Consider the following 53,622-nt stretch of genomic DNA (forward strand, 5'->3'; position numbering starts at 1 on the left):
CACCGAGGTGCCGATCATGTTCCGCGACCGGCTCATCGAGGTGGCCGACCGGACGGGCGGCAGCTCCATCTTCCTCTCGGGCTTCTCCGACACGCCCTACTTCAAGGGCTCCTTCGGCGGCTCGTCGTTCAACTCCACGATCGAGGTGTCGGGCTACAACTCGAAGACGCTGAGCGAGATCGGCGAGAAGACCCTGGCCCGGCTCGAGCGCAACCGGCGCGTGCGGAAGGCCCGCATCACCAGCGGCCGCCGCTTCGACCGCGGCCTGCAGGACGAGACCGTCATCACCCTGAATCGCGCGGAGCTGGCGGACCGCGGGCTCAGCGTGCTGGACGTGGTGCTGCAGCTGCGCCTGCTGCTGCGCGTGGACACCCCCACGCAGATGCGCATCGACGGCAAGCAGGAGCGCGTGCAGTTCAGCTACGCGGGCGCGGAGACCATCGAGTACGCCGATCTGCTGGGCACGCTGGTCCCGCTCCCCGGTGGCGGACAGGTGCGGCTGGACCAGCTCATCGCGATCGAGGAGGTGCCCACGGCGGGCACGGTGGTGCGCGAGAACCAGCGCTACACCATCAACCTGAACTGGGAGTACGTGGGCACCGACCGCATGCGCCGGGCCACGATCCAGAACACCCTGGAGGGCATGGACCTCCCCTACGGCTACCACGCCGAGGAGGCCGAGCGCGAGTTCCTCACCGACGAGGAGGAGGGACAGCTCAAGCTCATGGCGGTGCTGGCGGCGGTGTTCATCTTCATCGTGCTGGCCGCGCTCTTCGAGAGCCTGAGCCTGCCGTTGCTGGTGCTGTTCTCGCTGCCCATGGCCATGGTCGGCGTCGTGCTGATCTTCTGGCTGACGCACTCGGAGTTCGACTCGTCGGCGCAGATCGGCCTCGTGCTGCTCTTCGGAATCGTCGTGAACAACGCCATCCTGCTCGTGAGCCGCTACCGCGAGGAGGCGGCGCTCACGCTCAAGGCCCTGCGCGGCGGCGACCCCGGCGCGGAGGCAGCGCTCTTCGACGGCCAGCGCGCCCAGCTCGGCGGCAGCGACCTGCGGCACCTGCCCCGCAAGGAGGGACGCCACCTGCTGCGCCGCGCCGTGGACCGGGGCACGCGGATCCGCCTGCGCTCGATCCTGCTCACCAGCCTCACGACCATCGTGGGTCTGGCGCCGCTCCTGATCCACTTCCAGGACAACGAGTCCAAGGACATCTGGGAGAACCTGGCGCTCTCGTCGATCGGCGGACTGGCCTCGAGCACGGTGCTGCTGCTGCTCATGATGCCGGCGCTCTACTACTTCTTCGTGCGCTGGCTGGCCTGGCCCGTGCTCGGCCTCGGGGACCGCTGGCAGCGCTGGCGCGACGCCCGCCGCCGGCGCGCCGCGGGCGAGCCCTCGGCGGCCTCGTCGCTCTAGTCCGAACCCCGGGTGACGGGACCGCGCTCCCAGGCCGCCTCCAGGCGCGCGAACTCCCAGTCCAGCCGCGGCAGGATGGCCGCCACCCGGTCCGCGCGCCCGCGCGACGCCTCCCACTCGCCCGCCCGCGCCACCTCGGAGAGCATCAGCCCGCCGACGTTCCGCGCGGCCCCCTTGAGGCCGTGACAGAGCCGCCGCAGGGTCTCCAGGTCCTTCGCCTTGCGCAGCGACGCGAGCTGCTCCGGCGCGTCCTCCCGGAAGACGGCGATCACCCGCTCCGCGATCCCCGCGTTGCCGCCCAGGCGCCGCAGGAGGTCCGCCCGGTCGAGGACGGCCTGTCGACTCCAGCCCGGCGGCGCCGCGCCGGCCGCGCGCGGACCTGCGTCCGCACCCTCGAGGTCGACGGGCAGGTCCCACCAGAGCAGGCTGCCGAGGGCGCTGCTGAGGAAGTCCGGCCGCTGCCCCAGGGGCGCCAGGGCGGCGCTGAGCGGGCCGAGGCCCAGCAGGTCGTCGGCGGGAAGCGCGGGCGGGTCGGCCTCGAGTCCCGCGAAGAGCTCGCCCTGGCTGCGGACGGGGAGGCCGGGGCGGTCGTCCTCGAGCAGCACGCGGAGCTGGGCCGCCGGCGTCAGCGCCAGGCCGAGCGCGAGACGTCCCCGGCCCGTGCGATGGGCGGCGCGCCGCGGCAGGGCCGCCAGCGCGGCCTCGAGCCCGCCCCCGAGCGCGTCGCCCGCGGCCGGCGCGAGCTGCACGGCGCCCGGTGGCTGCGTCAGCGTGAAGTCGAGATCCAGCGCGCGGCAGCGCTCCTCGAGGGAGGGGCGCAGGCTCGCCAGCCGCGGTCCGAGAGCGTCGGTCCCCATGGTCACCTCCCGTCGTCCCCCCCAACTCTAGGCACATCCGGCGCGCTTGTCACGCCTTCCTGCTTTCCCCTGCCCGGGGCCGCCGCGCCGTGCTAGAGTGGGGCAGCCCGAAAACCAGGGAGCGTCCATGGAACTCCTGCTCCTGCGCCACGGCATCGCCATCGACCGCGACGACCCCGACTGCCCCCCCGAGGAACAGCGCCAGCTCACCGCGGAGGGCGAGCGGCGCACCCGCGACTGCGCCCTGGGGCTGCGCGCCCTGGGGGTCGAGCCGGCCGGCGTCTACGCGAGTCCCCTGCTGCGCGCCCTCCAGACGGCCTCGATCGCCGCGGACGTGCTCTGCGGCGACCCGCGGGCCGTGAAGGAGTGGCCCGAACTCGCCTACTGGGTGGACCCGGAGCTGGCCCTCGCCAAGGCCGACGCCCTCGGCCCCGGCCTTCACGTTCTGGTGGGCCACCGGCCCCATCTCGACCTGCTCCTGGCCGCGGCGGTGGGCGTGGACGAGCCCTTCACCGTCCTCAAGAAGTCCGGCGCGGCGCTGGTGGCCCGCAGCCGCGGGCACGCGGGGGAGCTGCGCTGGCTCTTCGCCCCGAGCCAGCTGCGCCAGCTCGGGCGGCGCTAGCCCGTGGACGCGGAGCGCGACCCCGTCCCCTACGACGGCCCGGGCGCGCGCCGGGAGCCCGGCCAGGTGCCGACGGTGGCCGCCGTCGACCTGGGCTCGAACAGCTTCCACATGGTGATCGCCCGCTTCGTGGGCTACGACCTGGAGGTCCTGGACCGCCTCCGCGAACCCGTGCGCCTGGCCGAGGGCCTGGACGCCGACCGGCACCTCTCCCCCGACTCCCAGGCCCGCGCGCTGGCCTGCCTCGAGCAGTTCGGCCAGCGCCTGCGTCCGCTGGACCCCCGGTTCCTGCGCGCGGTGGGCACCAACACCTTCCGCCGCGCGCGGGACGCCGCCGCCTTCCGCGCCGCGGCCGAGGCCGCGCTGGGCCTGCCCATCGAGGTGCTGTCGGGGCACGAGGAGGCGCGGCTCATCTACCTGGGCGTGGCGCAGACCTCGCCCTTCGAGACCCGGCGCCGCCTGGTGGTGGACATCGGCGGCGGCAGCACCGAGCTGATCATCGGCGAGGGCATCGAGAGCCTCGTGGGCTTCAGCCAGCAGCTGGGCTGCGTCAGCGTGACGGCGCGACACTTTCCCGACGGCGCGCTCAAGGCCGAGCGCTTCCGCGCCGCCGAGACCGCGGCCGCGCTGGAGCTGCGGCCCATCCGCGAGGCGCTGCGCAAGCTGGGCTGGGTCTCGTGCCTGGGGTCGAGCGGGACCATCAACGCCATCGCCCAGATCCTCTCGGCCCGCGGCTGGGGCGGGCCGCTGATCACGCGGGAGGGCCTCGAGCGCCTGCGGGACGAGATGCTCGCCCACGGCTCCACGGCGGCCCTGGCGGCCGAGAGCCCCGAGAGCGAGGCGGTGCGGCCCGACCGCTGGGCGGTGCTGCCCGGCGGCCTGGCCGTGCTGATGGCCTGCTTCGGCAGCCTGCGCATCGAGAGCATGCGCCCGTCGGCCGGGGCGCTGCGCGAGGGCGTGCTCTACGATCTCATCGGCCGCATCCACCACCGCGACGCGCGGGATCGCAGCATCCGCCGGCTCGTGGAGCAGTACCACGTGGACCAGGAGCAGTCGCAGCGCGTGGAGAGCGCCTGCCACGCGCTGCTGGAGGCCGTGGCCGTCCCCTGGGGGCTGGAGCCCGAGCGCAGCCGGCGCCTGCTGAGCTGGGCGGCGGCGCTGCACGAGATCGGCCTGGCCGTCGCCTACTCCAACTACCACCGCCACGGGGCCTATCTCGTGGCCAACGGCGAGTTGCCCGGCTTTTCCGCCGAGGGCCAGGCGCTGCTGGCGGCCATGCTGCGCGGGCAGCGCCGTCGACTGCTGCGGGAGTTCTTCGCGGGCCTGCCCGCCAGCTGGCAGGACGAGGGCCTGCGCCTCTGCATCCTCCTGCGCCTGGCCGTGCTGCTCTACCGCAGCCGCCAGCCCGAGCCGCTGCCCGCGCTGCGGGTGAAGGCCGGCGAGACCAGCCTCGCCCTGCGCTTCCCGTCGGGCTGGCTGCGGCGCCACCCCCTGACGCGCGCCGATCTCCAGCGCGAGCGCGACCAGCTGCGGACCGTGGGCTTCACCCTCACGACCGGCGAGTCGCCCCGGGCTCAGTAGATCTCGGGGACGAAGGTCTGGTCGCTCAGCGGCGGGCGCACGTAGCCCGACGGCTTGCTGCGCTTGGGCAGGCGGATGCGGCCGGGCGTCAGGTCCTCGTAGTCGAAGAGGCTGAGCAGATGGTGGATGGTGTTCAGCCGCGCGCGCTTCTTGACGTCCGCGTTCACCACGTACCAGGGCGCCTGCTTGATGTCCGTCACGGCGAACATCTCGTCCTTCGCGCGGGAGTACTCCTCCCAGTAGTGGCGGGACTCCAGGTCCATCGCGCTGAGCTTCCAGCGCTTGACGGGGTCCTTGGCGCGGTCCTGGAAGCGGCGCTCCTGCTCGTCGTCGCTGATGGAGAACCAGTACTTGATCAGGCGGGTGCCCGCGCGCACCAGCATGCGCTCGAACTCCGGGCAGCTGCGGTAGAACTCGCGGACCTCGTCGTCGCTGCAGAAGCCCATGACCCGCTCCACGCCGGCGCGGTTGTACCAGGAGCGGTCGAAGAGCACCAGCTCGCCGGCGGCCGGCAGCTGGGCGACGTAGCGCTGGAAGTACCACTGCCCCCGCTCGCGCTCGGTGGGCACGCCCAGGGCCACCACCCGGCAGATGCGCGGATTGAGCGCCTCGGTGATGCGCGTGATGACGCCCCCCTTGCCGGCGGCGTCGCGCCCCTCGAAGATCACCACCACGCGCTTGCCCCGCGCCTTGATCCACTCCTGCAGCTTCACCAGCTCCACCTGCAGCCGGTAGAGCTCGGCCTCGTAGAAGGCCGTGTCGATGGTCTCCGGCCCCGAGCCCTGGTCGTTCTTCTTCTTCGCCATGCCGACCTCCCTCGGCGACAGCCTAGCAGCAGGGGCGCAGAACGCGAAGCGGTGATCTCAGCCCCCGGCCGCGAAACGCTGGGCCAGGACCCGGCCGCGGTAGTCGAAGATGGCGTTCACGTCCCGCGCCACCAGCAGCCGGTGGACGAGCGCGCCGCCCGGCACCGCGTAGTCGACGTGGTCGAGGACGCGGGTGCCCTCCGCGCAGGGCTCGAAGCAGTGCTCGTGCTCCCAGAGCCGGTAGGGCCCGCGGCGCTGGACGTCCACGAAGCGCAGCGGCGGCTCCCAGACCGTGATCTCGCTCTCCCAGCGCAGCGGAAGGCCGTGGACCCGCAGCCGATAGTGGATGCGCGCGCCCGTCTCCATGCGGATCGGCGCCGGGTCCAGCACGCGGAAGCGCAGCCAGGGCGGCGTGATGGCCTCCAGGTTGCGCGCGTCGGCGAAGAAGGCGAAGACCGTCTCCACCGGCTGGGGCAGCACCAGCGAACGATCGAGCGTGTGGATGCGCACGGGGCCTCCTGGCGGGTCGGCGACGCGGACCCGGACCGCGCCCCCGCCATGGTGCCCGGCCGCGCGCTCCTCGGCAAGGACGCAGGCGGCGGATTTCCGCCTTGAGAGGCCGCCGCGGCCTATGCTCAAATCGACGGCACCTCTCCCCCACGGTGGTGACCATGGACGAAGCGCCCAAGGACGACGCCCCGCGCCTCATCGGCTGGCGCGAGATCGTGGCCATCCCCGACTGGGGCATCGAGGCCATCGAGGCCAAGGTGGACACGGGCGCGCGCAGCAGCGCCATCGACGTGTCCCAGATCGAGGAGCTGCCGGACGGCCGCGTGCGCTTCCACGTGGCGCTCGACCGCGCCGGCGAGCTGCTCAGCCCCGCCGTGGAGACCGCCGTGAGCCGCCGCGTGCGCATCCGCTCCAGCCTCGGCCACGCGCACGACCGCCTGATCGTGCGCGCGCACATCCAGGTGGCGGGGGTCGACAAGGAGATCGAGATCGGGCTGGTCCGCCGCCGCCGGATGCTCTCGCGCATGCTGCTGGGACGTCTGGCGCTGCAGGGAGACTTCCACGTGGACCCGGGTCGCCGCTACCTCTTCGTCAAGCCGGCGCGCCGCAAGCGCAAGCGCCGGCCCGCCAGCAAGGACACGCCATGAAGATCGCCATCCTCTCCCGCGCGCCCCGCTCCTACAGCACCCGTCGGCTGCGGGAGGCCGCCGCGTCCCGGGGCCACACCGTGCGCGTGCACGACACCCTGCGCTTCTCCATCTACGTCGAGGAGGAGACGCCCCGGCTCTTCTACGCCGGCAAGCCGATCCCCCGCTACGACGCGGTGATTCCGCGGATCGGCGCGTCCGTCACCTTCTTCGGCAACGCCGTGGTGCGCCAGTTCGAGCAGATGGGCGTCCTCGCGCTCACGCCGGCCACGGGCATCGCCATGAGCCGCGACAAGCTGCGGGCCATGCAGATCCTGAGCCGGCACGACATCGGCATCCCCCCCTCGGCCTTCGTGCGCGACCGCGGCGACGTCCTCGACGCCATCGCCCGAGTGGGCGGCGCGCCGGTGATCGTGAAGCTGCTGGAGGGCACGCAGGGCATCGGGGTGGTGCTGGCCGAGTCGGAGAAGCTGGCCGAGGCGATCGTCCACATGCTGCAGGTGACGAAGCAGAACGTCCTGATCCAGAAGTTCGTGGCCGAGAGCAAGGGGCGGGACATCCGGGCGATCGTGGTGGGCGGGCGCGTGGTGGCCGCCATGCGCCGGCGCGCGCAGGGGCAGGAGTTTCGCAGCAACATCCACCGCGGCGGCAAGGCGGAGCCGGTGGCGCTCGACGACATCTACGAGCGCACCGCGGTCAAGGCCGCGCGCATCCTGGGCCTGCGCGTGGCTGGCGTGGACATCCTCGAGGGGGCGGACGGCCCCCAGGTCCTGGAGGTGAACTCCTCGCCGGGGCTCGAGGGCATCGAGACCGCCACGGGCGTGGACGTGGCCGGCGCCATCGTGGAGCACCTCGAAGAGCAGGCGCACCTGCCCGAGGTGGACCTGCGCCAGCAGCTCTCGCTGGGCCAGGGCTACTCGGTGGCCGAGCTGCCGGTGACGGAGGCGTCGATCCTCGCCTGGAAGACCCTGCGCGAGCTGCACCTCTCGGACATGGAGGTGCTGGTGCTGTCCATCCGCCGCGGCGGGCTGCTGCTGCCCGCCCCGCGCGGCGCCACCACGATCCTGCCCGGCGACATGCTGACCTGCTACGGCAAGCGCAGCGCCCTCAAGGAGCTGATCCCCTTCGCGCCGCCGAAGAAGCGCGGGCGCGGAAAGGGGAAGGCATGAAGGGACGCCCGGCGTTCTCCCTGGGCGGCGAGCACGTCGCCGCCGGCAAGGCCAAGCTCTGCGAGCTCCCCGTGGCGCGCATCCCCACCGACCCGCTGACCTGGCTCCGACTGCGCGCGAAGGTGCTGCACGGCCGGCGGCCGGGCCGCGTGGTCTGGATCAGCGCCGCCGTCCACGGCGACGAGCTCGGCGGCGTGGAGATCATCCGCCGCGTGCTGCGGGAGCTCGATCCGCGCCTGCTCGCCGGCACCCTGATCGCCGTGCCCTTCGTGAACGTCTTCGGCGCCATGGGCGGCTCGCGCTACCTGCCCGACCGGCGCGACCTGAACCGCAGCTTTCCCGGCTCTCCCAAGGGGTCGCTGGCCGCGCGGCTGGCGAACATCTTCCTCACCGACATCGTGGAGCGCTGCGACTTCGGGATCGATCTGCACACGGGCTCGGACGGCCGGACCAACCTGCCGCAGATCCGCGCCGACCTGGACGACCCCGAGACCCGCCGCTGCGCCGAGGCCTTCGCGGCCCCGGTCATGATGAACGGCAAGCCGCCGGCGGGCTCGCTGCGCGCCACCACGAACCGCCAGGGCATCCACAGCCTGCTCTACGAGGCGGGCGAGGCCCTGCGCTTCGACGAAGACGCCATCGAGATGGGCGTCGCGGGCGTGCTGCGCACCCTGTCCGCGCTGGAGATGACCCCCGAGGCCGCGCCGCCCGCCGCCGAACGGCCCAGCCTCGAGGTCGCCGCCGCCACCTGGCTGCGCGCGCGGCGCAGCGGGCTGTTCAGGGCCCGCACCACGCTGGGGGCCCGCGTGGCCAAGGGCGACCTCGTCGGCAAGATCAACGACCCCTTCGGCGTGGCCAGCAACCCCGTGCGCGCGCGCGAGGACGGCGTGGTCATCGGCCTCAACCTGAACCCGCTGGTGGGCCAGGGGGACGCGCTCGTCCACCTGGGCCTGCTGACCGGAGCGTGATCGTGCGCCGTACGCTGCTCCTGCTGCTGGCCCTGCTGCCGGCCGTCGCCGCCGCCCAGGACGCGCCGCCTCCCCTGCGGACGGTGGACCACGTGGACCTGGACCGCTACCTCGGCCGCTGGTACGAGGTCGCGCACATCCCCAATCGCTTCCAGAAGCAGTGCGCCTGCTGCAGCAGCGCCGAGTACGCGCTGCAGGAGGACGGCCGGCTGCGCGTGGTGAATCGCTGCGTCAAGGAAGACGGCGAGCTCGACGAAGCCGGGGGCGTGGCGGAGATCGTGGACCGCGAGAGCAACGCGAAGCTGCGGGTGAGCTTCGTCAGCTTCCTGGGCTGGCGGCCGTTCTGGGGCGACTACTGGATCATCGGCCTCGATCCGGACTACCGCTGGGCCGTGGTCGGCACGCCCGACCGCAAGTACGGCTGGGTGCTGTCGTGGACCCCGGCGCTGGAGGCAGCGGATCGGGAGCGCGTCGAGGCCGTCCTGCGCGACGGCGGCTACGCGCTCGAGGCCTTCGTGACGGACCGGCAGGAAGCGTCGCCCTGATCGCGCTGTGATCTTTCGCCGCCCGCAGGCGTCTCACTCCGCAGCCGACGGAAAGGAGACGCCATGCGTCTGCCCCCCCTCACGCTCCTGCTCTGCCTCGCCGCGGTGTGCGCGGGCTGCGGCTCCAGCTCCGACCCCGCCAAGCCCGGCGACGCCGGCGACCCCGTGGTCACGGCCCTCTACCCGGCCGGCGCCGGCCCCGGCGAGGCGGTGCGCATCGAGGGCAGCGGCTTCGGCGACACCCGCGCCCAGCCCCAGGGCCAGGTCAGCGTGGGCGGGGTGGAGGCGGTGATCGAGGACTGGAGCGATACGCGGATCGACTTCGTCATGCCGGACGGGATCGTCGGCAACTGGGTCCCCGTGCAGCTCACGATCGGCGGCGAGTCCACGGACGCGGGCAGCATGGGCGCCTGGGAGCCCGGCGTGATCCAGCTGACGAACTACGTGGGCGGCACCGGCGCGGGCGAAGCCACCTGGTCGCCGGACGGCGAGTGGATCTACTACACCCGGCGCATGGGCGCCGGCGAGAGCCCGCCGAATCAATACGACATCTGGCGCGTGCCTTCGCGGGGCGGAGCGCCGGTCCGGGTGACGAACACCAGCTACAACGAGAACTGGCCGGACATCTGGAGCAACACCGGGCAGATCGCCTTCGGCCGCGACGGCACCGAGAACGGCAACCTGGACGGCGACTACGACATCTGGGTCGCGGGCTTCGGCCTGGTGGAGGCCGTGGATCCGAACTTCGCCACGCAGGGCGTCCTCGATCGCACGCCGGCCTGGTCGCGTGACGTGGACCTCGGCGTCAACATCGCCTGGAGCTCCGAGGACGAGCTCGGCCGCCCCATCATCCGCCTGGGAGGCTCGGTTCCGATCTCGATCTTCGGCGCGGGATTCAATCCCCGCTTCGATCCCCTCGACGGCCGGCACATCGTCTACGGGAGCTACAACGGCCAGGTCCCCTACCTCTACGTCGGCGACATCCTGGACGGGAGCTACACCCTGCTGAACACCCCCGAGACCTTTCGCGGGACCGGGGACTGGGGTGTGAACGGGAAGATCGTCTACGTGTCGGGCGACGGCCTCGGCGACCTCTGGACCATCGACCCCGACGGCACGAACGCGAGTCTGCTCTACGGCTCACCTAGCTCGGAGGGCGGCCCGCGCTGGTCGCCCACGGCCGACCGGGTTGTCTTCGGGTCGCACCGCTTCGGCAACTTCGACCTCTACGTCTACACGCTGCCGCCGGAATAGGAGAGGCCCGGGCGTCGCCGCCCGGGCCCCGCTGCACTCAGGCGAGATCGAAGCGGTCCGCGTTCATCACCTTGGTCCAGGCCGCCACGAAGTCCTTCACGAAGAGCTTCTCGCCGTCCCTGGCGCCGTAGACCTCCGACACGGCGCGGAGCTGCGAGTTGGAGCCGAAGACCAGGTCCACGCGGGTGCCCGACCACTTGACCTTGCCGGTGGCGCGGTCGCGTCCCTCGTAGACGTGCTCGCCCGCCGGCTTCCACTCGGTGTCCAGGTCGAGGACGCCGCGGAAGAAGTCGTTGGTGAGCGTGCCCGGGCTGTCCGTGAACACGCCGTGACGGGTCTCGCCGTGGTTCGCGCCCAGGACGCGCAGGCCGCCGACCAGGGCCGTCATCTCCGGCGCGCTGAGGCCGAGCAGCTGCGCGCGATCCACGAGCAGCGCCTCGGGCGTTCCCGCGTGGCGATTCGGACCGAGGTAGTTGCGGAAGCCGTCCGCCGTGGGCTCGAGCGGCGCGAAGGACTCGGCGTCGGTCAGCTTCTGCGTCGTGTCGGTGCGACCCGGCGCGAAGGGGACCTCCACCTTGTGACCCGCGTCGGCGGCGGCCTTCTCGATGGCCGCTCCGCCGCCCAGCACGATCAGATCCGCCAGCGAGACCTGCTTGCCGCCCTTCTGCGCGCCGTTGAAGTCCTTGCGGATCTTCTCCAGCGCCTTGATCACCTTGGCGGTCCGGGCCGGCTCGTTCGCTGCCCAGTCCTTCTGCGGCGCGAGACGGATGCGCGCGCCGTTGGCGCCGCCCCGCTTGTCGCTGTTGCGGAAGGTGGACGCGGACGCCCAGGCCGTCGCCACCAGCTGCCCCACGCTCAGCCCCGAGGCGAGGATCTGCTTCTTGAGCGCGGCGATATCGCGCGCGCTGACCGGCTTGTAGTCGGCCTTGGGGACGGGGTCCTGCCAGATCAGCTCCTCGGACGGCACCTCGGGACCGAGGTAGCGCGCGATGGGCCCCATGTCGCGGTGCGTCAGCTTGTACCAGGCCTTCGCGAAGGCCTGCTCGAACTCCTTGGGGTGCTCCATGAAGTGCCGCGCGATGGGCGCATAGATGGGATCCATCCGCAGCGCCATGTCCGCGGTGGTCATCATGAGCGGGCGCCGCTGCGACGCATCGTGCGCCGCCGGCGCCTTGCGCGCCATGGAGGCCGCCGTGGGCGTCCACTGCTGCGCGCCCGACGGGCTCCTCACCAGCTCCCACTCGTACTCGAAGAGGTTCTTCAGGTACTCGTGGTCCCAGCGCGCGGGGTCGCTCGTCCACGAGCCCTCGAGGCCGCTGCCCGTGGTGTCGTCGCCCTTGCCGCTGCCGTGGCGGTTGTGCCAGCCGAGGCCCATCTGCTGGATCGGCGCGGCTTCCGGCTCCGGCCCCACCAGGGCGACGTCCCCCGCGCCATGGCTCTTGCCGAAGGTGTGGCCGCCGGCGGTGAGCGCCACCGTCTCGTAGTCGTTCATCGCCATGCGCGCGAAGGTCTCGCGGATGTCCCGCCCCGACGCCACGGGGTCCGGGTTGCCGTTCGGCCCCTCGGGGTTCACGTAGATGAGGCCCATCTGGACGGCGGCGAGCGGGTTGTCCAGCTCGCGCTCGCCCTTGTAGCGCTCGTCGCCGAGCCAGGTGGTCTCGGGGCCCCAGTAGATGTCCTCCTCGGGCTCCCAGACGTCCTCGCGACCGCCGCCGAAGCCGAAGGTCTTGAGGCCCATGGACTCGATCGCCACGTTGCCGGCCAGGATCATCAGGTCGGCCCAGGAGATCTTCTTGCCGTACTTCTGCTTGATGGGCTGGAGCAGGCGGCGGGCCTTGTCGAGGTTGACGTTGTCGGGCCAGCTGTTCAGCGGCGCGAAGCGCTGCGTGCCGCTGGAGGCGCCGCCGCGGCCGTCGGCGATGCGGTAGGTGCCCGCGCTGTGCCAGGCCATGCGGATGAAGAGGCCGCCGTAGTGGCCGTAGTCGGCGGGCCACCAGTCCTGCGAGTCCGTCATCAGCGTCTCGAGGTCCTTCTTGAGCGCCGCGTAGTTGAGCGACTTGAAGGCCTTGGCGTAGTTGAAGCGCGCGCCGAGCGGGTTCATCGCCGGCGGGTTCTGGTGGAGGATCTTCAGGTTCAACTGGTCGGGCCACCAGGCCTGATTCGACCTGGCCCCGACGGTCGCGTTGGCGCCCGTCACCGGGCACCCGCCTGCTCGGTCTGCGTTGTGATCCGTCATGACAACTCCTGCTCCTGAGTGAAAGGTCCCGTGTGAGTGCTGGGCGCTACTCCTGACACGACGGACAGCGCCCCCAGTAGACGACCTCGGCCTCGTCGATCGCGTAGCCGTGATCGTCCTTCGCGGTCAGGCACGGCGCCGCTCCGACCGCGCAGTCCACGTCCACCATCGCGCCGCAGCTGCGGCAGATGAGGTGGTGGTGGTTGTCGTTCACGCGGTCTTCGAAGCGCGCCGCCGAGCCGGCCGGCTGGATCCGGCGGATGAGGCGCTTGTCCACCAGGACGCGAAGCGCGTCGTAGACCGCTTGACGGGAGATCGAACCGATCTCTCCCCGCACCGTCTCGACGAGCGCGTCCGCCGTGGCATGTGGGAACGCGGACACGGCCCGCAGCACGGCCAGGCGTTGGGCCGTGACCTGCAGACCGTGGTCGCGCAAGCGCTGTCCGTCGCTGGTCATGGAAAGTAGACTAGGACTGATTATGGACATTGTCAAGCCTTCCTCGAACCCATTGTCCCGCTGCGCGCTGGGCTTGACAACATACCAACTAGTCGGTATGATACGAGCATGGCCAAGACAGCGACAGCCCGGCGCAAGCTCCTCGACGCGGCCCTCACGGTGATCCGCGAGAAGGGCTTTGCGGCCACCACGGTGGATGAGCTCTGCGCCCGCGCCGGTGTCAGCAAGGGCGCCTTCTTCCACCACTTCGCGAGCAAGGAGGCGCTGGGCGTCGCGGCGGCCGAGCACTGGTCCGCGGTGACGGGCGCGCTGTTCGAGTCGGCGCCCTATCACCGCCGCGCGACGGCGCTGGACCGCGTGCTGGACTACCTGGCCTTCCGCCGCTCCCTGCTGCGTGGCGGGATCCCCGAGTTCACCTGCGTGGTGGGCACCATGGTGCAGGAGGCCTACGGACTGCACCCCGGCATCCGCGAGGCCTGCGGCGAGAGCATCTTCGGGCACGCCGGCACGCTGGAGGCGGACATCGCCGAGGCGATGCGCGACCACGGGGTGGAGGCGGGCTGGACGGCCGCCAGCCTGGCGGCGCACACCCAGGCCGTGCTTCAGGGCGCGTTCGTCCTGGCCAAGGCCAAGGACGACGTGTCCGTCGCCATCGAGAGCGTGGATCACCTGCGGCGCTACGTCGAACTGCTGTTCACCGGCGCCACGAGCAAACTGAGCGAAGCATGAGAGGAGACGGCGATGAGTGAAATCACGATCGAGAGCCTGGTGCGAGCCCCGATCGACCGGGTCTGGCTCTGCTGGACGGAGCCGGAGCACATCACGCAGTGGAACTTCGCGTCGGAGGACTGGTGCTGCCCGAACGCGGAGAACGACCTGCGGCCCGGCGGCCGCTACCGCGCGCGCATGGAGGCCAAGGACGGGAGCTTCGGCTTCGACTTCGAAGGGGTCTATGACGAAGTCGCCGATCGCGAGGCGCTCGCCTTTACCCTCGGGGATGGGCGCAAGGTGAGAACCGTGTTCGAGGCGGGCAGCGGCTCGACCCGGGTGGTGACCACCTTCGACGCCGAGCAGGTGAACACCGTCGACAGGCAGCGCCAGGGCTGGCAGGCGATCCTCGACAACTTCACGCGCTACGTCGAAGCGCAGGCCGAGAGCGCGGGAGGCCAGCGATGAACCCGGTCGTCCACTTCGAGCTGCCCTATGCGAATCGCGAGCGCGCCGAGCGCTTCTACGCCCAGGCCTTCGGCTGGAACACCCAGTTCCTCGGGCCGGCGATGGGCGACTACGTGCTGGTGACGACCGTCGATCCCACCGCGCCCACCCGGCTGCCGGCGGGAGGCATCAACGGCGGGCTCTTCCCGAGAAAGCCCGACTGGCCGGCGCAGCATCCGTCGGTCGTCATCGGCGTGGCGGACATCGCCGGCGCCATGACTGCCGTGCGCGATGCCGGCGGCGAAGTCCTCGGCGAGCCGATGGCGATTCCCGGCGTCGGCGACTACGTGTCGTTCCTGGACACGGAGGGCAACCGCATCAGCATCCTCCAGCCGAGCATGGAGAAGGAGACGCAGCCATGACCGCACGCGCAACCAGGGTTCGCAGCCGTCTCTGCTGCGACGGCCACGGCCGCACGGCGGCGTTCCGCGGAGCGGTGAGTTGATGCGGCGACTCCTCCTCGCCCCCCTGCTGCTCCTCGCCGCCTGCGGTGGCGACAAGCCCGGCGGCGCGAACCCCTGGCAGGCGATCGCCCTGGGCACCGACGCGGCGATTCGCGATCTGAGCTTCGTCGACGACCAGCACGGCTGGATGGTCGGCGCCGCGGGCGGCGGAGAGAAGGGCGCGGTCGTGGGCGTCACCGAGGACGGCGGCCTGACCTGGCGCTTTCGCGGCGGCGTCGTCCCGCCTCGCTACCAGGCGCCGTCGATCGCGCTCAACGCCGTGCGCTTCGTGACACCCCGCTTCGGCGTCGCCGCCGGCCAGTCGGGCACGGTGCTGCGCAGCGAGGACGGCGGCGAGACCTGGCAGCAGACCCTCGCGCGCGGTCCCGTCTACTCGCACTGGCGCGACGTGGACTTCGTGGACCTGCAGCACGGCTGGATGATCGGCCGCGGCGGGGTGATCGCCACCGAGGACACGGGGGCGAGCTGGACCCGCCTCGACCCCCCGGACGCGCCGGCCGAGGCCGGCCTCGCCCTCGACATGCTGGATCTCGACGAGGGCTGGATGGTGGGCAAGCACGGGCTCGTCCTCCACTCCACGGACGGCGGGCGGCGCTGGAGCCCGGTGAACGTGCTGGGCGCCCTCGCGGACGGGGCCGTCCCCGACTTCGCGGCGCTGCACTTCGTCGACCGCGACCACGGCTGGATCGCCGGCACCGTGACCACGGCCCGAGGCATCGACGACATCCACCGCGCCGTGCTGCTGCACAGCGCGGACGGCGGCGCGAGCTGGCAGTCGCAGCTGGAGGACGTGGAATGCATCCTCACGGCGGTCCGCTTCGCCGACGCGCGGCGCGGCTGGGCGCTGGGCTTCGACCGCGGCGGGGGGACGTCCACGGTGCTGGCCACCGCCGACGGCGGCGGGAGCTGGCACGTGGAGCTCGTCGTGCACGGCGAGGAGCTGGCGGCGCTCGAGATCGGCGACGCCTTCGTGTGGGCCGTCGGCGATCGCTCGCGGGAGGAGCCGCAGCGGCTGTTCAGGCGCGCCCTGGACGCGCCCGTCGTGGCGCGGTCCCGTCGCGGCCGCTAGCGATAGCCGAAGAGCATCGGAAAGAGCAGCGCCACGACCCAGGCCCAGGCGGCGAAGAGGGGCAGGGTGGCGGTCTGCCAGCGCTCCAGGCGCGGGAAGGGCGTGCGGCCCCCCAGGAAGCGGGCGTAGTGGACCGCGCTGCCGCCCAGGTTCACCAGCAGGAGCAGGTTCAGGCCGAGCGCGGCCGCCTTGTTGGGGCTCGCGCCAAACTCCGAGATGCGCGCGCTGATCGCCCAGAGCGCGAGGACGTCCACGAGCAGCGCGCAGACCACCAGCAGCAGCTGCAGCAGGTCGAAGCGACGCGGCGGCGCCTGGCTGTCGCGCGCGCTGATCGAGTAGAGCAGCAGCCCCAGCACGAGGACGAGCAGCAGGTCGAAGCCGATGAGCACCTCGCGCCCCACCTGGATCGCGCTGCCCGTGACGAGCATCGTCACCACGAAGACCAGCAGCAGCGCCGCGAAGAGCGGCGTGAAGAGCCAGGTCAGCACCGGCGCCATGTTCTCGATGACGCTCTGCTTGGCCTCCACCAGCCAGGCCGCGACGATCACCGCGCCCATCACGCCGCAGGGCAGCAGCCAGTCGCTGATCACCAGCTTCGGGTCCAGGCCGATCGCCTGGAAGATGAAGGCGGTGAAGCCCACCAGCACGCCGCCGCCCAGCGCGATCAGCGCCAGGTAGATGAACCACTCCCCCGAGAAGCGCACGTAGTTCATCCGCCCCTCGTGCCGGCGCCACGCCCCGCCCGTGTAGGCGAAGGCGATCATCATCCACAGCGCGATGGGCAGGTGGATCGCGCTGAGCTGCTCGGTCTGCCCCCTGGGCACGAAGGGCAGCAGGTTGACGCCCAGCGCGCCCAGCAGGAAGGGCGCGGCCTGGCGCAGCCAGCCCGACGCGGCGAGTCCGCGCTTCCACGCGAAGAAGGCGGCCAGGAAGGGCAGGACGAACAGGCTGAAGTTGCGCAGGTAGTACGAGGAATCCGCCAGGGGACCATGGAGGCGGTGGCCGAAGAGCTCGGGCAGCTTGATCGCGACGGCCGCGGCGGCGGCGCAGAGCAGGGCCACGCCCCCGTCGCGGCGGGCGGGGCTCGACCCCTCGCCCCCGGGGGCGAGCACGAGCTGCTTCCACAGGCGCTCGCTGTACTCGCGCGCGAACTCGAGGGCCACGGCGTCCTGCTCGCCGAGGCGCTTGACGGCCACGAGGAAGGCCTCGGACTCGTCCAGCCCCGCCGCCTGCAGCGCCTCGATCTGGTTGCGCAGGTGGTCCTCCATCTCGTCGACGTCCGCGGCGCTCACCGCCTGCCGCCGACGAAAGTGGTTCCGCCACTCGTCGATGCGCTCGTCCACGGTCATGTGAGCTCCAGTCGCCAGATGCCCCGCATCGCGCGGTCCACCACCTGCCACTGCTCGCGGTGGCGGGCGAGTTCGTCCGCGCCCGCCGGGGTCAGCCGGTAGTACTTGCGACGGCGGCCGGTCTCGGACTGGCCCCAGATCGCGTCCACGAGCCCGTTGCGCTCGAGGCGGTGAAGCAGCGGGTAGACCATGCCGTCCGTCCAGGCCAGTTCGCCACCCGACAGCTCCCCCACGCGCTTGATGATCGCGTAGCCGTAGCTCTCGCCCTCGCCGAGGATGGCGAGCACGAGCGGCGTGGCCGAGGCGGCGACGAGGTCCTTGTCGATGTTCACGGCGGCTCCTTACCTGGCAGCATCATACATGGCGGTGCTATGTATGTCAAGGGCCGGGCTGTTCACGTGAACAAATCGCAATCCCTTGATTTTGCGTTAGATTCGGAAGTGCTCAGCCGAGCCCCACCAGGCGCCGGCTGGCCTGGTAGAGCGCCTCGGCCAGGGCCCCGTCGCGGGCCCGGGGGTTCGGCGAGGGCATCGGCCAGCCGCCGGGGCGGTCGCGCCTGTCGGGGTAGAGGATGCTGTTCTGGCTGTAGTAAGCGCCGGCGTGGGCGGGGAGGTCGTCGGCCAGCAGGCAGTGCAGGGTGGTCTGGGCGCCGTCCTCGGCGGACAACATGCCCAGGAACGGGCTCAGCGGCCGCAGGAGCCCGTTCTGCACCCAGGCCGGCATGGTGTGGCTCACCAGGTTGCTGCGGATCCATCCGGGGTGGACGGACACGGCGGTCACGCCGGTGCCCTCCAGCCGCCGCGCCAGGCTGACGGCCTGCAGGACGATCGCCAGCTTCGACTGCGCGTAGGCCTCCATGCCGTCGTAGGGGCGCCGGTCGCCGTTCAGGTCGTCCAGGTGCAGCTCACCGCCCCGGCCGCGCATTCCCACGTGCGCCACGCTGGACACGCAGACGATCCGCGAGGGCGCGCCTGCCTTGAGGCGCTCCAGCAGCAGCTCGGTCAGCAGGAAGTGGCCGAGGTAGTTGGTGCCGAACTGGGTCTCGAAGCCGTCGACCGTGCGTCCCCGGGGCGTGTTCATGACGCCCGCGTTGTTCACCAGGCCGTCCAGGCGGGCGTGCCGCGCGAGGACGGCCTGGGCGCAGCGACGAACGGAGTCGAGGCTGCCCAGGTCCAGCGCCAGCACCTCGGCCGTGCCGGGACCGGACAGGCCGCGCACGGCCTCCTCTCCCGCCGCGACGCGACGGCAGGCCGCCACCACGTGCGCGCCCTGACGGACGAGCTGCGCCATCGTGGCCAGGCCCGACCCGGAGTTGGCGCCCGTCACCACGTAGACCCTGCCGCGCAGGTCCTTCGCGAAGAGCGCGGGGTTGCAGCGCAGGGTCTTCAGCATCGCTGCCTCCTTCGTCGGCCATCAATGCGAATGCCCCGCGGCGCCAGGCGCCACGGGGCACGTCGTCGAGATCAGGCTCCCCGGGTAGGACTTGAACCTACAACCCTGCGGTTAACAGCCGCATGCTCTGCCAATTGAGCTACCGAGGAACGAAGTCCTAGGCCGGCGGCTGGGCCGCGGTCTTCTTCATGTCCTTCTTGCGCTTGGCGTCGGCCTCCTTCTTGGAGACGTCCGTCTTGCCGCTCTTCTTGCCCTTGGGCTTGTAGTTGCTGTCCACCAGCTCGAGGATGGCCATCTGGGCGTCGTCGCCCTTGCGGATCCCCGCGCGCATGATGCGGGTGTAGCCGCCGGGGCGCTCCGCGAAGCGGGGGCCGATGGCGTCGAAGAGCTTCTGCAGCACCACGGGCTTGATGATGAAGCGCGCCGCCTGCCGCCGCGCCGTGAGATCGCCCCGCTTGGCGAAGGTGATCATGCGCTCCGCGTAGCGGCGCGCCTCCTTGGCCTTGGTCAGGGTCGTCTCGATGCGCTCGTGCTCGAAGAGGCTGGTGACCATGTTGCGCAGCATCGCGCGGGACTGATCGGCCGGCCGGTTCAGGCGATTGCCTCTGACTTGATGTCGCATGACTCTTTCCTCGTGCTGTGCCCGGCCGGCTAGGCCTGGGCGCGTTCCTTTTCGACCGACGCCACCAGTCCGCTCACGTCCATGCCCCAGTGCAGGCCCATGCCCTCGAGGATCTCGCTGATCTCCTTGAGGCTCTTGCGGCCGAAGTTGCGGTACTGGAGCATCTCGCTCTCGGTCTTCACCACCAGCTGGCCGATGGACTTGATGTCGGCCGCCTTCAGGCAGTTGGCGCTGCGCACGGAGAGCTCGAGCTCCTCCACGTTGCGGCTGAGCAGCTCGCGCATGCGCTCGAGTTCCTCGTCCACCTCTTCCTCGGCCACGGCCATGGGCTCCTCATCGAAGTTGATGAAGAGGTAGAGGTGGTCCTTGACGATCTTGGCCGCGTAGCCCAGCGCCTCTTCGGGCGAGATCGCGCCGTTGGTCTCGATCTCGAGCACCAGGCGATCGTAGTCCGTGCGCTGTCCGACGCGGGTGTCCTCGATGCGGTAGTTCACCTTGCGCACCGGGCAGAAGATGGCGTCCACCGGGATGACCCCGATCGACGTGTCCGTCAGCTCGTGGTTCTCGGCCAGCACGAAGCCGCGGCCGTCGCTGACCAGGATCTCGGCCCTGAGGTGCGCGCCCTCGTTGAGGTGGCAGATCACCAGGTCCGGGTTCACGATCTCCACCGCCGAGTCCTCGGTGATGTCCGCGGCGGTCACGGGACCGGGGCGGTTCACGTCAAGGTAGAGCTTGTGGGACAGGTCGGTGTTCAGACGGCAGACCATCTGCTTGAAGTTCAGGACGATGTCGCTGACGTCCTCCATGACGCCCGGGATGTTCGTGAACTCGTGCAGGGCGTCCTCGAACTTGACGGCAACCACGGCCGCGCCCTGCAGGCTGCTGAGCAGCGTGCGGCGCAGGGCGTTGCCCAGCGTCAGGCCGAAGCCCCGCTCCAGGGGCTCCACCGTGAAGCGGGTGAAGTACGGGGTCTCCCCCGTCTTCTGGATCTCCACCTGCTTCGGCATCAGCACGTTCTTCCACTTCATGCGGAATTGCCTCCTTACTCGCCCGAGGGCGAAGGCGATCAAACTGGCGGCGGCGTTTTACTTCGAGTAGAGCTCGACGATCAGCTGCTCCTGGACGTTCACCGGCATGTCCCCGCGCTCGGGCTCGTTGAGGTAGCTGGCCTCGAAGGCCGCCTCGTCGAGGCTGACGTAGGGCACGCGGCCGCGGGCCGCCCGCTTCTTGATCGACTCCAGGATGAACACGTTCTTCCGGCTCTTCTCGCGCAGCGTGACCTTGTCCCCCGCTTTCAGCTCGTAGCTGGGGATGTCCACCGCCTGCCCGTTCACATTGAAGTGCCCGTGCGTCACGAACTGCCGCGCCTGGGGCCGCGTCGCCGCGAAGCCCGCGCGGAACACGAAGTTGTCGAGACGGCTCTCGAGCATCTGCAGCAGGTTCGTGCCCGTCACGCCCTGACGGCGGGCGGCCTCCTTGAAGTAGCGCCTGAACTGACGCTCCAGGATGCCGTACATGTACTTGACCTTCTGCTTCTCCGCGAGCTGCAACCCGTACTCGGACACCTTGCGCCGGCGGTTCCGCCCGTGCTGACCGGGCGGGTACGGACGCTTGTCCAGCGGGTTCTTGTCGGTCTCGAAGATGTTCTCTCCGAAGCGGCGACTGATCTTGTGCTTCGGACCACGGTAGCGCGCCATGCGCTCGACCTCCTCTTAATCGGATCGGCCCCCTCGGGCCTGCTAGCCTGGTTCGCCCGCTTCGCTACATCCGGCGGCGCTTCTTGGGACGGCAGCCGTTGTGCGGCATGCTCGTCTTGTCCTTGATGCCCGTCACCTCCACGCCCGTGGCGTGGATGGAGCGGATGGCTGCTTCGCGGCCGGGGCCGGGGCCCTTGAGATGGATCTCGCAGCGCTTGAGACCCAGGTTCATCGCCTCCCGCACGCAGCGGTCGGCCGCGAGCTGGGCCGCGTAGGGCGTGCTCTTGCGGCTGCCCTTAAAGCCGGCGGTGCCGGCGCTGGCCCAGGTGAAGACCTCGCCGCCGGTGCTGGTGGCGGTGATGATCGTGTTGTTGAAGCTGGACTTGATGTGGATCACGCCCATCGAGTCCATCTTCCGCGACTTCTTGCGGCCGGTCTTCCGGCCCTTCGGTGCAGCCATCGGGCTTCCTCCTCAGAATCTGCTGGCGGGTCCCCGACGCGGGGGGCCCTCAACCCTGAAGGGGGCGCGACTCTCGCGCCCCGGGGGACTAGCGCGTCTTCTTCTTCGCGCCCGGACGGGCCTTGGGGCCCTTGCGGGTGCGGGCGTTCGTCTTCGTGCGCTGGCCGTGCGCCGGCAGGCCCTTGCGGTGACGCAGGCCCCGGTAGCAGCCGATGTCCATGAGACGCTTGATGTTCATGGACACTTCGGTGCGCAGGGTACCTTCCGTCTTGTACTCGGGCTTGTTCAGCTCGTCACGGAGCATCGCCGTCTGCTCTTCGGTGAGGTTCTTCACCCGCAGATCGGGGTCGATGCCCGTGCGCTCAAGGATCTTCTCGCTCGTGCTCCGCCCCACACCGAAGATGTAGGTCAGGCCGATCACGACCCTCTTGTTGGCCGGCAGGTCGACGCCTTGGATTCGGGCCAAAACTGTTCCTCCTTATCCCGGACTAACCCTGGCGCTGCTTGTGCCGGGGATTCTTCTTGCAGATGACCCGCACCACACCACGGCGGCGGATCACCTTGCAGTGCTCGCAAATCGGCTTGACTGAAGCGCGAACCTTCATCTCGACCTCGTTTCCGCGCGGCGCTGTCGCCGGCGCTACTTGTATCTGTAGACGATGCGCCCCCGGGTCAGATCGTAGGGCGAGAGCTCCACCGTCACCTTGTCGCCAGGCAGGATGCGGATGAGATGCATTCGCATCTTGCCGGCCACGTGGGCCAGGACCGTGTGGTTGTTCTCGAGCTCGACACGAAACATCGCGTTCGAGAGGGCCTCGATGACGGTCCCTTCCACAGAAATGGCACCTTGCTTGGCCACAATACCTCCGCGTCTCAGGCGGTGAGGATCACGGGACCATCGGCCGTGATGGCTACCGTGTGCTCGAAGTGCGCGGACAGCTTGCCGTCCGCCGTCACCACCGTCCAGTCGTCGGCCAGCGTGCGCACCGCCTCGCGGCCTTCGTTCACCATCGGCTCGATCGCGAGCACCAGGCCCGGCACCAGCTCGGGGCCCTTGCCGGGAGGCCCAAAATTGGGCACTTGCGGCTCTTCGTGCAAGGCCCAGCCGATGCCGTGCCCCACCAGCTCGCGAACCACCGTGTAGCCGTGGGCCTCCACGAAGACCTGCACGGCGTGGGAGATGTCTCCCAGGCGCCCCCCCGGCCTGGCCTGGGCGATGCCGGCGGCCAGGGACTGGCGCGTCACGTCCATCAGTCGGGCCGCGGCGGGGCTGATCTGCCCCACGGCGAAGGTCTCGCAGGCGTCGGCGTAGTAGCCGTCTTTCTCCACGCCCACGTCGATGCTGACCAGATCGCCCTCTTTCAGGACCTGCTCGCCGGGTATCCCGTGCACCACCGCCTCGTTGACGGAGATGCAGGCACTGCCCGGGAAGCCATGGTAGCCCCGGAAGGCCGGTCGCGCTCCCTCGCTCTCGATGCTCTCGCGCACGACGACGTCCAGTTCCCCCGTCGTGACGCCGGGCCGCACCGCGGCCCCCGCCTTGTCCAGCGCCCTGCGCAGGACCTTGCCCGCCGCGCGCATGGCCGCGATGTCGGCGTCGTTCTTGAGCCGGATCACGCCGGCTCCCCGTCGCCGAAGCGGTCGCGCAGGATCGAGGAGATCGCGTCGGTCACGGCGTCCATCGGCTGCGAACCGTCGATGCCCACGACCTTGTCCTGGTCCTCGTAGTAGTCGATCACAGGACGCGTCTGCTCCTCGTAGACGTCCAGGCGGTCGCGAATCGTCCGCTCCTGGTCGTCGTCCCGCTGGTAGAAGCGGCCGCCATCCGGCGCCTCGCCCTCCGCGGGAATCTCGCCGCCCGGACCGGCCAGGTGGCCCAGCTCCTCGCGGCTGTAGATGCGCCCCGAGTCGCGGTTCACGCGGCGCCCGCTCAGGCGTCGCACCACTTCCTCGGGCTTGACCTGGATCAAGAGCCCCAGGTCGATGTCCGTGCCCGCCGCGCCCAGCAGGGTGCCGAGGCCCTCGGCCTGGGCCCGCGTCCGCGGGAAACCGTCCAGGATCCAGCCGGCCTCGCAGTCCGGCTGCGTCAGGCGCCGGTTCACCATGGCCAGCACGATGTCGTCGCCGACCAGCTGCCCCGCCTCCATGATCGCCTGGGCCTTTCGCCCCAGCTCCGTGCCGGAGGCCACTTCCGCCCGCAGGATGTCGCCCGTCGAGATGTGCGCGATCCCGTACTGCTGCTTGATTCGCGCCGCTTGGGTCCCCTTTCCGGAACCCGGCGCTCCCAGGATGACCAGATGCACGCCTACCTCCGGCCCCGCAACCTGCCCTTCTTCATGAAGCCATCGTAGTGACGCATGAAGAGGTGGCTCTCGATCTGCTGCAGGGTATCGAGCATCACGCCCACCACGATCAGCAGACCCGTGCCGCCGAAGTAGAAGGGGACGTGGAACTGCCGGATCAGGATGTCGGGCAAGACGGCGATGAAGGCCAGGAAGATGGCGCCCGGCAAGGTGATCCGACTCAGTGCGCGATCGATGAAGTTCGCCGTGCTCTTGCCCGGGCGGATGCCCGGGATGAAGCCGCCGAACTTCTTCATGTTGTCGGCCATGTCCACCGGATTGAGGACGATGGCCGTGTAGAAGTAGGTGAAGAACACGATGATGACCGTGTACAGCACCACGTAGAGCACGGTGCCCGGACTCATGAGGCGCGTGATCGCGTCCATGGTCACGTTGCCGTGGAACATGCTCGAGATCGTCGCGGGGAACATCACGATCGACTGCGCGAAGATGATGGGAATCACGCCCGCCGTGTTCACGCGCAGCGGGATGTGCGTGTTCTGCCCGCCGTAGACGCGCCGGCCCACCACCCGCTTCGGGTACTGCACCGGGATGCGCCGCTGGCCCTGGGTCATGTAGATGATCCCCGCGATCACGAGGACCATCATCAGCACCATCACGATGCCGCCCAGGTAGCTCATCTGCTTCGTCTGCAGCGCCCGCACCGTGTTGATCAGATCCAGCGGGTAGCGGGCGATGATGCCGATCGTGATGATCAGGCTGATCCCGTTGCCGATGCCCCGCTCGGAGATCTGCTCACCGAGCCACATGACGAAGATCGTGCCCGTGGTCAGCGTGAGCATGGTCAGCAGCTTGAAGCCGAAGCCCGAGTGGCCCACCACGTTCGTGCCCATGGACTCCAGGAACACGGCCACGCCGAAGCTCTGCAGCGCGGCCAGCAGCACCGTGCCGTAGCGCGTGTACTGGTTGATCTTCTTGCGGCCCTCCTCGCCCTCCTTCGCCAGCTTCTCGAAGTAGGGCACCACGGCCTGGAGCAGCTGCAGGATGATCGACGCGCTGATGTAGGGCATGATGCCCAGCGCGAAGATCGTCGCCTTGCTCAGGTTGCCGCCCGCGAAGAGGTCGTAGAGGGCCAGGATGCCGCCGCCCTGCCCGCGGAAGAACTCCTCGATGGCGAGGCGGTTCACGCCGGGCAGGGTGATGTGACCGCCAAGGCGGTACACGATCAGCATCAGCGCCGTGAAGACGATGCGCTTGCGCAGATCCGGGATCTTGAACGTGCTCTGAAAACTCGCGAGCATCTGGGATTGGTCTCCTCGGCTATGAGAGGACGCGGCAGCCCGTGGGCTAGCCGGCCACCTCGATCGTCCCGCCTGCCTTCTCGATCAGCTCACGCGCCTTGGCGCTGCACTTGTCAAGGCGCACGGTCAGCGCGCGGGCCACCGACCCGTCGCCCAGCAGCTTCACCGGACGATTGCGCTTGCTGATGATCCCGTGCTCGTAGAGCGTCGCCGCGGTCACCTCGACGCCTTCGGGCAGGCGCACGAGCTGGCCCACGTTCACGAGCTGGTACTCGACGCGGAAGATGTTCGTGAAGCCCCGCTTCGGAACGCGGCGCTGAATCGGCATCTGACCGCCTTCGAACCAGGCGCGCTGCGGCGAGCCGGAACGCGAGCGCTGGCCCTTGTGGCCGCGGCCGCTGGTCTTGCCGGAGCCGCTGCCGGGGCCGCGCCCCACGCGCTTGCCCGAGCGGGTGGCTCCGGGAGCCGGCTTGAGTTCGTTGAGCTTCATGCTACTCCTCCGTCTCCTCGACGCGAACCATGTGCCGCACCTTGAACACCATGCCGCGAATCTGCGGGGTGTCGTCGTGCACCACGGTGTGGTGCATGCGGTGCAGGCCGAGCGCGGCGATGGTGCGCTTGGCCTTCTCCTTGTTTCCGATCAGCGACCGCGTCTGGGTCACCTTGAGTCGCTTGGCCATGATCAGGCCTCCTCGCTGCTCTTGGCGATGTTGAACATGCGGCCGACCGAGATCCCGCGGCGCTTGGCCACGTCCGAGGCGCTGCGCATGCGGCGCAGGCCCTCCATGGTGGCGCGCACCATGTTGTGGGGGTTGTTCGACCCCAGGGACTTGGTCAGGATGTCGGAGATGCCCGCAGCCTCCAGCACCGCGCGCACCGGACCGCCGGCGATCACGCCGGTACCCGGCGCGGCCGGCTTCAGCAGGACGCGCCCGGCGCCGTAGTGGCCCACGACCCGGAACGGCACCGTGCGGTTCTCGAAGCGCTGCACGGGACCCATGTTCTTGCGGGCCGCGTCCGTGCCCTTGCGCACGGCCTCGGAGATTTCCCGGGCCTTGCCCAGACCGGTGCCCACCTGACCGTTGCCGTCGCCCACCGCCACCAGCGCGGTGAAGCTGAAGTTCTTGCCACCCTTCACGGTCTTCGACACGCGGTTGATGGCCACGACCTTCTCGATCAGATTGGAGCGCTCTTCCTCCTGCTGCTGGTCGCGGCGGCGGCGAGGGCGCTGGTCCCGCTGGTCTCTGCCTCGAATCACTGTCTACCCCCTAGAATTCGAGTCCCGCCTTGCGGGCGGCTTCGGCCAGGGCCTTGACCCGGCCGTGATAGAGAAAGCCGCCGCGGTCGAAGACGACGGATTTGATGCCCTTGGCCTGCGCGGCCTCCGCGATGATCTTGCCCACCTCGCGGGCGCTGGCCATCTTCTGCGATTCGCCCTCGCCCGGCGCGGCCGTCAGCTTGAGGCTGTTCGCGCTGGCGAGCGTGACGCGCTGCTCGTCGTCGATGAGCTGCGCGTAGATGTTGGTCAGGCTGCGGTACACCGACAGCCGCGGCCGGTTGCTCGTGCCGGCCACGCCGCGGCGGATGCGGCGGTGGCGCTTGGTGCGCTGCAGCTTGCGATCGAACGTCTTGATGGACATGGCGACTCCTAGCCCTTCGCCGAGGCCTTGCCGGCCTTGCGGATGATTTGCTCGCCCTTGTAGCGGATGCCCTTGCCCTTGTAGGGCTCCGGGGGGCGCCAGGACCGGATGTTGGCGGCCGTCTGGCCCACCACTTCCTTGTCGTGCCCCATCACCTTGATCACCGTGGGCTGCGGCACCTCGAAGCTGATGCCCGCCGGCGGCTCGACCACCACGGGGTGGGAGTACGCCAGCGCCAGGTGCAGGTCGCTGCCCTTGAGCTCGGCGCGGTAGCCGACGCCCACGATCTCGAGCTCCTTCGTGAAGCCCGCGGACACGCCCTCCACCATGTTGGCGAGCAGCGTGCGCGTCAGACCGTGCTGGGCCCGGTGCGTGCGCGACTCGCTGGGGCGCTCCACGCGGACCTCGGCGTCCTCCACCACGACCTTCATCTCGGGGTTGAGCCGACGGCTGAGTTCGCCCTTGGGACCCTTGACCGTGCAGTGACCGTCGGCTGTGTGCGTCACGGTGACGCCGGCCGGCACGGGAATGGGCTTCTTGCCAATGCGCGACATGTCTTGCCTCCTACCAGATCTGGCAGAGAACCTCGCCGCCAACGCCCCGCTGACGGGCCTCGTTGCCGGTGAGGATGCCCTGGCTGGTGGAAAGGACGACGACGCCGTAGCCGCCAAGCACGCGCGGAATCTCGCCACTCTTGGCGTAGATCCGGCGGCCGGGCTTGCTGACCCGCTGGAGGCCCTCGATGACGGGCGCGCTGTCCTCGTTGTACTTCAGATAGATCCGCAGGAGACCCTGCTTGCCATCCTCCACGAACTTCACGTCGTTCACATAGCCCTGCTCGCGCAAGATCTTGGCGATCTCGCCCTTGATTCGCGAGGCCGGGATATCCACGCGCGCATGCTTGGCGCGGGTAGCATTACGAATTCTCGTCAGGAAGTCCGCAATGGGATCGGTCATCGACATGAGCTAACCCTCGTTTCGCTGCTCTGTAGTCCTGTTACCAGCTGGCCTTGACGACGCCCGGGATTTCCCCGCGCAGGGCCATCTCACGGAAGCAGATGCGGCAGATGCCGAACTTGCGCATGTAGCCTCGCGGGCGTCCGCAGCGCCTGCAGCGCGTGTAGCTGCGGACCTGGAACTTGGGCTTCCGACTGGATTTGACGATCAGGCACTTCTTGGCCACGCTGATACCTCTTTGCGTTTTCGCTCGGGACTAGTTGCGACGGAACGGCATGTTCAGGAGTCGCAGCAGTTCCATCGCTTCCTCGTCCGTCTCGGCGCTCGTGACGAAGTTGATGTCCATCCCCTGGATCCGGCTGATCTTGTCGAAGTCGATCTCGGGGAACATGATCTGTTCCTTGATGCCGAGGTTGTAGTTGCCCCGGCCATCGAAACTCTTGGTGGGCACGCCGCGGAAGTCGCGCACGCGCGGCAGCGCCACGTTCACCAGGCGGTCCAGGAACTCCCACATGCGGGCGCCGCGCAGCGTCACCTTGAGACCCACGGGCATGCCCTCGCGGATCTTGAAGTTCGCAACGGACTTGCGCGCCGCGTTGACCCGGGGCTTCTGGCCCGTGATGGTCGTCAGCTCGGCCTCGGCGGCCTTGATCATGTTCTCGTTCCGCGCGCCCTCGCCCACGCCCATGTTGACGACGATCTTCATCAGACGGGGCACCTGCATGGGGTTCCCGTAGTTGAACTTCGCCTGCAGGGCGGGCGCCACGTTCTCTCTGTAGTAGGCCTTCAACCTCGCCATTTCCGTTTCCTTTCCTCGGGCCTAGGGGCGCGAGCCCTTCTCGAGCAGCCGCACGTTCGAGACGTGGATCGGCGCTTCCTTCTCGATAATGCCGCCGGGGTCCTGCTGGCTGCGCGCCTTCTGGTGGCGCTTGACCAGGTTCACCTTCTCGACGATCACGCGCTCCTTCTCCGGGAAGACCTTGAGCACCTTCCCCTTGAGCCCCTTGTGGGCGCCGGCGATCACCTCGACGGTATCGTTTTTCGCGATCTTCACGGCTTCACCTCGCTAGAGCACTTCGGGCGCGAGCGAAACGATCTTCATGAATCGCTTCTCGCGCAGTTCGCGGGCCACGGGGCCGAAGATGCGGGTCCCCACCGGCTCGTTCTGCTGGTTGATGATCACGGCCGCGTTCTGGTCGAAGCGGATGTAGGAACCGTCCCGGCGCCGCACTTCCTTGCGCGTCCGCACGACGACCGCGCGCGCCACCTGGCCGCTCTTGACCGTGCCGTTGGGCAGGGCCTGCTTCACCGCCACCGTGATGATGTCGCCCACCGAGGCGTACTTCCGGCGGGTGCCGCCCAGCACCTTGATGCACTGGGCCTTCTTCGCGCCGGAGTTGTCCGCGATGACCAACATGGTCTCCTGCTGAATCATTTCCCTCGCCCCCTTACTCGGCGCGCTTGACGATTTCGAAGACGCGCCAGCGCTTCGTCTTGCTCAAGGGACGCGTGGCCATCACGCGGACCAGATCGCCCACGCGACAGCTGTTGTCAGCGTCGTGCGCGACCACCTTGCTCGTGCGCTTGTAGTACCGCTTGTAGCGCGGATGCGGAATGCGGCGCTCGACGTTGACCACCACCGTCTGCTCCATCTTGTCGCTGACGACGGTCCCCAGCAGGGTCTTGCGCAGATTCCGGGTCCTGTCTTCCATCCTCGACTCCTATCCTTACTGAGCCCGCTCCTGCTGGCGCTCGCTCAGCAGGGACTTGATCCGCGCGAGGTCGCGACGCGCCTTGCGGATATTGAGGGGGTTGTCCAGCTGTCCGAGGCCGTGACGGAGCTTCATGTTGAAGAGCTCCTCGGCCATCTCCCGCTCCTTCGCCTCCAGCTCCTGGAGGGTCAGGTCGCGCATCTCGTTCATCTTCATCGGGGTCTCCTCACGCCTCGCGGCTCAGGAACTTCATCTTGGCCGGCAGCTTGGCCGCGCCCAGGCGCATCGCCTCGCGGGCGATCTCCTCGCCGACGCCCTCGAGCTCGAAGACGATCCGGCCGGGCTTGACCACGGCGACCCAGTACTCCGGGTTGCCCTTGCCCTTGCCCATGCGGGTCTCGGCCGGCTTCACCGTGATCGGCTTGTCCGGGAAGATGCGGATCCAGAGCTTGCCGCCGCGCTTCACGTAGCGCGTGATGGCGACGCGCGCGGCCTCGATCTGCCGGCTCGTGATCCAGCAGGGCTCCTGCGCCTGCATGGCGTACTGGCCGAAGGAGATCTGGTTGCCGCGGTAGGCGAAGCCGCGCATCCGCCCCTTCTGCATCTTGCGGTGCTTTATGCGCTTGGGCATCAACATGACTAGATCGCCTCCTGCACCTGGTTGCTCAGCTCGCGCTTGAAGTCCCGCGGGAAGACGTCGTTCACGTAGACCCAGACCTTGACGCCGATGGTGCCGAAGGTGGTCTTCGCGGTGCTCGTCCCGTAGTCGATGTCCGCGCGCAGCGTGTGCAGGGGCACCTCACCGTCGTGGTAGTGCTCCACGCGGGCGATCTCCGAGCCGCCCAGGCGGCCGCCGCACTGGATCTTGATCCCGCGGGCGCCCATGCGCATGGCCGACGTGATGGACTTCTTCATGGCGCGCCGGAAGCTCACGCGGTTCTCCAGCTGGGAGGCCACGTGCTCGCTCACGAGCTGCGCGCTCAGCTCCGGCTTCTTGACTTCCTTGATGTTCAGGTACACCTGCTTGCCGGTCAGGTGATTCAGCTGGTCGCGGAGCAGGTCCACTTCCTGGCCCTTGCGGCCGATCACCATGCCGGGGCGCGCGGTGTAGATGTTCACCGTCACCTTCTTCGTGGAGCGCTCGATCGTCACCCGCGCGATGCCGGCGCGGAAGAGGCGCTGCTTCACGAAGCGGCGGATCGTCACGTCCTCGTTGAGCCAGTCGGCGTAGTTCTTGGTGGCGAACCAGCGCGAATCCCAGGTCCTGATGACCCCGAGACGGAAGCCGGTCGGATGAGTCTTCTGACCCACGGTGCTCCTCCTTACTTCTGGCCCAGTTCGACGAACAGGTGGCTCGTGCGCTTGCGCACGCGGTAGGCGCGGCCCTGCGCACGGGCGCGGATGCGCTTCATGGTCGGACCCTCGTCTGCGTAGATCGTCGCCACCACGAGGCGGTCGACGTCCACCGGGTTCTGCTCGCTGGCCAGGTCCGTGGCGTTGGCCACCGCGGACTTGATCACGCGGTAGATCGGCAGCGCCGCGCCCTTGTTCATGTGCTTGAGGACGTTCATCGCCTCGTTCACGTTCATGCCGCGCACGATGTTGACCACCTGGCGCATCTTGAACGGAGAGATCCGCACGAACTTCGCGCTTGCCTTGGCAGGCATCTCAGTACCTCCAGGTCTCTACTTTTTGCCCGCGTGCGAGCGGAAGGTGCGGGTCGGGGCGAACTCGCCCAGCTTGTGACCCACCATGTTCTCCGTGACGTACACGGGGATGAACTTGTTGCCGTTGTGCACGGCCAGCGTGTGCCCCACGAACTCCGGCGAGATGGTGCAGCGCCGCGCCCAGGTCTTGACGACCTTCTTCTCGCCCTTGTTGTTCATCCCCTCGAGACGCTGCAGCAAGCGCAGATCGATGTAGGGGCCCTTCTTCAATGAACGCGACAATGGATTGCCTCCTCAGTCGTTCAAGCTGCCTAGGCGGACTTGCTCTTCCGCCGACGGACGATGAAGCGGTCCGTGGGGTTGTTCTTCTTGCGCGTGCGGTAGCCCTTGGTCGGCGTGCCCCAGGGGGACACCGGGTGACGGCCGCCGGAGGTCTTGCCCTCGCCGCCGCCGTGGGGGTGGTCCACCGGGTTCATGGCCACACCGCGCACCTTCGGCCGCCGGCCCCGCCAGCGCGACGCGCCCGCCTTGCCGAGCATCACGTTCTCGTGCTCCAGGTTGCCCACCTGGCCGAGCGTGGCGTAGCACTCGCGGTGGACCTGGCGCATCTCGCCGCTGGGCATGCGCAGGAGGCAGTACTCGCCGTCCTTCGCCATGAGCTGCATGTAGGACCCGGCGCTGCGGGCCAGCTGGCCGCCCTTGCCGATCTTCAGCTCCACGTTGTGCAGCGTCGAACCCAGGGGGATGTCCTTCAGCGGCATCGCGTTGCCCACGCGGATCTCCGCGCCGGGCCCGGAGACCAGCTCGTCGCCCACGTTCAGCCCGTTCGGCGCCAGGATGTAGCGCTTCTCGCCGTCGGCGTAGTGCAGCAGCGCGATGCGGGCCGTGCGGTTCGGATCGTACTCGATCGTGGCCACCTTGGCCGGCACGCCCAGCTTGTTCCGCTTGAAGTCGATGCGGCGGTACTGGCGCTTGTGGCCGCCACCGCGGCGCCGGCTCGTGATGTGCCCGTGGTTGTTGCGGCCGCCGCTCTTCTTGATCGGCTCCAGCAGGCTCTTCTCGGGCTTGTCGGTGGTGATCTCGCCGAAGTCGGAAACCGTGCGATAGCGCTGGCTCGGAGTCCGCGGCTTGAACTTCTTGATTCCCATGCTCGCTCTCCTCGCCTGCTAGCCGTTCTGGACGACGATGTCGATGGTGTCGCCCTCCGCCAGGGTCACCACGGCCTTCTTCCACGACGGGCGCATGCCCTCGAAGCGGCCCAGCCGCTTCAGCTTGCCCCGGACGGTCATGGTGCGCACGTCCTTGACGGTCACCTTGAAGATCTCCTCGATGGCCCGCTTGATCTCGGGCTTGGCCGCCCGGCGGTCCACCTCGAAGACGTAGCGGTTGTGTGCCTGCAGCTGCGAGCTCTTCTCCGTGAGCAGCGCTCGCCGCACGACGTGATAGACGTCCTTCATGCTCCGAACACCTCCTTGACCTGCTCGAGGGCCGGCGCGGTCAGGACCACCTTGTCCGCCCACATCACCTGGTACGCGTTCAGCTCGCGGCCGACGATGAAGTCCAGGTTGCGCAGGTTGCGCGCGGACTTGCAGATGTCGAGATCGTACTCGTCCAGGACCAGCAGGATCTTCTCGCGCCCCTCGCTGAGGCCCATGCCCGCGATCAGCGTCTTGAAGTCCTTGGTGCGCGGCGTGTCGGGCGTGAAGCCGTCCACCACCAGCACGTCGCCGGCGCCGGCGCGGTCGCTCAGCGCGGACAGCAGCGCGGCGCGGCGCGCCTTGCGGGGCATCGCGTAGCTGTGGTCACGCGTCTTGGGACCGAAGGTCGTGCCGCCGCCGTAGCGCGTGGGGCTCTTGGCGGAGCCCGCGCGGGCGCGGCCCGTGCCCTTCTGACGGAACAGCTTGGCCGTGGAGCCGGTCACGTCGGAGCGGTCCTTGGTGTGGGCGGTCCCGGCGCGCTGGTTGGCCTGGTAGTTGCGCACGGCCTCCCAGATGAGGTGTCCCTTCACCTCCTGACCGAAGATCGCCTCGGGCAGTTCCACCGTGCCGGTGCTCTTGCCCTTGCCGTCGTAGAGATTTGCGTTCGGCATTGCTACTCCAGTTGCCTTGCCGGCGCCGCGCCTCAGCGGGCGCGGGGCGGCGTCAGACCTTGATCTCGATGTCCACGCCCGCCGGCAGATCCAGCTTGGTCAGGGCGTCGAGGGTGGCCGGGGTCGACTTGGTGATCTCGATGAGGCGCTTGTGCACCCGCATCTCGAACTGCTCGCGCGACTTCTTGTCCACGTGCGGCGAGCGCAGCACCGTGTAGAGCGACCGCTGCGTCGGCAGCGGGATCGGCCCCGAGATCTCGGCGCCCGTGCGCTTGGCCGTGCGAACGATCTCGAACGCCGAGCGGTCCAGCGTGCTGTGCTCGTAGGCCTTCAGCCTGATCTTGATCTTCTGTCCGGTGTACACCGTTCTCCTCCAATCGTGCGGCTACGCCAGCTTCAGCCGTTCGGCCGCCTGCTCGCCGCCCCTAGATCGCTGGCTACTCGTAGATCTTGGTCACGACGCCCGCGCCAACCGTGCGGCCGCCCTCGCGGATGGCGAAACGAAGGTTCTCCTCCATCGCGATCGGCGTGATCAGCGCGATCTGCATCTTCACGTTGTCGCCCGGCATCACCATCTCCGTCCCCTCCGGCAACTCCGCGACTCCCGTCACGTCCGTCGTCCGGAAGTAGAACTGAGGACGATACCCGTTGAAGAACGGCGTGTGACGGCCGCCCTCCTCCTTCGTCAGAATGTAGACCTCGCCCTCGAACTTCGTGTGCGGCGTCACGCTTCCCGGCGCCGCGAGGACCATCCCGCGCTCGAGGTCTTCCTTGTTGACCCCGCGCAGCAACAGACCCACGTTGTCCCCGGCCTGCGCGTCATCGAGAATCTTGCGGAACATCTCGACGCCCGTCACCGTCGTCGTCAACGTGTCCCGGATGCCGATCCGCTCGACCTTGTCGCCCACCTTCACCTTGCCCCGCTCGACGCGACCCGTCCCCACCGTCCCGCGGCCCGTGATCGAGAACACGTCCTCGACCGGCATCAGGAACGGCTTGTCCGTCTCGCGCTGAGGCTCCGGAACGAAGCTGTCGATCGCATCCATCAGCTCGTCGATGCACTTCTGATCCGCCTCGGTCCCGGGATTCTCCAGCGCCTTCAGCGCGCTGCCGCGGATGATCGGCGTCTCGTCCCCGGGGAAATTGTACTCGTTCAGCAGCTCCCGGATCTCCAGCTCCACCAGGTCCAGCAGCTCCGGGTCGTCCACCATGTCCACCTTGTTCATGAAGACCAGCATGCTCGGCACGTTCACCTGCCGCGCCAGCAGCACGTGCTCGCGCGTCTGCGGCATCGGACCATCGGCTGCCGAGACCACCAGCACCGCGCCGTCCATCTGCGCCGCGCCCGTGATCATGTTCTTCACGTAGTCCGCGTGACCCGGGCAGTCCACGTGCGCGTAGTGACGGCTCGCCGTCTGGTACTCCACGTGCGCCGTCGCGATCGTGATGCCGCGCTCGCGCTCCTCGGGCGCCTTGTCGATCTGGTCGAACGGCGTGAAGGCCGCCATTCCCTTGCTGGCCTGGCGCTGGGTGATCGCCGCCGTCAGCGTGGTCTTGCCGTGGTCAACGTGACCGATCGTGCCCACATTGACGTGCGGCTTCGTGCGCGAGAACTTCTCCTTCGCCATGACGAGTCAACCTCCTCTACGGGCCCTAGGCTCCGAACCCGACAAAACGACTAGCGATGCTCTTGGGCACGGCCTCGAAGTGAGAGAACTGCATCGAGTAGACCGCGCGTCCCTGGGACAGAGACCGCAACTGGGTCATGTAACCAAACATCTCTGACAGCGGAACGGAGGCCGTCACCACCTGCATCGCGTGGCGGGGCTGCATGCCGTCCACCTTGCCGCGACGCGAGTTGATGTCGCCCACCACTTCACCCGTGAAATCGCCCGGGGTGACGACCTCCACGGCCATCACCGGCTCGAGCAGAATCGGCTCGGCCTTCAGCGCCGCCTCACGGAAGGCGATCGCCGTGGCCGCCTGGAAGGCCTGGGGCGTGGAGTCCACCTCGTGGTGGCTCCCGTCGAGCAGGGTGACCTTGCAGTCCACCAGCTCGTAGCCCGCCAGCACGCCGGAACTCATGGAGGCCCGGGCGCTCTGCTCCACCGCCGCGACGAACTCCGCCGGCAGCGCCTGCGGGCTCATCGCGCTCGCGAAGACGAAACCCGCCCCCGTGCCCGCCGGCTCGATGGCCAGCTTCACGTGGGCGAAGACGCCCTTGCCGGCCACCTGGCGCTGGAAGCGGTGCTCCGCCTCGCCCCTGGCCGCCACCGACTCCTTGTAGACCACCTGGGGCTTGCCCACGTTGGCCTCGACCTTGAATTCGCGCACCATGCGATCGCGCAGGATCTCCAGGTGCAGCTCGCCCATGCCCGCGATCAGGGTCTGGCCGGTCTCCTTGTCGACCCGCACCTGGAAGGTGGGGTCTTCGTCGGCCAGGCGCTCCAGGGCCAGCTTGAGCTTCTCCTCGTCGGCCTTGGTCTTGGGCTCGATGGCGATGTCGATCACCGGCTCCGGGAAGCTCATGGACTCGAGCACGATCGGGTGCGAGACGTCGGTCACGGTGTCGCCGGTGCGCACGGATTTGAGGCCGACCACGGCGACGATCTCGCCCGCGCTGGCGTCGGCCACCTCCTCCCGCTTGTTGGCGTGCATCCGCAGAAAGCGTCCCATGCGTTCTTTCTTCCCCGTCGTGACGTTCAGCGCCATCTCACCGGACTTCAGGGTGCCGCTGTAGACCCTGAAGAATGTCAGTCGTCCCGCGAAGGCGTCGCTGGCCACCTTGAAGGCCAGTGCCGCGAAGGGCGCCTTGGGGTCGGGGGCGCGTTCCGCGCGTCCCTTGCCGTTTGGCAGTTCGCCCTCCACCGCGGGCAGGTCCATCGGACTCGGCAGGTAGTCGATGATCCCGTCGAGCACGCGCTGGACACCCTTGTTCTTGAAGGCCGCGCCCGCGAAGACCGGCACCAGCCGCCCTTCCAGCGTCGCCTTGCGGATCGCGCGATCCAGCAGTTCCGCGCTCACCGCTTCCCCGCCCAGGTAGGTCTCGGCCAGTTCGTCGTCGAACTCGGCCGCGGCCTCGATCAGTCGCTCGCGGGCGGCATCCGCCTTCTCCGCGAGCGCGGCGGGGATCTCGTCGGTCGCGTAGCGCTGGCCCAGACTCTCTTCGTCGTAGTACAGCGCCTGCATCCGCACGAGATCGATCAACCCCTTGAAGGCGTCCTCGGCGCCGATGGGCAGGGTCACGGGCACCCCGTTGGCCCCCAGCCGCGTCCGAATCGCCTCCACCACCGCCTCGAAATCCGCCCCCACCCGGTCCATCTTGTTGACGAAGGCGAGACGCGGCACATGGTACCGATCCGCCTGCCGCCACACCGTCTCCGACTGGGGTTCCACGCCGCCCACGGCGCAGAAGACGGCGATCATCCCGTCCAGCACCCTCAGACTCCGCTCCACCTCCACGGTGAAGTCCACGTGCCCGGGGGTATCGATGATGTTGATCCGGTGGTCCCGCCAGTAGCAGGTCGTGGCCGCCGAGGTGATCGTGATCCCCCGCTCCCGCTCCTGCTCCATCCAGTCCATCGTGGCGGCGCCGTCGTGCACCTCGCCCATCCGATGGATGATGCCCGCGTAGTACAGAATCCGCTCGGTGAGGGTCGTCTTGCCGGCATCGATGTGGGCGGCGATGCCGATGTTCCGTATCCGCTCGAGTGAATCTCCACTACTCATGGCTGAACCAACGAAAATCCCTCCCGAAGTCTCGACGCACACGATGACTGCGGGTCGAGACCTCAGGAGGGGTATCCAGTGCGGACCCGGCCCTGCAGACATCGTCCTCCGGCGATTTGAGCTCCTGATGCTGGGAGCCCGCGTAGACCGCCGCCGGGGCTATGTCGGACTTCGCGTCCTTTCCTAGAACCGGAAGTGAGCGAAAGCCTTGTTGGCTTCGGCCATCCGGTGTGTGTCCTCGCGCTTCTTGATCGACGGCCCTTCCTTCCGGTAGGCCGCCAGGAGCTCCGCCGCCAGGCGCTCGCTCATCGTGTGATCGGGCCGGCTGCGGGAAAACTGCAGCAACCAGCGCATGGCCAGCGCCGTGCGCCGGGACGGCCGCACCTCGATGGGCACCTGGTAGTTGGCGCCACCGATGCGTCGGCTCGTCACCTCGAGGTGGGGCTTCACGTTGTTGAGGGCCGAGGTGTAGACCTCCAGACCCTTCTTGCCCGACTTCTCCTCGATGATGTCCATGGCCTTGTAGAAGATCGCCTCCGCCGTGCTCTTCTTGCCGCCCTTCATCATGTAGTTGATGAACTGGGCGACCATCGGGCTGTTGAAGCGGGGGTCGGCGACGGTCTCGCGGCTGCGCTTGATCCTGCGACGCATGTCTCTCCGGTCTCCTGCCGCCCTACTTGGGGCGCTTGGCGCCGTACTTCGAGCGGCGCTGGTTGCGGCCGTCGACGCCACTGGTATCCAGCGCGCCGCGCACGATGTGATAGCGCACACCCGGCAGATCCTTAACGCGGCCGCCACGGATGAGCACGATCGAGTGCTCCTGCAGGTTGTGCCCCTCGCCCGGGATGTAGGCGGTGACCTCGATGCCGTTCGTCAGACGAACGCGGGCCACCTTGCGGAGGGCGGAGTTGGGCTTCTTCGGCGTGGTCGTGTACACGCGCGTGCAGACCCCCCGCTTCTGCGGGCAGGACTGCAGGGCCGGCGACTTGCTCTTGTGAGCAACCACCTTGCGGCCCTTGCGGATCAACTGGTTCAGCGTCGGCACGCTCGCACTCCTCGTACCCCAGGGAGTCTGAGCCCTGAGTCCGAAATGCAACTCTCTGTTGCGCTTGAGCTTAGGGAGTCGGCTCGGTCGCGCCAGGGGGCGCGCACAAGACCGCCAATCTACACGATCGATTCATGCTTGTCAAGCCGACCGCGAATTTTCCCTTGTCATCTCACCGTTTAGCCCTCGTGGGCCGCCCGGGCGGCGCCTCCGCGCGGGAAGCGCCGCCGCCGGTTCGACTAGGACTCGTCCTCGTCCCCCTCGCCGCCGCCACCGGCCATGGCCTCGGCCTCGCCTTCGCCGCTCTCCTCGGGGAAGAGCATGAGGCCCTCCTCCATGAGGCTCTGGGCCTGCTGCTCGGCCTTGTTCGCCACGGCGGCCAGGGCCTCCTCCTCGGCGGCCTTGCGGGCGGCCACCTCGGCCTGGAGGGTGCGCAGCTCCTCCTGGGCCACGCGCAGGTCGTCGTACTCCTTGCGGCCGGTGCCCGCGGGGATCAGCCGGCCCATGATCACGTTCTCCTTGAGACCGTAGAGGTAGTCGGTCTTGCCGTTGATGGCCGCCTCGCTGAGCACGCGGGTGGTCTCCTGGAAGCTGGCCGCCGAGATGAAGCTCTCGGTGGTCAGCGACGCCTTGGTGATGCCGAGCAGCAGCGGCCGGTAGGTCGCCGCGCTGCCGCCCTCGCCCACCACGCGCTCGTTCTCCTCCTGGAACTCGGCGCGCTCCACCTGGTCGCCCTCGAGGAAGCGGCTGTCGCCCGGCTCCTCCACCTGCACCTTGCGCAGCATCTGCCGCACGATGGTCTCGATGTGCTTGTCGTTGATGCCCACGCCCTGCAGGCGATAGACCTCCTGGATCTCGTTGACCAGGTAGGCCTGGGCCGCCTGCACGCCCTTCACGTTCAGGATGTCGAAGGGGTTGATCGGACCCTCGGTGAGGCGGTCGCCCGCCGTCACCTCGTCGCCGTCGTGCACGCGCATGTGCTTGCCCTGGGGAATCAGGTACTCCTCCGAGGTGTCGGCGTCGCGCTTGACGATGACCTTGCGCATGCCGCGGGTGACGCCGCCGATCTCCACCGTGCCGTCGATGGCGGTGACGATCGCCGCGTCCTTGGGCTTGCGCACCTCGAACAGGTCCACGACCCGGGGCAGGCCGCCGGTGATGTCGCCCGTGTGGCCGAGATCCTTCGGCACCTTCACGAGGATGCTGCCGGCGGGCACGGACTCGCCGTCCTTCACGCTCAGGATGGCGTTCGTGGGCAGGAAGAACTTCTCGAGGACCTTGCCGTCCTTGTTGACGATCTTGATCTCGGGGTGCAGCTCCTTCTGGAGGTCGTCGGTGATGACGGCCTGGCGACGGCCCTTCTCGTCCGTCTCCTCCTTGAGCGTGCGGCCCTCCTCGATGTCGATGAACTGCACCTCGCCCTTGCGGGTGTTGACCATGGGCTCGGCGTAGGGGTCCCAGGTGAACAGGGTGTCGCCCTTCTTCACCTGCGCGGCGTTCTTGACATCGAGCACGGCGCCATAGGGCGCGGCGAAGTGGGCGCGGATGCGCTCCTTGCTGCCCTCCTGCACCTTCACGATGATCTCGCCCTTGTGGCCGATGACCACCTGCCGCCCGTCGGCGTTCTTGATGCAGCGCACGTTGACCAGCTCGACCTCGGCGTCCACCGGGGCCTGCTTGGCCGTGGCCTCGGCGATGCGGCCGGCGATGCCGCCCACGTGGAAGGTCCGCAGCGTGAGCTGCGTGCCCGGCTCGCCGATGGACTGCGCGGCGATGACGCCCACGGCGTCGCCGATGTCCACCAGGCTGCCCGAGGACAGGTCGCGGCCGTAGCACTTGATGCAGACGCCGCGGCGCGTCTCGCAGGTGAGCACCGAGCGGATCTTCACCATCTCGACGCCCTTCTCCTCGATCAGCTTGGCGCGGGTCTCGTCGACGAGCATGCCCGCCTCCATCAGCACGTCGCCGGTGAGGGGGTCGATCACGTCGTCCGCCGTGAAGCGGCCGAGGATGCGGTCGGTCAGGCTCTCGATGACGTCCCCGCTCTCCTCCAGCGCCTTCATGTCGAGGCCGCGGATCGTGCCGCAGTCCTCCTCGGTGATGATGACGTCCTGCGCCACGTCCACCAGGCGGCGGGTCAGGTAGCCGGCGTCGGCGGTCTTGAGCGCCGTGTCGGCCAGACCCTTGCGCGCGCCGTGGGTCGAGATGAAGTACTGCAGCACGGTGAGCCCCTCGCGGAAGTTGCTCTTGATCGGCTGCTCGATGATCTCGCCCACCTGACCGGTCATCTTCTTCTGCGGCTTGGCCATCAGACCGCGCATGCCCGAGAGCTGGCTGATCTGATCGCGGCTGCCTCGCGACCCGGAGTGGGCCATCATGTAGACCGGGTTGAAGCCCTGCCGGTCGTTCTCGATGGCCACCATCATGGAGTCGGCCACGGCGTCGCGCGCGGTGGTCCAGCGGTCGATGACGCGGTTGTAGCGCTCGCCCTCGGAGATGCGCTTGTTCTCGAAGTCCGTGGTGATCTTGCTCACGTCGCGGTCGGCGTCGGCCAGCAGCTTCGGCTTGTCCTGCGGGATGATCAGGTCGTCGATGCCGATGGTGATGCCCGCGAGCGTCGCGTAGCGGAAGCCGAGGTCCTTGAGGTCGTCCACGAAGGCGACTGTCTTCTCGCCGCCCAGCTCCAGGTGGCTGCGGGACACCAGCGCCGTCAGGGCCTTCTTGTCCATGACGTCGTTGATGTAGCCCAGCTCGTCCGGCACGCTGGCGTTGAAGATCACGCGGCCGGCGGTGGTCTCGAGCCAGCCGCCTTCCATGCGCACCATGACCGGGGCGTGCAGCTCGATGACCCCGTGGTCCAGCGCCTGGTTCACCTCGTCCGTGCTGTTGAAGCGCATGCCCTCGCCGCGGGCGCCGGGACGGCCCTTGGTGAGGTAGTAGCAGCCCAGCACCTGCTCCTGGTGCGGCGTCGCCACCGGCTTGCCGTTGGACGGCAGCAGCAGGTTGTTGGCGCTCAGCATGAGCACGCGGCTCTCGAGCTGCGCCTCGAAGGACAGCGGCACGTGCACGGCCATCTGGTCGCCGTCGAAGTCGGCGTTGAAGGCCTGGCAGACCAGCGGGTGCAGGCGGATGGCCTTGCCCTCCACCAGCACCGGCTGGAAGGCCTGGATGCCCAGGCGGTGCAGCGTCGGCGCGCGGTTGAGCAGCACCGGGTGGTCCTTGATGATCTCCTCGAGGATGTCCCAGACCTCGGGGCGCTCGCGCTCCACGAGCTTCTTGGCGCTCTTGACGGTCTGGACGTAGCCCTTCTCCTCCAGCTTGCGGATGATGAAGGGCTTGAACAGCTCCAGGGCCATGCTCTTGGGCAGGCCGCACTCGTGCAGGCGCAGCTCCGGACCCACGACGATCACCGAGCGGCCGGAGTAGTCCACGCGCTTGCCCAGCAGGTTCTGGCGGAAGCGCCCCTGCTTGCCCTTGAGCATGTCGCTCAGGCTCTTCAGCGGCCGGTTGCCGTGGCCGCGGACCGCGCGCGAGCGGCGGCTGTTGTCGAAGAGCGCGTCCACCGCCTCCTGGAGCATGCGCTTCTCGTTGCGGAGGATGACCTCCGGCGCCTTGATCTCCATGAGCTTCTTGAGGCGGTTGTTGCGGTTGATGATCCGCCGGTAGAGGTCGTTCAGGTCGCTCGTGGCGAAGCGCCCGCCCTCGAGCGGCACCAGCGGCCGCAGATCCGGAGGCAGCACGGGCACCACGTGCAGGACCATCCACTCCGGCCGGTTGCCGCCGGAGTTGCGGAAGGCCTCCACCACGCGCAGGCGCTTGAGGGCCTCCTGCTTGCGCTGCTGGCTCGTCTCCGTGGCGATCTGATCGCGCAGCTCGATGGACAGCTCGTCGAGGTGCAGCTTGCGCAGCAGGTCCTCGATGGCCTCGGCGCCCATCTTGGCCTCGAACTCGAAGCCCTCGTCCAGCAGGTCGTAGTAGCGCTCCTCGCTGATGAGCTCGCGCACCTGCAGCGTCGTGTTGCCGGGGTCGATCACGAGATAGGACTCGTAGTAGATCACCCGCTCGAGGTCCTTGATGGTCATGCCCAGCAGATGGCCGATGCGGCTGGGCAGGCCCTTGAAGAACCAGATGTGCGCGACGGGCACGGCCAGCTCGATGTGGCCCATGCGCTCGCGGCGGACGCGCGAAAGCGTCACCTCCACGCCGCAGCGGTCGCAGATGACCCCGCGGTAGCGGATGCGCTTGTACTTGCCGCAGGCGCACTCCCAGTCCTTGACCGGCCCGAAGATCTTCTCGCAGAAGAGGCCGTTCTTCTCGGGCTTGAACGAGCGGTAGTTGATCGTCTCCGGCTTCGTGACCTCGCCGAAGCTCCACTGGCGGATGGCCTCGGGGCTCGCGAGCGAGATCTTGATCGCCTGGAAATCCGGCGTCTCGGTCTCCCGGTGGCGGAAGCTGAGAAACACGCTAACCTCCTTCCGACGCGCGCGGCGTCGGGAGCTTGGTGATCAGGACGACTTCTCGGCCGTGATCAGATCGACGTCGAGGCACAGGGCCTGGAGTTCCTTCACGAGCACGTTGAAGGACTCCGGCACGCCGGGCTTGGACGGGTTCTCGCCCTTGACGATGGCCTCGTAGATGGCGCTGCGCCCCGCCACGTCGTCGCTCTTCACCGTCAGCAGCTCCTGCAGCGTGTGGGCCGCGCCATAGGCTTCCAGCGCCCACACCTCCATCTCACCGAAGCGCTGGCCGCCGAACTGCGCCTTGCCGCCCAGCGGCTGCTGGGTGACGAGGCTGTAGGGGCCGATGCTCCGGGCGTGGATCTTGTCGTCGACGAGGTGCGACAGCTTCATCATGTAGATGTAGCCCGTCATCACCCGCTCGTGGAACGGCTCGCCCGTGCGGCCGTCGTAGAGCTCGGTCTTGCCGTCGCCCGGCAGGCCCGCCTCCACGAGCGCGGCCTTGACCTCGGTCTCGGTGGCGCCGTTGAACACCGCGGTCTGCGCCTGGAAGCCCAGCACCTGCGCGGCCCAGCCCAGGTGCGTCTCGAGCACCTGGCCGACGTTCATACGGCTCGGCACGCCCAGGGGGTTGAGCACGATCTCCACCGGCGTGCCGTCGGGCAGGTAGGGCATGTCCTCCTCGGGGAGGATCTTGGCGATGACGCCCTTGTTGCCGTGGCGTCCGGCCATCTTGTCGCCCACGGAGAGCTTGCGCTTGCGGGCCACCAGCACCTTGACGAGCTGGATGACGCCGGGCGGCAGCTCGTCGCCCATCTCGACGCGCTCCTTCTCCTTCTCGAGCTCCTGGTCCACCTTCTGCAGGGCGCGGGCGGCGGCGTCCATGAGCCGCTTGATGCGCTTGTCGGTGGTCAGGTCCTTCACGATGGGCAGGCCCCAGTGCAGGCCGTCGAGGTCGAGCTCGTCGAGCAGGCCCTCGGTGATCTTGCGGCCATCCCGCAGCACGACCTCGCCCGTGTCCGCGTTGACGAGCTTCTGGCTGAGCTGACCGATCATCAGCTCGCGCAGGCGCGAGTCGCGCAGGCCGAGGATGCGCTTGCGCTCCTCCTTGGCCCGGCGGCGCAGACGCTCGATGCGGCGCTTCTCCTCCATGCGCGTGCTGTCGCCGCGCTCCTTGCGGGAGAACACCTTCACGTCGACGACGATGCCGTCCATGCCGGGCGGCGCCTTGAGGCTGGCGTTGCGCACGTCGCCGGCCTTGTCGCCGAAGATCGCGCGCAGGAGGCGCTCTTCCGGGCTGAGCTCGGTCTCGCCCTTCGGCGTGACCTTGCCCACCAGGATGTCACCGGGCTTGACCCGGGCGCCGGTGCGGATGATGCCGTTCTCGTCCAGGTTCTTGAGCGAGTCCTCGCCCACGTTGGGCAGCTCGCGCGTGATCTCCTCGCGGCCCGCCTTGATCTCGCGCACCTGGCACTCGAACTCCTCGATGTGGATCGAGGTGAAGCGATCCGCCTTGACCAGGCGCTCGCTCAGCAGGATGGCGTCCTCGTAGTTGTAGCCGCCCCAGGGCATGAAGGCGACGAGGGTGTTGACCCCCAGCGCCAGCTCGCCCGCGTTGGTGCCGGGGCCGTCGGCCAGCACCTGCTCCCCGCGCACCTTCTCGCCCACCACCACGATGGGCTTCTGGTTCACGCAGGTGTCCTGGTTGGAGCGGTGGAACTTCTGCAGGTTGTAGACGTCCTGCCCCTCGAACTCGGAGAAGTCCTCCAGGTCCGCGGCGCGGCTGCGCGTGGGCTGCACGATGATGCGCTCGCCCGTCACGCTGACCACGGTGCCGGCGCGCTTGGCCACCACCACCGCCTGGCTGTCGCGCGCGATGCGCTCCTCCATGCCCGTGCCCACCAGCGGCGGCTCGCAGCGAAGGAGGGGCACGGCCTGGCGCTGCATGTTGCAGCCCATGAGGGCGCGGTTCGCGTCGTCGTGCTCGAGGAAGGGGATCATGCTCGCCGCCGCGCTCACGAGCTGCGCGGGCGCGACGTCCATGAAGTCCACGTCGTCGGGCACCGCCAGCGGGAACTCGCCCTTGGTGCGCGCCAGCACCTCGTCGTTCACGAAGCGCCCGCGCACGTCCAGCGGCGCGTTGGCCTGCGCGATGGTGGTGCGGTCCTCCTCGTCGGCGCTCAGGTAGACGATCTCGTCCGTCACGCGGTTGTCCTTCACGCGGCGGTAGGGCGTCTCCAGGAAGCCGAAGGGATTGATGCGCGCGTAGGTGGACAGGCTCGTGATGAGGCCGATGTTCGGGCCTTCCGGCGTCTCGATGGGGCACATGCGCCCGTAGTGGGTGTAGTGCACGTCGCGCACCTCGAAGCCCGCGCGCTCGCGGGTGAGGCCGCCGGGACCGAGGGCCGACAGGCGCCGCTTGTGCGTGAGCTCCGACAGCGGGTTGGTCTGGTCCATGAACTGCGAGAGCTGGCTGCTGCCGAAGAAGGACTGGATCACGGCGCTGATCGTGCGCGCGTTGACCAGATCCGACGGCGTGATGTTCTCGCCGTCCTGCAGCGCCATGCGCTCGCGGATGATCCGCGCCATGCGCGACAGGCCCAGGCTGAACTGGTTGCTCAGCAGCTCGCCCACCGAGCGCACGCGGCGGTTGCCCAGGTGGTCGATGTCGTCCACGTGGCCCTGCTCGGCCTTGATGTCCAGCAGGTAGGCGATGACGGCCACGAAGTCCGTGGGCGTGAGCACCGTCGTCTCGATGGGGACGGTCAGGCCCAGGCGCGTGTTCATCTTGTAGCGGCCGACGCCCGCCAGATCGTAGCGCTTCTCGTTGAAGAAGAGGCGGTCGAGCAGCGCCCGCGCCGTCTCCATGTTCGGGGGATCGCCCGGACGCAGCAGGTTGTAGATGTACTTGAGCGCGTCCTCTTCGGTCTTGGTGGGATCCTTGGCGATCGTGTTCAGGATGACGTTGCTGTGCACGTCCTCGCTGCGGGACAGCACCTTCACGTCGAAGATCTTGGCCTGGCGCATCACCGTGAGCATGGCCTCGGTGATCTGCGTGCCCGCCTCGGCGATGATCTCGCCGGTCTCCGTGTTCACCAGCACCTCGGCCAGCACGCGGTCGATGACGTCCGCGTCCGACTTCGCCGGCCGCTTGGCCAGGCTGAGGGTCTCGCCCGTGGTGAAGGCCTGGAGCAGCTTGGCGTCGCTCTCGAAGCCGATGGCCCGCAGCAGCGTGGACACGGGCAGCTTCTTCTTGCGGTCGATGTGCACGAACATCGTGTCGTTGATGTCCGTCGTGAACTCCACCCACGAGCCGCGGTAGGGGATGATCCGCGCGCTGAACAGGCGCTTCCCGTTGGGGTGCACGCTGTCGCTGAAGAACACGCCCGGCGAGCGGTGCAGCTGGCTCACGATCACGCGCTCGGCGCCGTTGATGATGAACGTGCCCTTGCTCGTGATGAGCGGCAGTTCGCCCAGGTAGACCTCGGACTCGATGATGTCCTTCACCCGGCGCTCGCCCTCGACCTCCTCCGCCTCCTTCACGATCAGGCGCAGCTTGGCCTTGAGCGGCGCGACGAAGGTGAGGTCGCGCTCCTGGCACTCCTCCACCGAGTACTTGGGTTCGCCCACGGCGTACTCCAGGTACTCCAGGATGAAGTCGCCGCGGCTCGACTCGATGGGAAAGATCGCGCGGAAGACGCCTTCGAGCCCCTTGTTCTCGCGCTGGCGAGGGGGCACCCGCATCTGGAGGAAGTCCTCGAAAGACTCCACCTGGACCTCGAGCAGGTCGGGGATCTCGATCACGGGCTGAATCTTGGCGTAATTCCGCTTGGGCAGCGCGATGGGCAGACTCACGGGCGTCCTCCCGGAAGCAGGAAGGGAATAGACAGACCGGTGCCCGGGGTGCGTCCCAACACCGGGCACCGATCGAAACTGCTGACGGACTGACTGGCGGGCAAGCTACTTGAGCTCAACCACACCTCCGACTTCCTCGAGCTGAGACTTGATGCCCTCGGCCTCTTCCTTGGAGATACCCTCCTTGATGGCCTTCGGGGCGCCGTCCACCAGGTCCTTGGCCTCCTTGAGGCCCAGACCCGTGATCGCGCGCACGACCTTGATCACCTGGATCTTCTTGTCGCCGGCGGTGCTGAGGATGACGTCGAACTCCGTCTTCTCCTCGACCTCGGCGGCGGCGCCGGCGCCGGGCGCGGCGGCCATGGCCATCATGGGCGCGGCGGCGGTGACGCCGAACTTCTCTTCCAGGGCCTTGACCAGCTCGGAGAGCTCCAGCACGCTGAGCTCCGCCACCTGGTTCACCATCTGGTCGACCTTCTCCGACATGACTCGCTGACTCCTGTGTTTTCCGAACCTAACCGGGTGAAACGATCTACGGCGGCAGGGCGGACCCTAGGCCGCCGCGTCTTTCTGCTTGGCGATCTGGTCGAGCGCGTTGACCAGGCCCGAAATCGTCGCGTTGAGCGTGCGGGCCAGGCTCGCGATGGGGGCCTGAAGGGTCCCCACGACCTGGCTGAGCAGCACTTCGCGACTGGGCAGGTCGGCCAGGGCGTGGACGCCGGCAGAATCGATGATCTGCCCATCCACGTAACCGGCCTTGAACTCGAGCTTCCCGTACTCCTTGGAGAACTCCTTGAGCACCCTGGCGGGCGCCACCATGTCATCGCTGAAGGCGACGGCGGTGGGTCCGGCGAAGTGCGCGGTGAGCCCTTCCTTGTCGGTCCCCTCCACGGCGCGCCCCACCAGGGTGTTCTTGACGACACGGAACGTGACGCCAGCGGCCCTGCAGCGGCTGCGCAGCTGGGAGATCTCCTCGACGTTGGTGCCCGAGAAGTCGCTCAACACCACGCTGCCCGCGGAAGCGAGTTCCGTGGTCAGGCGGTCGACCAGAGCGGCTTTCTTAGGACTCGGCATGATGCCTCTCCTGCTCGAACGGTGACTAGCTGAGTGACGCGAGTTCGGCTTCGTCCAGCTTGACCGCGGGGCCCATGGTGGACGAGATGAATGCCGACCTGATGTACTTCCCCTTGGCCGTGGAGGGCTTGGCGCGCATGAGCTCCATGACGAGCGTCTTGACGTTCTCCTGGAGCGCGTCGCTGCCGAAGGAGGCCTTGCCGACGGGAACGTGAATGTTCGAACCCTTGTCGACGCGGTACTCCACCTTGCCCGCCTTGACCTCCTTGACGGCCTTGGCCACGTCCTGCGTGACGGTGCCGCTCTTGGGGTTGGGCATCAGTCCCCGGGGACCCAGAATCTTGCCCAGCTTGCCCACGTCCCTCATCATGTCCGGCGTCGTGATGATGACGTCGGTGTCGGCCCAGCCGCCCTGGATCTTCTCCAGGTACTCCTCCGCGCCGACCATGTCGGCGCCGGCGGCCTTCGCGGCCTCGGCGTGCTCACCCTTCACGAGGGCCAGCACCCGGACCGTGCGACCGGTGCCGTTGGGAAGGACGACAGTGCCGCGGACCATCTGGTCCGCGTGCCGGGGATTCACGCCCAGGCGCGCCGAGACCTCGACGGTCTCGTCGAACTTCGCCGTGGTCATCGCCTTGACCAGATCAACGGCCGCGGCGATGGTGTAGACGGTGCTCTTCTCGCGCTTGACGGCGGACTCGCGGTATTTCTTCCCACGATTCATCGTAAGGTCCTCACGATTGCTCAGCATCGAAACGATTGGTGTCGAAGAGGGACTGTCGGGACCGGGAGTTGGAGAAGCTTGCCTTCCCCCTCACTCGGAAGGCCCAATCACCCGGCGATCGAAGGTTAGCCTTTGACCTCGATCCCCATGCTGCGGGCGGTGCCCGCGATCATCTGGATCGCCGCGTCCACATCGGCGGCGTTGAGGTCGGGCGCCTTCAATTCTGCGATCTCCTTGAGCTGGGCCACGGTGACCTTGCCGACCTTGTTGCGGTTCGGCTCACCGGACCCCTTCTCAAGCTTGGCGGCGCGCTTCAGCAGGACGGCCGCGGGCGGCGTCTTGGTGATGAAGCTGAAGCTGCGATCCGCATAGACGGTGATCACGCAGGGGGTCACCATGCCCTGGGCGTTCTGCGTCTGGGCGTTGAACGCCTTGCAGAACTCCATGATGTTCACCTGGTGCTGTCCCAGGGCCGGACCCACCGGCGGCGCCGGGTTGGCCTGGCCGCCCTTGATCTGGATCTTGACCTGCGCGACGATCTTCTTCTTGCTCTTGGCCATTTTGCCTGTGCTCCTGCGCTGCTCGGCGAGCCACGGGACGCGCCCGCGGCTAGATGGGCTCCACCTGGAGGAAATCCAGTTCCACCGGCGTCTCGCGCCCGAATATGGTCACCATGACCTTCAGGGTTCCCCGCTCCTCGTTGACGTCGTCCACGACGCCGTTGAAGTCGCTGAAGGGCCCGTCGATGACGTGAATGTGATCCCCCGCCTGGTAGGGAATCTCCGTGACCCGGTGCTCCTGGGGCCGCTCGATGCGCCCGAGGATGCGGTCCACCTCGTGGGGCCTGAGGGGCACGGGGCGCTTGCTGCTGTCGCGGGGATCCAGCCCCACGAAGCGGGTCACGCCGCTGATCTGGTTGACGAGGTGGTAGGCCTCGTCGCTCATCTCCATCTCCACCAGGATGTAGCTCGGGAAGTACTTGCGGCTCGTGACCGTCTTCTTCCCCTGCTTCATCTCGGTGACTTCCTCGGTGGGCACCAGGACCTGACCGAACTTGTCGTCGAGCCCCTCCACCTGGACGCGCTTCAGCAGGTTCGTGCGCACCTTGTTCTCGTGGCCCGAGTAGGTGTGCACGGCGTACCACTTGAGCCTGGGGTTGCGTGGCATCCCGTCGGCATCGACGTCCACGTCGTCCCCCGGCTCGCCGGCCTCGGCGTGGGCCTCCGGCGCGGGCTCGTCCGCTTCCGCAGGCGCGGCACCGGCCTGGAAGGGATTGACCACGGGGCCCCGGTCCAGGGTCTCCTCCGCGGTCTCCTCGCGATCCAGCTGTCTGCGATCTTCCTGCATGATACGTCCCGTTTCGAGCCTAGCTGATCAGCCGGATCAGCCCGCTGACTCCCGAATCCAGTACCCGGTCCACCACGAAGATGAACGCGGTCACCACCAGCGAGGCGATGATCACCACCAGCGTGCTTTCGCGCAGCTCGTCGCGGGTGGGCCAGGTCACCTTGCCCATCTCGAGCCACACCTCGCGGAGGTAATTGCGCAACCTGTCGAACATCGCTTACTCACCCTCCGTCGACGTCGGGGATTCGCCCCCGCTCAGGCAGGCCAGGAGGGACTCGAACCCCCAACCCTCGGTTTTGGAGACCGATGCTCTACCATTAGAGCTACTGGCCTGTGAGGGCCCTACCGGGCCTCCTTGAACAACGTGTGCTTCTGGTCGCGCGGGCAGTACTTCTTCTGCTCGATGCGGTCCGGGTGCAGACGCTTGTTCTTCTTCGTCGTGTACCAGGTCTTCTTGCACTCGCTGCAGCGCAGCTTGACGATCTCTCGCATCTCGGCTCCAGTCGCGGAGGTCCGGGCACGGCCCGGGCCTGGCTACTCGTAGATCTTGGTCACGACGCCCGCGCCAACCGTGCGGCCGCCCTCGCGGATGGCGAAACGAAGGTTCTCTTCCATCGCGATCGGCGTGATCAGCGCGATCTGCATCTTCACGTTGTCGCCCGGCATCACCATCTCCGTCCCCTCCGGCAACTCCGCGACTCCCGTCACGTCCGTCGTCCGGAAGTAGAACTGAGGACGATACCCGTTGAAGAACGGCGTGTGACGGCCGCCCTCCTCCTTCGTCAGAATGTAGACCTCGCCCTCGAACTTCGTGTGCGGCGTCACGCTTCCCGGCGCCGCGAGGACCATCCCGCGCTCGAGGTCTTCCTTGTTGACCCCGCGCAGCAACAGACCCACGTTGTCCCCGGCCTGCGCGTCATCGAGAATCTTGCGGAACATCTCGACGCCCGTCACCGTCGTCGTCAACGTGTCCCGGATGCCGATCCGCTCGACCTTGTCGCCCACCTTCACCTTGCCCCGCTCGACGCGACCCGTCCCCACCGTCCCGCGGCCCGTGATCGAGAACACGTCCTCGACCGGCATCAGGAACGGCTTGTCCGTCTCGCGCTGAGGCTCCGGAACGAAGCTGTCGATCGCATCCATCAGCTCGTCGATGCACTTCTGATCCGCCTCGGTCCCGGGATTCTCCAGCGCCTTCAGCGCGCTGCCGCGGATGATCGGCGTCTCGTCCCCGGGGAAATTGTACTCGTTCAGCAGCTCCCGGATCTCCAGCTCCACCAGGTCCAGCAGCTCCGGGTCGTCCACCATGTCCACCTTGTTCATGAAGACCAGCATGCTCGGCACGTTCACCTGCCGCGCCAGCAGCACGTGCTCGCGCGTCTGCGGCATCGGACCATCGGCTGCCGAGACCACCAGCACCGCGCCGTCCATCTGCGCCGCGCCCGTGATCATGTTCTTCACGTAGTCCGCGTGACCCGGGCAGTCCACGTGCGCGTAGTGACGGCTCGCCGTCTGGTACTCCACGTGCGCCGTCGCGATCGTGATGCCGCGCTCGCGCTCCTCGGGCGCCTTGTCGATCTGGTCGAACGGCGTGAAGGCCGCCATTCCCTTGCTGGCCTGGCGCTGGGTGATCGCCGCCGTCAGCGTGGTCTTGCCGTGGTCAACGTGACCGATCGTGCCCACATTGACGTGCGGCTTCGTGCGCGAGAACTTCTCCTTCGCCATGACGAGTCAACCTCCTCTACGGCACTCAAAGACGACAGACGGACGATGCGCAGCTCCTTCGGCGGCTGCATCCCCCGATGCGAGGGTAGGAGCCCAGAATCGGATTTGAACCGACGACCTCATCCTTACCAAGGATGTGCTCTACCGACTGAGCTATCTGGGCGCGCGTCTCACCACAAAACGGAGCGGGAAACGGGATTCGAACCCGCGACCCTCAGCTTGGAAGGCTGATGCTCTAGCCAGCTGAGCTATTCCCGCATACAAAAACAGTCCCCGGCGCCGGACCGGGGCTTGTCGGGTGGAGGGGGGAGGATTCGAACCTCCGAAGGCGTCGCCGACAGATTTACAGTCTGTTCCCTTTGGCCACTCGGGAACCCCTCCGGTCCGACCGAGGAGCTGGTGAGAGGACTTGAACCCCCAACATCCTCATTACAAGTGAGGTGCTCTACCAGTTGAGCTACACCAGCCTCGGCGGCCGCCGCCTTGCTGCAGGGCTTGCAGTCCCCTGCGTCCCACCGGTGTCTCGACGCCGGAGAGACGCCATCGGCCTAACGCTCGATGTGAGTTAGAGTGACCGCCGCCCAGCTTCGCAAAGAGGAAGCCGAAGCGGCATGATAGGCTCGTAAGTGCGGATTGTCAAGCCGTTTTCAGGATCAACCCGCAGGGACGGGCCCTGGGGGCCGCGGGCCCCTCGCCGACCTCAGAGCGGGCGCAGCTGGGAGCCCTCGGGGCCGTCCAGGACCTGGAACCCCTGGTCCTGGATGGCGTCCCGCAGGCGGTCGGCCTCGGCCCAGTCCTTCGCCGCCCGGGCGGCATTCCGCTGCGCCAGGAGCGCCTCGAGCTCCGGGGTCACCGCCAGCTCCCGCCAGGTGGGCAGCCCCTCCTTGAAGAGGCCGAGCACCCCGGTCATGAGCGCCAGGGCGTCCCGCGCGGCCTCCAGGGCCCTGCGGTCCGCGCGCAGGCCGGGGTCGTCCTCGTCGGCCAGCCGGTTGAACTCTCTAACCAGCTCGAAAATATGGCCGATGGCCCCGCCGCTGTTGAAATCGTCCTCCATGGCCTCGCGCCAGCGCTCCTGGGCCCGCGCGGCCGCGGCCACGAGGGCCTCACCCACCGGCGCCCGCGCCTCCAGCTGCTCTGGCGCCGCGGCCAGGCGCTCGTGGAGCCCCAGGCTGCACTCGCGGATACGCTCCAGGCCCGCCCTGGCGCGCTCGAGCTGGCTGGTCTCGAACTCGGCCCGGCTGCGAAAGTGCGTGGAGAGCAGGTAGAAGCGGATGACCTCCGGATCCCAGGTCTCCAGCAGCTCGGCCACGGACGTGTAGTTGCCCAGGGACTTGGACATCTTCTCGCCGTTCACGGTGACCATGCCGTTGTGCAGCCAGTAGTTGACGAAAGGCTGCCCGCTGGCGGCCTCGCTCTGGGCGCGCTCGTTCTCGTGGTGGGGAAACTTCAGATCCAGGCCGCCGCCGTGGATGTCCAGGGTCGTGCCGCAGTAGCGGGTGCTCATCGCCGAGCACTCGATGTGCCAGCCCGGCCGCCCCCAGCCCCAGGGGCTGTCGAAGCCGGGCTCGTCCGCTGGGGCCTTCTTCCAGAGCGCGAAGTCCAGCTCGTCCCGCTTGCCCTCGCTGACCTCGACCCGCACGCCGCTGTAGAGCTCGTCCACCCGGCGGCCCGAGAGACGCCCGTAGTCGCGATAGGAGCGCACGTCGAAGTAGACGGCATCCGCCGCGTCATAGGCGTGCCCCTGCTCGATGAGGCGCCCGATCAGGCTCAGCATCTCCGGAATGTGCTCGGTGGCCCGCGGGAAGACGGTGGCGTCCTTGATGTTCAGCGCCCGCGCCTGCTCCAGGTAGAGGTCGATGTTCCGCTGGGCGATGGTCTGGTAGGGCACGCCCTCCTCGGCCGCCCGTGCCAGGATCTTGTCGTCGATGTCCGTGAAGTTCTGGGCCAGGGTCACCTCGTAGCCCAGGTACTCCAGGAAGCGCCGGACCATGTCCCCCGTCAGGGCCGCCAGCATGTGCCCCACGTGGGGCTCGCCCTGCACCGTCATGCCGCAGAAGTACATGCCCACCTTGCCGTCGACCTGGGGCTTGAACTCGGTCTTCTGCTTGCGGATGGGATCGTAGACCCGCAGGGACATCGCTCACTCCTTCACGTCGGGCTCAGGTCCGTGCGCCGGGCGTCAGGGCCCGGACGGCCTCCACCAGGGTGGCCGCCCCCACCGGATCCACCGGGTTGCGGGTCACGCGGCCCTGCTTCACCGCCGTGCCCACGATCGCCCCGGACGCGTGGGCCAGCAGCCGATGGGCGTTCGTGGCGTCGAGACCGCTGCCCACCAGCACCGGGAGGCCGGGGAAGCGGCCCACCAGGGCCTCGGCCAGCTCCGCCGACGGCGGGCTGCCCGTGGCGCGTCCCGAGACCACCAGCGCGTCGGCGCCGGCGCGCTCCACCAGATCCTCGGCCTGGTGCAGCGGCTCGGCGTGGGCGGCCATGACGGCGTGCTTGACGTCCACGTCCGCAAAGATCCGCACCGCGCTGTCCAGCGCCTTGCGCAGGCGCAGGATCGCCGCCGCCCGGCCGGTCAGCGTGCCCTGATCGCTGTGGGAGACCCCGCTCAGCACGTTCACGCGGATGAACTCGGCCTCCACGGCGTGGGCCACGGCCAGGGC

66 protein-coding genes and 6 tRNA genes (2 of these 72 cut by a window edge) are annotated in these 53,622 nt (G+C 68.5%); 12 read left to right on the forward strand and 60 right to left on the reverse strand.

The window, feature by feature from the left end:
• Window positions 1-1,411 carry the final stretch of an efflux RND transporter permease subunit gene (locus H6693_09160; GenBank protein ID MCB9516352.1) on the forward strand. It extends 1,931 nt beyond the left edge of the window, so only the last 1,411 of its 3,342 coding nucleotides appear in the window; its start codon lies off the left edge, out of view; the stop codon is at window positions 1,409-1,411.
• On the opposite strand, the gene H6693_09165 is transcribed toward H6693_09160, so the two are convergent.
• Window positions 1,408-2,268, reverse strand: a complete 861-nt coding sequence (locus H6693_09165; protein MCB9516353.1) for an Hpt domain-containing protein — start codon at window positions 2,266-2,268, stop codon at window positions 1,408-1,410. The two genes, H6693_09160 and H6693_09165, sit on opposite strands and share 4 nt — an antisense overlap.
• A gap of 127 nt (window positions 2,269-2,395) precedes the next feature.
• Here H6693_09165 and H6693_09170 point away from each other — a divergent pair, with 127 nt between their 5' ends.
• Both H6693_09170 and H6693_09175 read left to right on the forward strand, forming a co-directional pair.
• Window positions 2,396-2,890 carry a histidine phosphatase family protein gene (locus H6693_09170; GenBank protein MCB9516354.1) on the forward strand — a complete coding sequence of 165 codons (495 nt, stop codon included), beginning with the start codon at window positions 2,396-2,398 and terminating at the stop codon, window positions 2,888-2,890.
• Window positions 2,891-3,001: 111 nt separating this feature from the next.
• A complete protein-coding gene (locus H6693_09175; protein ID MCB9516355.1) occupies window positions 3,002-4,471 on the forward strand; it encodes an exopolyphosphatase in 1,470 nt (489 codons plus the stop codon).
• On the opposite strand, the gene ppk2 is transcribed toward H6693_09175, so the two are convergent.
• Both ppk2 and H6693_09185 read right to left on the reverse strand, forming a co-directional pair.
• Window positions 4,465-5,277, reverse strand: coding sequence for a polyphosphate kinase 2 (ppk2, locus tag H6693_09180; protein ID MCB9516356.1), 813 nt, complete (start codon window positions 5,275-5,277; stop codon window positions 4,465-4,467). The genes H6693_09175 and ppk2 overlap by 7 nt on opposite strands.
• 57 nt (window positions 5,278-5,334) lie before the next feature.
• Window positions 5,335-5,787 (reverse strand): SRPBCC family protein, encoded by a 453-nt coding sequence (locus tag H6693_09185; GenBank protein MCB9516357.1) that lies wholly within the window; start codon window positions 5,785-5,787, stop codon window positions 5,335-5,337.
• 161 nt (window positions 5,788-5,948) lie between these two features.
• Between H6693_09185 and H6693_09190 the strand changes: the two genes are divergently transcribed.
• From H6693_09190 to H6693_09210, 5 genes are all read left to right on the forward strand, one after another.
• The gene (locus H6693_09190) at window positions 5,949-6,434 is read left to right on the forward strand and encodes an ATP-dependent zinc protease (protein MCB9516358.1); all 486 of its coding nucleotides are present in this window, start codon (window positions 5,949-5,951) and stop codon (window positions 6,432-6,434) included.
• On the forward strand, window positions 6,431-7,603 hold the full coding sequence (locus tag H6693_09195; GenBank protein MCB9516359.1) for a RimK family alpha-L-glutamate ligase: 1,173 nt from the start codon (window positions 6,431-6,433) through the stop codon (window positions 7,601-7,603). The genes H6693_09190 and H6693_09195 overlap by 4 nt, the downstream gene beginning before the upstream one ends.
• Complete coding sequence (locus H6693_09200) at window positions 7,600-8,571, forward strand: succinylglutamate desuccinylase/aspartoacylase family protein (GenBank protein MCB9516360.1); 972 nt, start codon at window positions 7,600-7,602, stop codon at window positions 8,569-8,571. Before H6693_09195 ends, H6693_09200 begins: the two co-directional genes overlap by 4 nt.
• A 14-nt stretch (window positions 8,572-8,585) precedes the next feature.
• Window positions 8,586-9,116 (forward strand): lipocalin family protein, encoded by a 531-nt coding sequence (locus H6693_09205; protein MCB9516361.1) that lies wholly within the window; start codon window positions 8,586-8,588, stop codon window positions 9,114-9,116.
• A 327-nt stretch (window positions 9,117-9,443) separates the two neighbouring features.
• Complete coding sequence (locus H6693_09210; protein ID MCB9516362.1) at window positions 9,444-10,370, forward strand: PD40 domain-containing protein; 927 nt, start codon at window positions 9,444-9,446, stop codon at window positions 10,368-10,370.
• A 37-nt stretch (window positions 10,371-10,407) separates the two neighbouring features.
• Here the strand turns inward: H6693_09210 and katG are convergent, their stop codons facing one another.
• Entirely contained in the window at window positions 10,408-12,606 is a 2,199-nt protein-coding gene (gene katG / locus H6693_09215) for a catalase/peroxidase HPI (protein MCB9516363.1), read from the reverse strand.
• A gap of 46 nt (window positions 12,607-12,652) precedes the next feature.
• Window positions 12,653-13,063, reverse strand: a complete 411-nt coding sequence (locus H6693_09220) for a transcriptional repressor (protein MCB9516364.1) — start codon at window positions 13,061-13,063, stop codon at window positions 12,653-12,655.
• A gap of 108 nt (window positions 13,064-13,171) precedes the next feature.
• On the opposite strand from H6693_09220, the gene H6693_09225 reads away from it, so the two are divergent.
• From H6693_09225 to H6693_09240, 4 genes are all read left to right on the forward strand, one after another.
• Window positions 13,172-13,792: a TetR/AcrR family transcriptional regulator gene (locus H6693_09225; GenBank protein ID MCB9516365.1), complete on the forward strand. Its 621-nt coding sequence runs from the start codon at window positions 13,172-13,174 to the stop codon at window positions 13,790-13,792.
• A gap of 12 nt (window positions 13,793-13,804) precedes the next feature.
• On the forward strand, window positions 13,805-14,239 hold the full coding sequence (locus tag H6693_09230) for an SRPBCC domain-containing protein (protein ID MCB9516366.1): 435 nt from the start codon (window positions 13,805-13,807) through the stop codon (window positions 14,237-14,239).
• Window positions 14,236-14,640, forward strand: a complete 405-nt coding sequence (locus H6693_09235; protein MCB9516367.1) for a VOC family protein — start codon at window positions 14,236-14,238, stop codon at window positions 14,638-14,640. Before H6693_09230 ends, H6693_09235 begins: the two co-directional genes overlap by 4 nt.
• Window positions 14,641-14,722: 82 nt before the next feature.
• Window positions 14,723-15,811, forward strand: a complete 1,089-nt coding sequence (locus H6693_09240) for a hypothetical protein (GenBank protein MCB9516368.1) — start codon at window positions 14,723-14,725, stop codon at window positions 15,809-15,811.
• On the opposite strand, the gene H6693_09245 is transcribed toward H6693_09240, so the two are convergent.
• From H6693_09245 to H6693_09515, 55 genes are all read right to left on the reverse strand, one after another.
• Entirely contained in the window at window positions 15,808-17,160 is a 1,353-nt protein-coding gene (locus H6693_09245; protein MCB9516369.1) for a hypothetical protein, read from the reverse strand. The genes H6693_09240 and H6693_09245 overlap by 4 nt on opposite strands.
• The gene (locus H6693_09250) at window positions 17,157-17,492 is read right to left on the reverse strand and encodes a helix-turn-helix transcriptional regulator (GenBank protein ID MCB9516370.1); all 336 of its coding nucleotides are present in this window, start codon (window positions 17,490-17,492) and stop codon (window positions 17,157-17,159) included. The genes H6693_09245 and H6693_09250 overlap by 4 nt, the downstream gene beginning before the upstream one ends.
• A gap of 112 nt (window positions 17,493-17,604) precedes the next feature.
• Window positions 17,605-18,486 carry an SDR family oxidoreductase gene (locus tag H6693_09255; GenBank protein MCB9516371.1) on the reverse strand — a complete coding sequence of 294 codons (882 nt, stop codon included), beginning with the start codon at window positions 18,484-18,486 and terminating at the stop codon, window positions 17,605-17,607.
• A 142-nt stretch (window positions 18,487-18,628) separates the two neighbouring features.
• A tRNA-Asn gene (locus H6693_09260) sits at window positions 18,629-18,701 on the reverse strand.
• An 8-nt stretch (window positions 18,702-18,709) separates the two neighbouring features.
• The gene (gene rplQ, locus H6693_09265) at window positions 18,710-19,174 is read right to left on the reverse strand and encodes a 50S ribosomal protein L17 (GenBank protein ID MCB9516372.1); all 465 of its coding nucleotides are present in this window, start codon (window positions 19,172-19,174) and stop codon (window positions 18,710-18,712) included.
• A gap of 29 nt (window positions 19,175-19,203) precedes the next feature.
• On the reverse strand, window positions 19,204-20,202 hold the full coding sequence (locus tag H6693_09270) for a DNA-directed RNA polymerase subunit alpha (GenBank protein ID MCB9516373.1): 999 nt from the start codon (window positions 20,200-20,202) through the stop codon (window positions 19,204-19,206).
• A gap of 57 nt (window positions 20,203-20,259) precedes the next feature.
• Entirely contained in the window at window positions 20,260-20,871 is a 612-nt protein-coding gene (rpsD, locus tag H6693_09275) for a 30S ribosomal protein S4 (GenBank protein MCB9516374.1), read from the reverse strand.
• A 64-nt stretch (window positions 20,872-20,935) separates the two neighbouring features.
• Window positions 20,936-21,331 (reverse strand): 30S ribosomal protein S11, encoded by a 396-nt coding sequence (gene rpsK / locus H6693_09280; protein MCB9516375.1) that lies wholly within the window; start codon window positions 21,329-21,331, stop codon window positions 20,936-20,938.
• Between the two features lie 88 nt (window positions 21,332-21,419).
• Window positions 21,420-21,797 carry a 30S ribosomal protein S13 gene (rpsM, locus tag H6693_09285; GenBank protein MCB9516376.1) on the reverse strand — a complete coding sequence of 126 codons (378 nt, stop codon included), beginning with the start codon at window positions 21,795-21,797 and terminating at the stop codon, window positions 21,420-21,422.
• 22 nt (window positions 21,798-21,819) lie between these two features.
• The gene (gene rpmJ, locus H6693_09290; protein MCB9516377.1) at window positions 21,820-21,936 is read right to left on the reverse strand and encodes a 50S ribosomal protein L36; all 117 of its coding nucleotides are present in this window, start codon (window positions 21,934-21,936) and stop codon (window positions 21,820-21,822) included.
• A 35-nt stretch (window positions 21,937-21,971) separates the two neighbouring features.
• Window positions 21,972-22,190, reverse strand: a complete 219-nt coding sequence (infA, locus tag H6693_09295) for a translation initiation factor IF-1 (protein MCB9516378.1) — start codon at window positions 22,188-22,190, stop codon at window positions 21,972-21,974.
• A 14-nt stretch (window positions 22,191-22,204) separates the two neighbouring features.
• Window positions 22,205-22,948 (reverse strand): type I methionyl aminopeptidase, encoded by a 744-nt coding sequence (map, locus tag H6693_09300; protein MCB9516379.1) that lies wholly within the window; start codon window positions 22,946-22,948, stop codon window positions 22,205-22,207.
• A complete protein-coding gene (locus H6693_09305) occupies window positions 22,945-23,634 on the reverse strand; it encodes an adenylate kinase (GenBank protein MCB9516380.1) in 690 nt (229 codons plus the stop codon). The genes map and H6693_09305 overlap by 4 nt, the downstream gene beginning before the upstream one ends.
• A gap of 2 nt (window positions 23,635-23,636) precedes the next feature.
• Window positions 23,637-24,935, reverse strand: coding sequence for a preprotein translocase subunit SecY (gene secY, locus H6693_09310; protein ID MCB9516381.1), 1,299 nt, complete (start codon window positions 24,933-24,935; stop codon window positions 23,637-23,639).
• 46 nt (window positions 24,936-24,981) lie between these two features.
• On the reverse strand, window positions 24,982-25,425 hold the full coding sequence (gene rplO / locus H6693_09315; protein MCB9516382.1) for a 50S ribosomal protein L15: 444 nt from the start codon (window positions 25,423-25,425) through the stop codon (window positions 24,982-24,984).
• A 1-nt stretch (window position 25,426) separates the two neighbouring features.
• Window positions 25,427-25,615, reverse strand: coding sequence for a 50S ribosomal protein L30 (rpmD, locus tag H6693_09320; GenBank protein ID MCB9516383.1), 189 nt, complete (start codon window positions 25,613-25,615; stop codon window positions 25,427-25,429).
• A 2-nt stretch (window positions 25,616-25,617) separates the two neighbouring features.
• Entirely contained in the window at window positions 25,618-26,115 is a 498-nt protein-coding gene (rpsE, locus tag H6693_09325; protein ID MCB9516384.1) for a 30S ribosomal protein S5, read from the reverse strand.
• An 88-nt stretch (window positions 26,116-26,203) separates the two neighbouring features.
• On the reverse strand, window positions 26,204-26,575 hold the full coding sequence (gene rplR / locus H6693_09330; protein MCB9516385.1) for a 50S ribosomal protein L18: 372 nt from the start codon (window positions 26,573-26,575) through the stop codon (window positions 26,204-26,206).
• Window positions 26,576-26,583: 8 nt separating this feature from the next.
• Window positions 26,584-27,129, reverse strand: a complete 546-nt coding sequence (gene rplF / locus H6693_09335) for a 50S ribosomal protein L6 (protein ID MCB9516386.1) — start codon at window positions 27,127-27,129, stop codon at window positions 26,584-26,586.
• A gap of 10 nt (window positions 27,130-27,139) precedes the next feature.
• The gene (gene rpsH, locus H6693_09340; GenBank protein ID MCB9516387.1) at window positions 27,140-27,538 is read right to left on the reverse strand and encodes a 30S ribosomal protein S8; all 399 of its coding nucleotides are present in this window, start codon (window positions 27,536-27,538) and stop codon (window positions 27,140-27,142) included.
• Window positions 27,539-27,572: 34 nt separating this feature from the next.
• Window positions 27,573-27,758: a type Z 30S ribosomal protein S14 gene (locus H6693_09345; GenBank protein MCB9516388.1), complete on the reverse strand. Its 186-nt coding sequence runs from the start codon at window positions 27,756-27,758 to the stop codon at window positions 27,573-27,575.
• 30 nt (window positions 27,759-27,788) lie between these two features.
• Window positions 27,789-28,331 (reverse strand): 50S ribosomal protein L5, encoded by a 543-nt coding sequence (gene rplE / locus H6693_09350; GenBank protein ID MCB9516389.1) that lies wholly within the window; start codon window positions 28,329-28,331, stop codon window positions 27,789-27,791.
• A gap of 21 nt (window positions 28,332-28,352) precedes the next feature.
• Window positions 28,353-28,586 carry a 50S ribosomal protein L24 gene (locus H6693_09355; GenBank protein ID MCB9516390.1) on the reverse strand — a complete coding sequence of 78 codons (234 nt, stop codon included), beginning with the start codon at window positions 28,584-28,586 and terminating at the stop codon, window positions 28,353-28,355.
• A 12-nt stretch (window positions 28,587-28,598) separates the two neighbouring features.
• Window positions 28,599-28,967: a 50S ribosomal protein L14 gene (rplN, locus tag H6693_09360; protein ID MCB9516391.1), complete on the reverse strand. Its 369-nt coding sequence runs from the start codon at window positions 28,965-28,967 to the stop codon at window positions 28,599-28,601.
• A 13-nt stretch (window positions 28,968-28,980) separates the two neighbouring features.
• Window positions 28,981-29,244, reverse strand: coding sequence for a 30S ribosomal protein S17 (rpsQ, locus tag H6693_09365; GenBank protein ID MCB9516392.1), 264 nt, complete (start codon window positions 29,242-29,244; stop codon window positions 28,981-28,983).
• Window positions 29,245-29,259: 15 nt separating this feature from the next.
• Window positions 29,260-29,460, reverse strand: coding sequence for a 50S ribosomal protein L29 (locus tag H6693_09370; protein ID MCB9516393.1), 201 nt, complete (start codon window positions 29,458-29,460; stop codon window positions 29,260-29,262).
• 10 nt (window positions 29,461-29,470) lie between these two features.
• Window positions 29,471-29,881 (reverse strand): 50S ribosomal protein L16, encoded by a 411-nt coding sequence (gene rplP / locus H6693_09375; GenBank protein MCB9516394.1) that lies wholly within the window; start codon window positions 29,879-29,881, stop codon window positions 29,471-29,473.
• A 2-nt stretch (window positions 29,882-29,883) separates the two neighbouring features.
• The gene (gene rpsC, locus H6693_09380) at window positions 29,884-30,555 is read right to left on the reverse strand and encodes a 30S ribosomal protein S3 (GenBank protein ID MCB9516395.1); all 672 of its coding nucleotides are present in this window, start codon (window positions 30,553-30,555) and stop codon (window positions 29,884-29,886) included.
• 11 nt (window positions 30,556-30,566) lie between these two features.
• Window positions 30,567-30,911, reverse strand: coding sequence for a 50S ribosomal protein L22 (gene rplV, locus H6693_09385; GenBank protein MCB9516396.1), 345 nt, complete (start codon window positions 30,909-30,911; stop codon window positions 30,567-30,569).
• 18 nt (window positions 30,912-30,929) lie between these two features.
• Complete coding sequence (rpsS, locus tag H6693_09390) at window positions 30,930-31,193, reverse strand: 30S ribosomal protein S19 (GenBank protein ID MCB9516397.1); 264 nt, start codon at window positions 31,191-31,193, stop codon at window positions 30,930-30,932.
• A gap of 29 nt (window positions 31,194-31,222) precedes the next feature.
• A complete protein-coding gene (gene rplB, locus H6693_09395; GenBank protein MCB9516398.1) occupies window positions 31,223-32,059 on the reverse strand; it encodes a 50S ribosomal protein L2 in 837 nt (278 codons plus the stop codon).
• An 18-nt stretch (window positions 32,060-32,077) separates the two neighbouring features.
• Window positions 32,078-32,368 (reverse strand): 50S ribosomal protein L23, encoded by a 291-nt coding sequence (gene rplW / locus H6693_09400; GenBank protein MCB9516399.1) that lies wholly within the window; start codon window positions 32,366-32,368, stop codon window positions 32,078-32,080.
• Window positions 32,365-33,000 (reverse strand): 50S ribosomal protein L4, encoded by a 636-nt coding sequence (gene rplD / locus H6693_09405; GenBank protein MCB9516400.1) that lies wholly within the window; start codon window positions 32,998-33,000, stop codon window positions 32,365-32,367. The genes rplW and rplD overlap by 4 nt, the downstream gene beginning before the upstream one ends.
• 52 nt (window positions 33,001-33,052) lie before the next feature.
• Window positions 33,053-33,364: a 30S ribosomal protein S10 gene (rpsJ, locus tag H6693_09410; GenBank protein ID MCB9516401.1), complete on the reverse strand. Its 312-nt coding sequence runs from the start codon at window positions 33,362-33,364 to the stop codon at window positions 33,053-33,055.
• 73 nt (window positions 33,365-33,437) lie between these two features.
• On the reverse strand, window positions 33,438-34,628 hold the full coding sequence (gene tuf / locus H6693_09415; GenBank protein MCB9516402.1) for an elongation factor Tu: 1,191 nt from the start codon (window positions 34,626-34,628) through the stop codon (window positions 33,438-33,440).
• A 25-nt stretch (window positions 34,629-34,653) separates the two neighbouring features.
• Window positions 34,654-36,729 (reverse strand): elongation factor G, encoded by a 2,076-nt coding sequence (gene fusA, locus H6693_09420; protein ID MCB9516403.1) that lies wholly within the window; start codon window positions 36,727-36,729, stop codon window positions 34,654-34,656.
• Window positions 36,730-36,912: 183 nt separating this feature from the next.
• Entirely contained in the window at window positions 36,913-37,380 is a 468-nt protein-coding gene (gene rpsG / locus H6693_09425; GenBank protein ID MCB9516404.1) for a 30S ribosomal protein S7, read from the reverse strand.
• 22 nt (window positions 37,381-37,402) lie between these two features.
• On the reverse strand, window positions 37,403-37,774 hold the full coding sequence (locus H6693_09430) for a 30S ribosomal protein S12 (protein ID MCB9516405.1): 372 nt from the start codon (window positions 37,772-37,774) through the stop codon (window positions 37,403-37,405).
• 239 nt (window positions 37,775-38,013) lie between these two features.
• Window positions 38,014-42,237 (reverse strand): DNA-directed RNA polymerase subunit beta', encoded by a 4,224-nt coding sequence (rpoC, locus tag H6693_09435; protein ID MCB9516406.1) that lies wholly within the window; start codon window positions 42,235-42,237, stop codon window positions 38,014-38,016.
• Between the two features lie 42 nt (window positions 42,238-42,279).
• A complete protein-coding gene (rpoB, locus tag H6693_09440) occupies window positions 42,280-46,074 on the reverse strand; it encodes a DNA-directed RNA polymerase subunit beta (protein ID MCB9516407.1) in 3,795 nt (1,264 codons plus the stop codon).
• A gap of 117 nt (window positions 46,075-46,191) precedes the next feature.
• The gene (gene rplL / locus H6693_09445) at window positions 46,192-46,572 is read right to left on the reverse strand and encodes a 50S ribosomal protein L7/L12 (GenBank protein ID MCB9516408.1); all 381 of its coding nucleotides are present in this window, start codon (window positions 46,570-46,572) and stop codon (window positions 46,192-46,194) included.
• 66 nt (window positions 46,573-46,638) lie between these two features.
• Window positions 46,639-47,160, reverse strand: a complete 522-nt coding sequence (rplJ, locus tag H6693_09450) for a 50S ribosomal protein L10 (GenBank protein MCB9516409.1) — start codon at window positions 47,158-47,160, stop codon at window positions 46,639-46,641.
• A 25-nt stretch (window positions 47,161-47,185) separates the two neighbouring features.
• Window positions 47,186-47,884: a 50S ribosomal protein L1 gene (locus H6693_09455; GenBank protein MCB9516410.1), complete on the reverse strand. Its 699-nt coding sequence runs from the start codon at window positions 47,882-47,884 to the stop codon at window positions 47,186-47,188.
• 125 nt (window positions 47,885-48,009) lie between these two features.
• Window positions 48,010-48,444: a 50S ribosomal protein L11 gene (gene rplK / locus H6693_09460; protein ID MCB9516411.1), complete on the reverse strand. Its 435-nt coding sequence runs from the start codon at window positions 48,442-48,444 to the stop codon at window positions 48,010-48,012.
• 49 nt (window positions 48,445-48,493) lie between these two features.
• Window positions 48,494-49,051, reverse strand: a complete 558-nt coding sequence (gene nusG, locus H6693_09465) for a transcription termination/antitermination factor NusG (protein MCB9516412.1) — start codon at window positions 49,049-49,051, stop codon at window positions 48,494-48,496.
• 199 nt (window positions 49,052-49,250) lie between these two features.
• Window positions 49,251-49,445, reverse strand: a complete 195-nt coding sequence (secE, locus tag H6693_09470) for a preprotein translocase subunit SecE (protein ID MCB9516413.1) — start codon at window positions 49,443-49,445, stop codon at window positions 49,251-49,253.
• A 46-nt stretch (window positions 49,446-49,491) separates the two neighbouring features.
• Window positions 49,492-49,564 (reverse strand) — tRNA-Trp (locus H6693_09475).
• A gap of 9 nt (window positions 49,565-49,573) precedes the next feature.
• A complete protein-coding gene (gene rpmG, locus H6693_09480; GenBank protein ID MCB9516414.1) occupies window positions 49,574-49,723 on the reverse strand; it encodes a 50S ribosomal protein L33 in 150 nt (49 codons plus the stop codon).
• A 42-nt stretch (window positions 49,724-49,765) separates the two neighbouring features.
• Window positions 49,766-50,956 (reverse strand): elongation factor Tu, encoded by a 1,191-nt coding sequence (gene tuf, locus H6693_09485; GenBank protein ID MCB9516415.1) that lies wholly within the window; start codon window positions 50,954-50,956, stop codon window positions 49,766-49,768.
• 90 nt (window positions 50,957-51,046) lie between these two features.
• A tRNA-Thr gene (locus tag H6693_09490) sits at window positions 51,047-51,119 on the reverse strand.
• Between the two features lie 21 nt (window positions 51,120-51,140).
• Window positions 51,141-51,214: transfer RNA gene (locus H6693_09495), tRNA-Gly, on the reverse strand.
• 41 nt (window positions 51,215-51,255) lie between these two features.
• Window positions 51,256-51,337 (reverse strand) — tRNA-Tyr (locus H6693_09500).
• Window positions 51,338-51,350: 13 nt separating this feature from the next.
• A tRNA-Thr gene (locus H6693_09505) sits at window positions 51,351-51,423 on the reverse strand.
• Between the two features lie 233 nt (window positions 51,424-51,656).
• A complete protein-coding gene (locus H6693_09510; GenBank protein MCB9516416.1) occupies window positions 51,657-53,093 on the reverse strand; it encodes a cysteine--tRNA ligase in 1,437 nt (478 codons plus the stop codon).
• A 22-nt stretch (window positions 53,094-53,115) separates the two neighbouring features.
• On the reverse strand, window positions 53,116-53,622 hold the 3' portion of the coding sequence (locus H6693_09515; protein MCB9516417.1) for a BtpA/SgcQ family protein. Its footprint extends 285 nt past the window's final position; 507 of the gene's 792 nt are visible here — the last part of the coding sequence; the start codon falls outside the window, past its right edge; its stop codon occupies window positions 53,116-53,118.

Source organism: Candidatus Latescibacterota bacterium (genome assembly GCA_020633725.1).
In the GTDB taxonomy this organism is placed as follows: Bacteria; Krumholzibacteriota; Krumholzibacteriia; order JACNKJ01; family JACNKJ01; genus VGXI01.

Bases quoted from the DNA above. Each gene is read 5' to 3' on its own strand.
- H6693_09245 (MCB9516369.1), bottom strand. From the start codon at position 17,160: ATGACCGTGGACGAGCGCATCGACGAGTGGCGGAACCACTTTCGTCGG.
- H6693_09510 (MCB9516416.1), bottom strand. From the start codon at position 53,093: ATGTCCCTGCGGGTCTACGATCCCATCCGCAAGCAGAAGACCGAGTTC.
- H6693_09190 (MCB9516358.1), top strand. From the start codon at position 5,949: ATGGACGAAGCGCCCAAGGACGACGCCCCGCGCCTCATCGGCTGGCGC.
- rpsK (MCB9516375.1), bottom strand. From the start codon at position 21,331: ATGGCTGCACCGAAGGGCCGGAAGACCGGCCGCAAGAAGTCGCGGAAG.
- H6693_09175 (MCB9516355.1), top strand. From the start codon at position 3,002: ATGGTGATCGCCCGCTTCGTGGGCTACGACCTGGAGGTCCTGGACCGC.
- H6693_09225 (MCB9516365.1), top strand. From the start codon at position 13,172: ATGGCCAAGACAGCGACAGCCCGGCGCAAGCTCCTCGACGCGGCCCTC.
- H6693_09200 (MCB9516360.1), top strand. From the start codon at position 7,600: ATGAAGGGACGCCCGGCGTTCTCCCTGGGCGGCGAGCACGTCGCCGCC.
- H6693_09195 (MCB9516359.1), top strand. From the start codon at position 6,431: ATGAAGATCGCCATCCTCTCCCGCGCGCCCCGCTCCTACAGCACCCGT.
- rpmD (MCB9516383.1), bottom strand. From the start codon at position 25,615: ATGGCCAAGCGACTCAAGGTGACCCAGACGCGGTCGCTGATCGGAAAC.
- katG (MCB9516363.1), bottom strand. From the start codon at position 12,606: ATGACGGATCACAACGCAGACCGAGCAGGCGGGTGCCCGGTGACGGGC.
- H6693_09240 (MCB9516368.1), top strand. From the start codon at position 14,723: ATGCGGCGACTCCTCCTCGCCCCCCTGCTGCTCCTCGCCGCCTGCGGT.
- rplE (MCB9516389.1), bottom strand. From the start codon at position 28,331: ATGGCGAGGTTGAAGGCCTACTACAGAGAGAACGTGGCGCCCGCCCTG.
- rplL (MCB9516408.1), bottom strand. From the start codon at position 46,572: ATGTCGGAGAAGGTCGACCAGATGGTGAACCAGGTGGCGGAGCTCAGC.
- fusA (MCB9516403.1), bottom strand. From the start codon at position 36,729: ATGAGTAGTGGAGATTCACTCGAGCGGATACGGAACATCGGCATCGCC.
- rplD (MCB9516400.1), bottom strand. From the start codon at position 33,000: ATGCCGAACGCAAATCTCTACGACGGCAAGGGCAAGAGCACCGGCACG.
- rpsQ (MCB9516392.1), bottom strand. From the start codon at position 29,244: ATGGAAGACAGGACCCGGAATCTGCGCAAGACCCTGCTGGGGACCGTC.
- nusG (MCB9516412.1), bottom strand. From the start codon at position 49,051: ATGCCACGCAACCCCAGGCTCAAGTGGTACGCCGTGCACACCTACTCG.
- rpsH (MCB9516387.1), bottom strand. From the start codon at position 27,538: ATGTCGATGACCGATCCCATTGCGGACTTCCTGACGAGAATTCGTAAT.
- rplQ (MCB9516372.1), bottom strand. From the start codon at position 19,174: ATGCGACATCAAGTCAGAGGCAATCGCCTGAACCGGCCGGCCGATCAG.
- H6693_09370 (MCB9516393.1), bottom strand. From the start codon at position 29,460: ATGAAGATGAACGAGATGCGCGACCTGACCCTCCAGGAGCTGGAGGCG.
- rpsG (MCB9516404.1), bottom strand. From the start codon at position 37,380: ATGCGTCGCAGGATCAAGCGCAGCCGCGAGACCGTCGCCGACCCCCGC.
- rplO (MCB9516382.1), bottom strand. From the start codon at position 25,425: ATGAAGCTCAACGAACTCAAGCCGGCTCCCGGAGCCACCCGCTCGGGC.
- H6693_09210 (MCB9516362.1), top strand. From the start codon at position 9,444: ATGCCGGACGGGATCGTCGGCAACTGGGTCCCCGTGCAGCTCACGATC.
- secY (MCB9516381.1), bottom strand. From the start codon at position 24,935: ATGCTCGCGAGTTTTCAGAGCACGTTCAAGATCCCGGATCTGCGCAAG.
- H6693_09270 (MCB9516373.1), bottom strand. From the start codon at position 20,202: ATGAAGTGGAAGAACGTGCTGATGCCGAAGCAGGTGGAGATCCAGAAG.
- rplV (MCB9516396.1), bottom strand. From the start codon at position 30,911: ATGCCTGCCAAGGCAAGCGCGAAGTTCGTGCGGATCTCTCCGTTCAAG.
- H6693_09170 (MCB9516354.1), top strand. From the start codon at position 2,396: ATGGAACTCCTGCTCCTGCGCCACGGCATCGCCATCGACCGCGACGAC.
- rplF (MCB9516386.1), bottom strand. From the start codon at position 27,129: ATGTCGCGCATTGGCAAGAAGCCCATTCCCGTGCCGGCCGGCGTCACC.
- H6693_09230 (MCB9516366.1), top strand. From the start codon at position 13,805: ATGAGTGAAATCACGATCGAGAGCCTGGTGCGAGCCCCGATCGACCGG.
- rpmG (MCB9516414.1), bottom strand. From the start codon at position 49,723: ATGCGAGAGATCGTCAAGCTGCGCTGCAGCGAGTGCAAGAAGACCTGG.
- H6693_09220 (MCB9516364.1), bottom strand. From the start codon at position 13,063: ATGACCAGCGACGGACAGCGCTTGCGCGACCACGGTCTGCAGGTCACG.
- rpsD (MCB9516374.1), bottom strand. From the start codon at position 20,871: ATGGCGCGCTACCGTGGTCCGAAGCACAAGATCAGTCGCCGCTTCGGA.
- rpmJ (MCB9516377.1), bottom strand. From the start codon at position 21,936: ATGAAGGTTCGCGCTTCAGTCAAGCCGATTTGCGAGCACTGCAAGGTG.
- H6693_09165 (MCB9516353.1), bottom strand. From the start codon at position 2,268: ATGGGGACCGACGCTCTCGGACCGCGGCTGGCGAGCCTGCGCCCCTCC.
- rplR (MCB9516385.1), bottom strand. From the start codon at position 26,575: ATGTCCATCAAGACGTTCGATCGCAAGCTGCAGCGCACCAAGCGCCAC.
- rplN (MCB9516391.1), bottom strand. From the start codon at position 28,967: ATGATTCAGCAGGAGACCATGTTGGTCATCGCGGACAACTCCGGCGCG.
- secE (MCB9516413.1), bottom strand. From the start codon at position 49,445: ATGTTCGACAGGTTGCGCAATTACCTCCGCGAGGTGTGGCTCGAGATG.
- rplP (MCB9516394.1), bottom strand. From the start codon at position 29,881: ATGTTGATGCCCAAGCGCATAAAGCACCGCAAGATGCAGAAGGGGCGG.
- rplB (MCB9516398.1), bottom strand. From the start codon at position 32,059: ATGGGAATCAAGAAGTTCAAGCCGCGGACTCCGAGCCAGCGCTATCGC.
- rplW (MCB9516399.1), bottom strand. From the start codon at position 32,368: ATGAAGGACGTCTATCACGTCGTGCGGCGAGCGCTGCTCACGGAGAAG.
- H6693_09455 (MCB9516410.1), bottom strand. From the start codon at position 47,884: ATGAATCGTGGGAAGAAATACCGCGAGTCCGCCGTCAAGCGCGAGAAG.
- rplK (MCB9516411.1), bottom strand. From the start codon at position 48,444: ATGGCCAAGAGCAAGAAGAAGATCGTCGCGCAGGTCAAGATCCAGATC.
- rplJ (MCB9516409.1), bottom strand. From the start codon at position 47,160: ATGCCGAGTCCTAAGAAAGCCGCTCTGGTCGACCGCCTGACCACGGAA.
- H6693_09235 (MCB9516367.1), top strand. From the start codon at position 14,236: ATGAACCCGGTCGTCCACTTCGAGCTGCCCTATGCGAATCGCGAGCGC.
- tuf (MCB9516415.1), bottom strand. From the start codon at position 50,956: ATGGCGAAGGAGAAGTTCTCGCGCACGAAGCCGCACGTCAATGTGGGC.
- ppk2 (MCB9516356.1), bottom strand. From the start codon at position 5,277: ATGGCGAAGAAGAAGAACGACCAGGGCTCGGGGCCGGAGACCATCGAC.
- tuf (MCB9516402.1), bottom strand. From the start codon at position 34,628: ATGGCGAAGGAGAAGTTCTCGCGCACGAAGCCGCACGTCAATGTGGGC.